The following is a 57,671-nucleotide window of genomic DNA, read 5'->3' on the forward strand; positions in this document are numbered from 1 at the left end:
TTGTCGGTTTTGCTACTTTTTTAGATTTTGGAGCAGGTTCATCATCCTCATCATCGTCCTCATCATCGAGATCGTCTTCGTCCGAATCATCATCCTCCTCATCGTAGTCATCATCGTCATCCCATTTCATGGTTTCGTCCTCTTCGATAGATTCCTCGTCCTCCTCTTCGACGTCAGGGAAGTCCTCTCCGATGTAATCCTTATCACTCGCCTTTTCGTCTTCCAGATCGAGCTCATAACCCTCTGGAATATAATCGAGGATACTCATAATTTCGGTAAAGACGTGAGTTGCTCGACCCTCCATTAAAGCAGCATTTTGAGCATCTCTGATTTCATCCTCGAGCTCATCAATGGTAAACGTGCTTTCAAATTCGATTAAGTCGTTGAGCATTTTCACTCGAGCCTTCGTGAGTTGGTGGATAAAATCGGCATAAGGGCTACGCTCTTCATCAACGACATCCGGCAGTGCAAAGAGAACCTCATCTTGCGCCAAGAAAGAACCGGCAGTGCGGGTGAGGCGGATGCGGCCTTTGCCCAAATCTTTATCGATTGCGAATTTGATAAAAGCGCTTTCAAGCAACTCCACAGGAAAACCATATTGAGCAACAAGGTCAAGGTGGTCTACGATGTAGTTCATTTGGCGCGGATCTACGATCCCTAAGCCATCAATATCCCAATGCACGGGATCACTAATCTCTTCAACCCACCAATTCACATCGTCCCCCAAGCGGACAATACACCATTCTAATTTTTTTGCTACTTTTGCCATAATATAATGTCAAACAATCATTTACCTTATTCCCTAGTTAAATCCAATAAAAAAATCCGGATTGCCTCGAGTTTCTTACCCTATTTTTTCAAAGAGAAACGAAACCTTGTTCTAGCATGCTCTTCCGGATTTGAAAAAAGGTTGATGCTCATCACTTAAACCATTTTGAACGAAGCCCGCCTAAGCGCTGGTTGCCTGTTTATTTAGCAGGGATCAAGTAATGGATTGGTTATTTTCAGTTCGCTACAGGCATACTACCCTGATCTCGAAGCGCTAAGACTCACATTACTATTTTCAAAAGCGTTTTTTTTTGTTATGAAAGTGGTTTACATCATGGGAGTACTTTACGAAAAACTCATTAGACCCACTATTTTCACGCAAGACCCGGAAAAGATGCATGATTATGCCATCTTGGGACTTAAATTACTTGCGCAAGCAGGCCCTGTACGCCGAATATTTGAATGGTATAACCAGAATAACAAGCAAAGCCATCCGGTAAATTTGTTTGGCCTGAGCTTTCCTAATATGGTTGGGCTGGCTGCCGGGTTTGACAAAAACGCAGTTTGTTGGACGGCGGCAAAAGCGCTTGGATTTGGCTTTGCTGAAATTGGAACCGTTACTCACATGCGCCAGCCCGGGAACCCCCGACCCAGGATACTGCGATACCCGCAACACGAAGCGATTATAAATCGCTTAGGCTTTAATAACGATGGAGCTGAAGCCGTGGCACAACGCCTTAGCAAATCTCCAAAAGGAAAGCGGAGAGCCTTTCCGCTAGGAATAAACATAGGAAAGACAAAGGCCATTCCTATTATAGAAGCCGCGAAAGATTATCTAGCAACATTCAATTTACTAGCGGACTACGCGGATTACTTTACCATCAACATCAGCAGCCCGAATACACCCGGGCTAAGAAAGCTGCAAGGGAAAGACCATTTACCCGCACTTTTAAAAGAGTTAAGAAAAGCGAATATTGATCGTGCACGGAAGATGGGGCAACCCATAGTCCCGATGCTTGTAAAAATATCTCCTGATCTTTCTTACACAGAGATTGATTCTATTCTAGAGACAATTTCCGCATTAGAATACGCTGGGATAATCGCGGTGAACAGTACGACCCAGCGCCCTGAATACATGAGCGGAATTGATGAATCCGGAGGATTAAGCGGGAAGCCATTACATGGATCTGCCGTGAATATCATCAAATACATACATCGTGCCACCGAAGGGAAACTACCCATTATTGGAGTAGGCGGGATTACCGATCCCAAGAGCGCGGGCGAGACATTAGATGCCGGTGCTTCCTTAATTCAGCTTTACACCGGCCTAATTTTCAAAGGGCCATTTTTGGCACGGGACATTGCAAACTCTTTGGCCTGGCGGCAAAAAGACTGGGTATAAGAAAGTAAGTTACTTTACTTTTTCAGCCCTCTTTTTTTTTTGCTTAAAGGACAATTTGTCTGTGTTAGCCTTTACCTGGATAGGCTCACCGGCTTTGATATTTCCGGATAGGATTTCTTCCGCTAGCGGATCTTCTATGTAACGTTCGATTGCGCGACGTAGAGGACGAGCGCCAAACTTTTTATCATAACCCTTTTCAGCCAGAAACTCTTTAGCATCGCTTGCTACTTCCAACTTAATATCCTGGTTAGCCAAACGTTTTGAAACCTTGTTGAGCTCGAGGTCAACAATTGCTTTAACATTTTCGCGACTGAGCGGATGGAAGATAACAATTTCGCTGATACGATTAATAAACTCCGGCTTAAAGATGCGCTTGGTTTCATCGAGAACGCGCTCCTTGATTTTATCGAAGTCCTGGCTGGCATTGATACCATGGCCAAAGCCGAGTGTGGCATCCTTTTGCAAGGCATCCGCACCGACATTAGATGTCATGATCAAGATGGTATTACGAAAATCAACGGTACGACCGAGGCTATCCGTGAGACGCCCATCTTCAAGCACTTGCAGTAAAATTTGGACGACATCGGGGTGCGCCTTTTCGATTTCGTCAAACAAGATAACGGAATAAGGCTTTCTGCGAACTGTTTCGGTGAGCTGGCCACCCTCATCATGACCGACATAGCCCGGAGGCGAACCGATGAGACGAGAGACTGCGAATTTCTCCATATACTCGGACATATCGAGCTGGATAATGGCATCCTGGTTACCAAACATTTGTTCGGCAAGAATTTTAGCCAAGTGGGTTTTGCCAACCCCTGTTGGCCCGAGGAACATGAAAGAACCAATAGGACGACGAGGATCCTTTAAATCCGCGCGAGAACGACGAAGGGCACGAGCGATCACCTTGGTAGCATCGTCCTGACCGACAATCCGTTTCTGCAATTCCTTTTCCATTTCGAGAAGTTGCTGGGATTCGGCACGCTCCATTTTCTTGAGCGGAATACCCGTCCAAGCGGAAACGACATGATGCATGGCATCCGCGTCCACGACAATTTTCATTTCATCGCGCTTACTTTTCCACGTTTCCAAAAGAACTTCCTTCTTTTCACGAAGTTGTTTTTCCTTATCGCGGGCTTTAGCGGCTTGCTCGAAATCCTGAGCATTAATGGAATCCTCCTTTAGGGAGCAGACCTGATCGATCTCACGCGTCAATTCCTCGATTTCCGGAGGACGGTTTAGCGCCTCGATACGAGCACGCGCACCAGCTTCATCGAGAATATCGATTGCCTTATCCGGCAGGAACCTGCCCGTGATGTAACGATCTGAAAGCTTTGCAGCGGCCTCAAGAGACTCATCCGTAAATTTAACATTGTGGTGCTCCTCGTATTTACTACGAATCCCTTTGAGAATTCTGATGGTATCCTCTACGGAAGGAGCCTCTACCTTTACGGATTGGAAACGACGATCGAGCGCGCTATCCTTTTCGATAAATTTGCGATATTCGGCAAGCGTGGTAGCGCCAATACACTGGAGCTCGCCTCGGGACAAGGCAGGTTTAAAAATATTAGAAGCATCCATAGCGCCCTCGGCAGCACCTGCGCCAACGATCGTATGAAGCTCATCAATAAAAAGAATGATATTCTTAGCCCTACGGATTTCATCCATAACAGCCTTGATACGTTCTTCAAACTGGCCACGATATTTTGTGCCCGCGACCATGAGAGCGAGGTCAAGCGTAACGACCTTACGATCGAGCAAAATTTCAGGAACCAAGCCAGAAGAAATTTCCTGAGCGAGCCCCTCTACGATGGCGGTTTTACCGACACCGGCCTCTCCGATAAGAACCGGATTATTTTTTGTCCTACGACATAAAATTTGAATGACGCGTTGAATTTCATCACGACGCCCGATGACAGGATCCATTTCGCCCTTGCGAGCCATTTCGGTGAGGTCGCGACCAAACGCCTTGAGCGCGGGTGTTTTCACATCACGCTTTTCTTCAGATTGAAGTTGAGGCGGAGGAGACGACAGCATGGACTCTTGCTCGGCTGAATAGTTGGGATCGAGCTCGGCAAGAATTTCGTTTCTGCAACGCTCGATATTAACATCTAAAGCTTTGAGCACACGTGCGGCTACACCCTCCCCCTCTCTTAAGAGACCGAGAAGAATGTGTTCTGTGCCAATATAAGAATGGTGAAGCGCTTTAGCCTCTTTACCTGCGAGGGCGAGCACCTTTTTCACCCGTGGCGTAAAAGGAACGTTAGGCGAAGGCTGAGATTCGGCACCCATGCCAACCTGTTTTTCAACGGCAGCGCGAACGGTCTCGAGATCGAGCCCCATTTTCTGAAGGACGTTGACAGCGACTCCTTGGCCGAGATTAATGAGCCCCAAGAGCAAGTGTTCCGTCCCAACATAGTTGTGATAAAAACGATCTGCCTCTTTTCGAGCTAAGGCAAGGACCTGTTGAGCTCGGGGTGTAAAGTTATTCATTGGCTCCATGATGTATGATCCTTTCTGTACTTATTTACAGGCTAACTTATTTTTCCAAAAAATACAAACCTATTACACAGCTAATTACCGTTAGTAAAAAGTTTACGCTATTTCTCCCTCAACGAAACAACGGCTCGGGGAAAGATCTAAAGAGCTCACGCAGATTTTGAGAGCGGACACCATCGCGTTCTTCCGGAGATACCAAGTGATCTGAGATCATTTGGATATGGCCAGGCTGTGAGTTGATGAATTGGCAATCGATGGCAGCTCTATGTGATTCAGGGAAGACACCTAAGTCTACCGCAAGACGCATGAGAGAGAGCAAGTTCATGGATTCGCCTGAAGTGACACAGTGCCCGTGAATGAGAATACCAAAAGCGCGACCAATTTTATCATGAAGCTTTGTGCGCTCCCCCTCCAAGAGGCGATTGCGCGCGTTTAGCTCTTGTTCAATGATTGTATTAAAGACACCAGTGAGCCGTTTGATAATCTGTTGTTCGCTTTCTCCAAGTGTTTGTTGATTAGAAATCTGAAAGAGACTACCACTGGCATCTGAGCCTTCACCAAAAAGGCCACGGACGGCGATGCCGAGTTGATTAACCGCGCGAATAACCTTTTCCATTTGGTCTGAAATAACAAGCCCCGGAAGGTGCATCATAACGGAAGCGCGCATGCCGGTACCGAGGTTTGTGGGACAAGCGGTTAAGTAACCGAACTCCGGCGAAAAAGCGTAATCGAGTTTACCCTCGAGGTTAGAATCTAACGAATCTATGGCCCGCCAAGCTTTTTCAAAATTAAAACCACTTTTCAAAACCTGGATGCGTAAGTGATCTTCCTCATTCACCATGATCGCGCAGCTTTGGTCCTTGTTAACAATGACACCGGAACCTTTGCGAGATTTTGTAAATTCGGGACTAATGAGATGACGTTCGACTAATATTTGACGCTCGAGCTCGTTGAGCTTATGAATTTCGAGACAGCTGGATTGCTTCATGGGCGTGATGTCCGTGGCCGCCTCTTTGCATTTTTTAAAAATCTCCACGCGCAGTTTTTCGTCTGCCTGGCCAGGGAATATGCGATCTAAATTTCTAGCCAAACGAATACGAGTACTCAGTACAACGGGGCCGATATCGGTGCCAGAAATGATTTCCGTCTTAGCTTTTAGCAGTTTTTCTATGGGGGATTTTTCCGCAGGCATAATAGGATTAGTCCTTTATATTATTTGTGAATGATTTAATTTGATCACGGAAACGAGCAGCGTCCTCGTAACGCTCTTCTTTAATAGCCAGCTGAAGTTGTTTTTCCAAATCCTTGAGCTTAGACTTGAGTTGCTTACGATTGAGAGAGCATTTGGGAACTTTTCCGACATGGGACACGCCCTTTTGGATGCTTTTAAGAAGCGGGATCAAGAGGTCATGAAATTCGGTATAACATTGTGGGCAGCCCAAGAGACCTTTGTTGTTAAAGTCTTGTGTCGTACAGCCGCAGTTTTTGCAGCTTACCTGGCCTGTTTGAAAAAGGTTAGCAGCTAGTGCTTGTTCGAATTGACCGGAAAGAAGATCTTCGATGGAAATGCCTTTGGGATCTGCAATTCCCTTTTCTTTGGCACAGTCTACACACAAGTTAATCTTGTGCATTTTGCTGTTAATAATTTGGGTCAAATGAACCGTGGCCTCCTTTTCACAGAGGTCACACTTTATTGGCTTTTTCTTGTCACCCATAGTATTGATGATCCTAGCATTTTCGGCTCAATAAAGAAACAAAAATGCTAGGAGGCGTTGGAAGATTGATTAGAGCAAGGTGCCCTCTTCTGTCACCTTTTTGCGGAAAACATCTAGGAAACGAAGAGTGTATTCCCCAGGCGTGCCTGTGCCAATAACGCGACCATCGATATTGATGACGGGAATAATCTCGGCAGCGGTACCCGTGAGGAAGCATTCATCGGCATTCCAAACGTCGTAGCGCGTGAGAGGAGATTCTTTAACCGGTACGTTAAGGGACTCGGCAATCTCGATAATACATTGGCGGGTAATTCCCTTGAGCGCTCCCTGGGAGGACTCCGGAGTGAACAGTTTGCCCTTATGGACGATAAAAAGGTTGTCACCCGTACACTCGGACACTAAGCCATTGGCGTTGAGCATGATGGCTTCCATGTAACCATGTTGCTTGGCCTCCATTTTGGCGAGGACGTTATTCAGGTAGTTTAGGGACTTGATCATTGGCGGCAATGCATCCGGATCGTTGCGCCTTGTGGGAACGGTGATGATCTTTAAGCCGTTTTTGTAAAACTCTTCCGGATAGAGCTTAATTTTGTCTGCAATGATGATTAATTGAGGATCCTTGCAGCTAGAAGGGTCTATGCCTAGATCTCCCGGGCCACGAGTGACGACCAGACGAATATAACCATCTACAAGGCCATTGGTACGGCACAGTTCGCATACGGCATCAGAAATTTCCTGACGCGACCATGGCAAGTGGAGCATAATGGCCTTTGCGGAGTATTCGAGCCGCTCCAAGTGTTCATCGAGTTTAAAGACACAATTTTCGTAGAGGCGAATGCCCTCGAAGACCCCATCGCCGTAGAGAAGACCGTGGTCAAACACAGAGATTTTAGCATCTTCTTTATCGAAAAGTTTTCCGTTAATGTATATCTTCATAAGCTTAAAAGTGATTTACCCTTCATAAAGGAAAACGAACGGTATGTCCAGCAATGACAGAAAATAATATTGTCTTTCAAGCTGTTAAAAATAGGATAGTAGACTTATCATTCAGGAAAGAGCGAGCATGAGCACGAAAACAAAAACAGCCATAACACCCACGAGAGCAGAAGATTACCCCGAGTGGTATCAACAAGTAATCAAAGGGGCGGATCTTGCAGAAAACTCTCCGGTGCGCGGGTGCATGGTGATCAAACCCTGGGGATATGCCTTATGGGAAAACATACAAAGAGTACTGGATAAAAAATTTAAAGACACGGGCCACAAGAACGCTTACTTCCCCCTCTTTATTCCGAAAAGCTATTTGGAAAAAGAAGCAAAACACGTAGAAGGATTTGCCAAAGAGTGCGCGGTAATCACGCATTCTCGATTGGAAGTAGGACCAGACGGCGAACTCGTACCCGCCTCCCCCTTAGAAGAGCCCTTGGTGGTGCGCCCCACTTCGGAAACCATAATTGGAGAGATGTTTTCAAAATGGGTACAATCGCACCGAGATTTACCCCTATTGATAAACCAGTGGGCCAATGTTGTCCGTTGGGAAATGCGTACCCGGATGTTTTTGCGAACCATGGAGTTTCTGTGGCAAGAAGGCCATACGGCGCACGCGACTAAAGAAGAAGCCCTACAGGAAACCCGCCAGATGCTGGATGTTTATGTAGAATTTTGCGAACAGTATTTGGCAATGCCCGTTATAAAAGGAGAAAAAACGGAAAGTGAACGCTTTCCCGGAGCCGATATTACTTTCTGCATAGAAGCGTTAATGCAAGACAAGAAAGCATTACAAGCAGGAACATCGCACTTTTTGGGGCAAAATTTCTCAAAATCCGCCAACATACGCTTTTTGGACCAAGACAGCAAAGAACAGTATGCCTGGACGACCTCTTGGGGAATGAGTACGCGCGTCATTGGCGGGATGATCATGACGCACGGGGATGACAATGGAATTATAATGCCACCCAGACTTGCGCCAACGCACATCGTTATCCTACCCGTTCTACACAAAGAAGAAACGAAAGCGATGGTACTTGAATATGTTCAAGCATTGAAGCAATCACTAGAAAGCATTTGTTATTTTGGCCGAATACTTGAAGTAGAAGTTGACCAACGGGATATACGAGGAGGAGACAAGCGCTGGCAGTGGGTAAAGAAAGGCGTACCGATTATTTTAGAAATTGGACCTCGGGATATTGAAAATGATGCTATGTTCATGGGCAGAAGAGATAACGACCCTAGCGATCGAAAATCCATCAACCGCAAAGACCTTTTGGCAAACGTTGCCGATATTCTTGACGAGATACAAAATACCTTATTACAACGAGCACGTGATTTTGTAGCCGCCAATACCGTCAAAATAGACAACAAAGAAGATTTTTATGCGTTCTTTACGCCGAAGAACGAGAATAAACCCGAGATACACGGTGGATTTGCCTACGCTCACTGGAACGGCAGCGCGGAAGTTGAAGAACAGATCAAGAAAGACCTGAAAGTGACGATACGCTGTATACCGATTGAAGAAGACAAGGAACCGGGCAAATGCGTTATTACAGGAGAACCCAGTAAACAGCGCGTTTACTTCGCAAAATCCTATTAAAGGAGCTTACATTTCTTCGAACTGACGATCGAAAAGATCTTCCATTTCGTCCAGCAAGGCATCTGCCCCTGGGCCATCGGCGATGAATAGAAGTTCAGAACCCTTCGCGGCAGCAAGCATCATTAGCCCCATGATACTTTTTGCGTTTATTTCTTCGGAGTTTTTGCGAATCCACACCTCGGTATCATTGTAGCGATTGGAAACGCGAACAATCATGGCAGCAGGACGCGCGTGAATACCCATTTTGTTCTTCACGATCAAAGTACGTTCTTTAGCTCCTTTAGCTGCTGTCACATCACTAGATTCCACGATTTTTTGATCCACAACAAGTAAATAAATTTTTTTTCAAAAAAAGAAGTTGATAATAAGGGTAATGGGATTGTAGGCGCTTAATAAAAAGCAACACAGACAAAGTAAGATTCTTAGATTTGAGTGGGAGTGTCGTCAAGAAAAATATGCGAATAAACCCCTTGATGGATAAAGGAACCATAGGATAAACCCAGCTCGATAGTTGTGTGATTTGCGAACCCGTATGAAAATAAAAATCAAAAAGCAGTTGACGTGAGGCGGCAAATTGCTACGATATCTACAACAAGTCGGCGAGATAGCTCAGTCGGTAGAGCAGAGGACTGAAAATCCTTGTGTCGGCGGTTCGATTCCGCCTCTCGCCACCACTTATTCCCCCTATTTATTGAATACCTCAAAAACGTTATTTTTTGCGAGCCGTTATCATCTTTGATAAGAAAAATTATTGACCTTTGATTTTGAAGCGGACAAAAAGTAATAACACGTTTCTAAATTTTTCTTTAGAACGAAACCCGAAAAGACAAACAACAAAAACCCAATGAAGAAAAAACTACTCACACTACTTTTTGCAGGGATTATCACCACCTCTGGCTGGATGTACGCGGAAAGCGGCGAAGCAATGCAGAACCCTTGCGCTATTAAAATGGAAGCTAAGGCCAATGCAATGATGACAGAAGCCAAAGAGATGATGGCAGAATCCAAAGAAAAAATGGATAAGGCTAAAGATGCTATGCTCGATGCAAAGCAAATGCGCAAAGAAGCCAGAGCCAAGAAAAAAGAATCACGTATTATGATGCGTGACGCAAAAGAGAAAGAAAAGCAGTCTAAAATGACTCGATAAATCCACTTTAATAGAGTTAAACTTTAAAAAGCAGCTTGGGTATTCCCGGCTGCTTTTTGTTTGGATTTGCAGTTGGTTTAATCCATTTAAAGACTTTTTTTTCAGGATTTGTTATCTACAAATAAAGTTGACACCCTGTATTGAAGCGTAAGAAAATAACGATACTAAGATGAGAGTGACGATGAATGCCATTTTCAGCTACCTAAAAATCAACCCCACAATGCTATGAGAAAAAAAATTATTACCTTACTTCTTACCCTCACCATTGGTGCTACAAGCTGGAGTTTTGCAGCTCAAAACCCCTGCGAAAAGGGAATGATGAACGGCATGGATAAAAATGCATGCCAAGAGCACATGAAGAAAAACATGAAAGACAAGTCTGACATGATGAATAAAAAAGCTGACGATGCCAAGAAGGATGCTCAAAAAAAGAAAGATGACGCCAAGGACATGAAGAACGATGCGCAAAAGAAGAAAGATGAGGCCAATCAAAAGATGAAAAACCATAAGTATTAGAATAGATCACTTTCATTGAAATAAAAAAGAGCAACTTTCCGGTTGCTCTTTTTTTATATAAGAAGAAAAAAGGTTGACGACAGCGACACGAGGGCGAAAAATAACGTTACCTAGACTAGGCAAAATTTGCCCAGTAGGTAAAAATTATTAACGAAAGCTAACCCTTATGAAAAAAAAGATCATTACCTTATTTACCTTGGCCTTAATTGGCTTTGGATCATGGATGAGTGCGGAACCACATTACGGAAGTAATCCTTGCAACCCGAATCCTTGCGAAATGAACCCCTGCCTCAATGCTTGCATGGAGAACCCCTGCGAGTACATGTATCCAAACCCATGCGAAAATGCGTGTGACAAAAAAGACATGATGAAAAAGAATGCGTGTCAGCCTTGTAACAAAGACATGAAGAAAAAGAATTCCTGCAATCCCTGCATGAAAAACAACAAGACGAAAAAGGGAAATTAAACGATTTTCTATTTTAAAGCCAAAAGACGGGCAATTTTTTGCCCGTTTTTTTTATTAGTATAGACCTTTTTAGTTTTTTGCCCTAGAGTGCAAGAAGCTTTTAAGAATAAACATTTATTAAAAAAAACCATGTCTAAAGAAAAGAAAGACAAACAAGATAGTGTAAGCCACGTTATTCAGAACCGTTTTTTAGAGGAAAGAAAGATATTCCTATGGGGCGGTGTGGATGATGATTCCGCGAAAGCGGTGACGGAGCAACTGCTTTATATGGAAGCCGTTAACCCGGGCAAGGATATCAATTTTTATATCAACACCCCCGGTGGTTCTATTACTGCGGGAATGGCTGTTTATGATACGATCAAGATGATCGAATCTCCTGTAAATGTGATCGTGACGGGGATGGCTGCTAGCATGGGCTCAATCCTATTAAGCGCGCCGGAAAAAGGTAGGCGCTTTTTGTACCCGCATTCACGTGTGTTAATCCACCAGCCATTAATTATGGGCCGTATTATCGCGCCCGCGGTGGACATTAACATACAGGCTCAGGAAATGGAGCGTTTGCGCAGCGAGTTGAATGAAATTTTATCCAAAGCATCCGGCCAGCCTCTAGAGAAGATTCAAAAGGACACGGATCGCGATTTCTACATGACCGCTAAGGAAGCGATTGCGTACGGGCTTGCAGACAAAATCGTAGACAAGTTTATCTAAACTTTTAAATTTTATTGTAATAAAAGCCCATGAATGTTTTTCATGGGCTTTTGTGTTTTAAGAACAAAAAGCAACCCCATGCCTATTTTGATCAATTCTCTTGAAAAGGAAATTTCTGCTTGCTGCTTATGATTCTCACGCGAATGAATCGAATCAAATCCTTGGCGTCATCCCCGCCGATCAACTCCTGTCTATAGTAGGCTTTGATAAGCTGAATAGGTGTCAGTAAATTTGATTCCTTCACGTTGGTTAAACGAGGATATGCGGATAGTGCAGAATAACAATCCGGCATAAGCCAATGGTATTGGCCCTCAGCATTATAACCCCGTTTATGAAACAACTCCTTGAACCGCTTCAAATCGACTTTGCGGATTGCGTCTTCGAGATGCAGTCCTCTTGAGATATCGGCCAAGAGCTGCCTTCGCGCCTTTAGCGATTGTTCCCATTTTTCTCGAACAGGTGATCCCTCGTACCAAGAGAAATCCATTTTGCTTTCCTGAAGTGCAGTTGCCGCGGTACTGATCACCTCATCAATACGCTTTTCACTTAAGCGGGAATACATATCTTCAAAGACGTTAGCGAGATTCGCCAAATCAATCTTTACTAGATCTGGGTATTTATGAGCAAACGCATTTTCAAACCAAGATCTCAGGGTACTACGATCTGAAAAACTACCTGAAAAACTTAAATCCCTTGGGTAAACGACGTGTTTATTTTCGCCAACGCTTTCCACCATTAAGCGATTAAGCTCTAGCCGTTCGTTTCCGAGAAAAAGATTATTCACCATCAACTCCTCAAAATTGGAAATGTTTATGAAACCTGATTTGGAGTCTAAGTTTTTTTGATTCTCAGGTATCCGTTGAATAATTACAGGCGCGCCATCACGCTCCGACCCAACAATCTGCTTCAGTGGATATTTGGGAGAACAAATTTTATATAATTTCGAAGCAACGTAGCCCTCCGTTGAGCCACCTTGAGTTTTAACCACTTTAAATTTATCAAAATTCATTTCCTCTTTGATATCAAAGCCGCGCCAAACAGAATACGGCAGTTTGTAAACATCTTCAGCATGTAACCAATTGGGGTTTACTTGAGTAATCACCCTTGTTTTCTTAAGAAAGCCTTGTTCGTACCTGTTATATATCGTGTTACTACAGTTAAATTTTGGTATCTGAATCCCACCGCATGGTTGCGAAAAGTTATAGGGCTTAGACAAGAAACCTGCTGTTTTAAAATCAAGCGGTGAGAGATTTGGTTTACTTAACTGAACTTTCGGCTGATGACTTGAGCGAGCTAAAGAATAACACAAAATCTGCATAATAAGCCCAATGAATAATACCCTTCTATTCATCCACAGTAACTCCCGGAAAGTAGGATGTATTACAAAAACCGTGTCCGAACCATACTTCTGCTTTAATACTTTTAGATAGGCTATTAAGATTGATTGCATATCATCAAGGGAAAGCTCTTTTTTTAAATCAATATCTATCTTACGATTCTTAAGATCCTTTTCTGTAATAGTTACTCCCACAGTATCGGTTAAGTACTGGAGATTCCGTTGTTTCAGATCAAGGGTAATTTCTTTATCGACTTTCCTGGAACAACTCCAAGAAGAAAAGTACTGATGCCAAGTATGATATTTAGTAGGCGGAGACTTTAATTTAATTTTATTAATCATAGCTTATGTCTTTTATTTATAAATAAATTATCCCGAACTATGACGCAATAATCCGACAGCGTTCAAGTAAAGCATGAAATTAAAGCAGGTTTTGGCGAACCTGTAAAGCGCAACTTAAAGCTTAGACAATTGGTCTGCCCATTTTGTCGCCAGAAGGGCTTCGCCATGCCTCCAGGCAATGCGCATAGCATCCGGAAGAATAAACTCCAGACGATTCTTGGGTACTTGAGATTGCTCTACCAAGATTATATAAAGTCTAATTGCTTGATTGATGGCATCCAGAGAGGCATAGAATTTAGCAATATCGCTCGCCAAGACCTGTTCTTCTGGATCGATATAAGCCAGCTCTTGCGTAAATGCGAGCGTCTTTAGCACCTCATCTAGAGGATCTCCTTCAAGGACTTGCATTTTAGCGGTCAGTAAGGCTAGAGCCAATCCATTAAATTTTGCTAAGTAGTTTTTGCCCTCCTGAACTGCCTCTGATAGGAGACCGACTTCTTCCAATAATCGCATTTTGCGAATAACAGCATATTGACCGAGCCATGTAGGATGCCTATTAACTTCTTGGAGCTGCTCTTTGAGATCTACTTTAAAAGGACGGTAGAGCGGGTCTCCAATGAGAACCCCTTGCCAACTCAAGACAGGCAGTGCATAAAAAGCGGCTTCACCAAGAGTGTGACCAGCCGCAAGGGCTTCCAGCAAAAGATCGATGCGATAGGAAAGATTGATTTCAGGTTCGTAGACGTTGCCCAGAGTCGCAGTGATACCGTGAGCGACCAAGGGGCCAACCCAGCCATCCGTATGTGAATGAAGGGTTTGGGCGGATGTACTATGTAAATGGACACCGATTGCCCCGGGAGGGAATAGGAATTCGTCCTCCGCAATCGGGCCAGCCATATTTTTAGTCCAGCAACCGAAGTAAATCGCGGGAGCATCGAAACGGTCATCCGGGCCTATCAGTTCTCCCTCAGAGTAATCGATTGCGAGGTCGAAACCGAGTTCATCGATGTAAGCCGCGGTAACTTCTAGCAGGCGATTACCCCTACGATCCGGGCCAGACGGGCCTAAATCGATATAGGCTCTTCCCTGCAGACCGGTTTGTTCTGCGATAATTGCGTTATCGATGATGCGCTTGATGGCTGTTTCGGAAGGGCCATCTAAACGCGCAACCAAGATAATTTTTTGAGTGATATCATCCGAAGGGGATTTGTTGCGAAACAGAGGGTTCTCGATGTAGCCGATGGACTGTGCATCAGGATAAGCAAGAAGTGCTAGCTCGCTATCCACAGCAGCGTAATTAACTTCAAATTCATCATCCCAGATATCCTTCTCCCCTTCATTTTCTTTATCGAGAATCTCTTGGTCTTGGGCAATTTTTAGAGGGATGCCCTTACAGACAACTAGAAAGTCTATTTTATGGCCAAACGGTATAAGGTTTATTCGACCCTCTAAATCAAAATTGTTGGCATCATGGGCTTCAATCCATTTTTGCTCAACCAAAGTAGCCAGCAAAGGATTAAAAACGGTATCAACAAATTCTTTCCAGGAAACTTCTTCAGACAAAGCCGTATCGAGCTCAATGAGATTTTCCTTAGGGATATTTCTCATCTGCATGTAGTACTCGGCGATTGCTCGAGATTTGGGCAAATTTTTATTTGCGAGGACGACTATGTTTTCCGGCTTAGGCTCCCGGGCAAAGAGAGAGAAAGTGCAGGATAAAATAAGGGTACAGATGAGCCAAGTGCGCATACGTGTATTCTATAGGTTTCGTTGCATGAAACAATACTTTATGTATTATTTGTTTTTAACGATTGCTCGGGCATTATTTAAAGATCGATTGTATTGCAAAATACCATTCATGATCCCTTGAGCCAGCTTTTGCCGGTAAGCAGCGGATGATATCTTGGAAGCTTCCTTAGGGTTACTGATGAAGCCTGCTTCGACTAAGATACCCGGGCATGTAATGTCTTTTAAGACCTTAAAATTAGCGCGCTTGAGGCCTCGATCATTTCCATTCACGTATTGACGCAAGGAAGTCTGCACATAGTAGCCGACCAAAACATTCCAAGCGTTGTTCTTGTTGCCTGAATAATTTTGATTGTTTATGGATCTGAGGACGTAGGTTTCTATGCCCGCAACGTTTTGCTTGTTACTGCCTACAGAATTAAAGTGGACGCTGACAAACAGATCTGCATTAGCAGCATTGGCGATACTCGAGCGCCTACCTAGTTCAATAAAAGTATCGTTACTACGCGTTAAAGTTGCGGAATAACCTGCTGAGATCAGAAGCTTTTGCAAACGCTTTGCGACGTCCAAAGCCATCTCCTTTTCTTTCAAATTAAGCCCTGTGTTAGTAGTCCCGGGATCCTTCCCGCCATGGCCGGCATCAATCACAATATTATAAAGCTTGGGCGGAAAACCCTGCGCATGGGGTAATAACAGAGGAGCCAAGGTATTTTTATAATCATGCTGACTTAAATAGAATTTCCCATTATGGCATTTTACAGGGTATTCAAGCAGAATGATATGCCCGTTCAGGGTAATCGTTGCGCTATCTTTACGAAACGTGAATCGAGCTGTTTTCCCCTTTAGCCCTACCTGTTCGTCCTTGGCGATCGTATAAAACTTCAAGCCCATCTTTTTTCCCATCTCCTTAATGGGAAAATAGAAGATGCCGTTAATCTTGGCCTGATTTGCCTGTACTTGCGTGAGTAGAGGCGATACAAGACCGACTAACAGTAAGGCAAAAAAAGCAAGCTGATACCTTCTCATATGCTAGGACATGGGAAGGCCATGGGGATTATGCCTCTTCTGTTTCGTCTTGGACGTTAAATTTCAGCTTACGCTTTTTTTCCGGTAAAGGAGACAGCGTAACGGATAAATTCCTGCCCGCAAAACGAGGCGGCGCATCAGGGGTGCCTATTTGCTCCAAGTCACTGACCGTGCGATTGAGGATTTCGAAACCCATTTGCCGGTTATCCATTTCACGACCACGAAAAGCGAGGGTTACTTTTACCTTATTACCATCATGAAGAAAGCGTTCTGCGTGACGCATTTTTGTTTCGTAGTCATGGGTATCGATATTGAGCCGTAGCTTGACTTCCTTTAACTTGGTAACATTGGTTTTAGTACCCTTTGTTTTTTTACCCTCGTCATACAGGAATTTGCCATAATCAAGAATTTTGCAAACCGGAGGACGTGCATCGGGAGAAATTTCGACTAAATCTAATTGCTCTTTTTTTGCGAGAGCTAGAGCATCCTCTGTAGGAACAACTCCAATTTGCCTGCCATCAGAGGCGATAAGACGGACTTGAGGGACTCGGATACGTTCGTTTCTTCTATGCTTTGAGGTACGTTGGTTGTCGCGTCGTTTAAAATAGGGTGGTTTATTCCCTGAAAAGGATTTTCCGGTCATTAATTCTTGATTAGTTGTATTGTGGTTGATGATATGAAAGCTAAAGTAAAACGAACTTTCATAGGTGATGATACACCGGAAAACCGCTTTGTTTCAATCTTTTTCTTAAGCTGAAAGAAAGACAAGTGATTAACAATCTTACTTATAAAAAGCTTATTGGCTAAGCAGGTAGAAGTGGCTTTTTTCAGAATGCAGAAACAGGGCATATTTATGCATATTCATTGCCTGACTTTCGACATTCTCGTTACCTAGATTCTCTAAGCCATACTGTGTCACGCAAGTCATTTTAAGATTTAAACCCTTTAAAAATGCACCCATTACCGCAGTAGACAAACATGGCGAAATATCCTGATTAAAGGTTCCATCTTTAATACTCATGAGATCACAAAGATCCTCTTTGCTTAAACGAAAATCATCACTCATGTCTGCGCCATTGAGCTCTGCTTTGACTTGGTGCGCAATCGCGTTTCGCATAAGCCCAAAAACAGCTAAGCTGTTCTCTTCTCCAGCAATTAATTTTTCAAAACGATCTAATGCTGTAAAAGGTTCTTGCTCGATTTGATCTAAAAAGTCTAACATTAAAGAAGCCCCTTTGCTCATACGACTATATCGGGCCTCGTACGACTCTTGCTGAGCACCATTCTCCTCTACTACCGCGCTATCTAGCCCCTTTAATAAAAAAGTTCTGTACTTATCGATGAACGCTTTTCTATCCTCGCTATTAGGAATGTTTTGGAACTCAGAAATAAGTGCGTAATTTATGGAAATCAAACCACAATTATGCCCATGATCCGAGGGGTTCATAATCGTTTTATAGACGGTATTGGTAAATTTTTTGACGCCTTCTGCAATTTCGGTATAAAGACTTGAAATCACTTCCATCCCCTTTTGGAAGCCCCAATTATATTTTTTTTTCGTTTCAACTTTACGACTATCCAAGCTTGAACCCTTTATACTAAAGTCCTTATTAACCTTACTCCGCTTAACGGTTCTTTCACCATTATCAATTTCGCTAGAAGTAAGGTCTCTCTTACAGGATGTGGATTTAGTTCTTGATATCATATTCATCATCAATAGTACAAATAAATGAACATAATGTCAATAACATAACGTATTATAATACAATAAAAACACTACCCCTTGAAACTAAAATTACAGCAAACTACTTAATTAATTAGTTTTTTTGCTAAACTGATGGCATTTTTGAAGCTTTTGTGGCTAGCGATGCCCTTGCCGGCGATATTATAGGCAGTGCCATGATCTGGGCTCGTTCTGATGAATGGAAGCCCGAGAGTGATGTTTACTGAGGTATCAAAATCGATTAATTTGAGCGGGGCTAGTCCCTGATCGTGGTAGAGAGCGACAACGATATCAAATTCGCCTTGAGAATGCCGCCAAAAAAGGGTGTCTGCGGGAAGCGTTTTAGGCAAAAGCCCAGTAAATTGGATTTGGAGGGCTTGAAGCAGAGGATTGATCCATGAAAGCTCTTCACTTCCAAGCAAACCGCCCTCCCCTGCGTGCGGATTTAGGCCACAGACGGCTATTCTAGGCTCGAGTATTCCCAAAGATAAGCAGAGGTCATGAGCCGCGACTATGGATGCTGTAAGGGCTTCTTTAGTTAAATACCGGCCAACTTGCATAAGCGGAATGTGCCAGGTGGCAAGAACCACTCGAAGCTTGCCCCCTGCAAATGCCATGACAGGCTCTCCCCCCCAAACATCCGCAAAGAATTCCGTTTGGCCTGGGTAATGGAAGCCAACCTGTTGCATTTCGTGCTTATTTACAGGGCCAGTAACGACCCCGGAAAATTGTTTATTCACACAGCCCTCTGCGGCAATTCTCAGGGCATCAAAAGCAATTTTAGCCCCTTCAAGAGAAGGCTTGCCCGGAGTAAGTACATAAGAGCCATTGCCAACTACCATTTTATTTACCGCAGACAGAGCGTCTAGCCATTGAGCAGGCCCGATAAAGCAATAATTATTTAACGACTCGCGGCAACTTGATAGCCAAGCTGAAATCACTTCAGGACCGACACCTGAGGGATCTCCACAGGTAATAGCAATAGGCAAGCTGCTCATAAGGTACAATGCCTAATCGATATCATATCAAAGCTCTTGTTTCCCCAATGCTTGCTCAAGATCAAATCTAGTTGATTGTTTATTTTTTTCGAGCCGCGCTTGGATATAGTTGGTTCCATCCGCAAAAGCGCTTAACAATTGTTCTGCTTGTTTTTTTTGCGCTTCGTTATAATTATGGCCAAAACGCTCTGCCTTTTTTGCGATGAGTTCCCTTAGTTGCTGACCTAATGTTAAGGCAAGGGATTCTGTAGCAATACAGTGTGCTTTACTACAAGGGGTATCTGAATTAACGAGATTTCTATATTCAATAAATTTTGTATTTGCTTGAGCGCATAGTTGTTTTAGATCTTCATGCCCTGTGTGTTGATCTAGATTAGATTGAAAGACCTGAAAAAGATTTTCAAAAAATAATATACTGGCTTCCTCATCCTCTAACTCTTTCTGCGTAAAACCGAATTGGGTATAGCAGGTAATGCTTTGCGGTATAGCAGCATATACAGCGTCTAAGCCGGCAATGGCAATCAATGTAATTAAAACAATTGTTTTCATTTTTCTATTATTTTTATGTTACAGAAAAAGCCAACATAAAATCTTCTATTCCTAGTTACCCCGTTCGCAGAGAAGAGATAATTCCTTTTTTGCCCTTTTGATCAAAGAAGGACAAGAACACTTCCGCACAGCGTGTTGAAGCAAGACCCTCTTCTTTTGCTTTTTTGGCTTTTTCGTAAGGATTCCCCTGGGTGCTGTAAACGGCTTGGAAACAACGTTTGAGCTCAATAATTTCCTCACGAGGAATTTCACGACGCTTCAAACCGATTAAATTGAGGCCTGCAAGCTCGTTGCGTTCGGCGATCATTGAAAAAGGAGGCGTATCAAGCGTCATACGGGCGCCACCGGCGATTATAGAGCCCTCCCCTATTCTTAAAAATTGGTGGGCACCGGCGCCTCCCCCCATAAAGCAATAGTCATCGATTTGGGCAAATCCTCCCAATAAAACGGCATTGGCTAATATCACCTGATTGCCCACGATGGCATCGTGCCCTACGTGACTAGCGGCCATGAGCATACTGCCCTCCCCGATCGAAGTATACCCTCCCTCAACGGAACTGCGGTGAATGGTAACATGTTCCCGAATAACGACATGAGAGCCGATCTTTACCCCCCCGCGAATCGAGACATCAAAATCCTTAATTTGAGGTGCGCCACCGATGACACTAAAACTGTCTACTGAAATGCCATTTCCCAAAATAGAGCCCCTACGGATAACTGTATTTGCCGCCAGCGTACAATTTTCGCCAATAACAACATCGTCCTCCACAATACAGTAAGGGCCTATGGTTGTGTTCCGCCCAATTTGAGCCGTATCTGAAATAATAGCGGTTGGGTGAATGGCCCCCGTCTCTTCGCTTAAAAGCATCCTACTGTTTTCCATATTTTTTTAACAAGCTCCAGATCAATATTACCCTGCACAACGGCATGCCCGATTTTTTGCATGACTACGAAACGCAGGTTGCCGCCGATAGTTTTTTTGTCGCGGTACATCGCATTGATTAAATCATCTATATTCAAAGGAGAACGTAAAGTCGTTGGAAGTCCACAAGCCGTGAGTGCTTCGTAAACGGAAGTGACATCTTGCTCGCTGATATAGCCTAATTCATGAGACAAACATGCTGCCAGGCAAAGACCGATGCTAACTGCCTCCCCATGTAAGTACTCCCCATACCCTGCCACTACTTCGATAGCATGCCCGAACGTGTGCCCGAGATTGAGTAACGCCCGACCACCGGTAGATGACGTATCCTCCCGCTCATCCTCTTGAACCAGACTGGCCTTAATAGCGCAACTGCGGTGAATAATAGCGATAAGGCGATTCGTATCGATAGGTGATACGGGATGCTTTCGCAGGTCATCAAAGAAAGCCCTGTCTGCTAAGAGACCGCATTTCACGACCTCTGCCATACCCGCGCTAAATTCCCGTTCCGGAAGTGTTTTAAGGAAATCCACATCTATAAAAACGCCCTTGGGCTGATGAAAGACACCGACCAAATTTTTGCCCGCAGGAATATTGACCGATGTCTTTCCACCCACACTACTATCTACCATCGCAAGGAGCGTTGTAGGGACTTGATAGAAATCGATTCCACGCAAATAGGTGCCCGCGGCCATGCCTGCGAGGTCTCCCATAACACCACCGCCTATGACGAACAAAGAAGAATTACGGTCCAATTTGCTTTGAACGAGAAAATCGTAAACGTCTGCTAACGAAGCCAAGGATTTTGTTTTCTCGCCCGACGGGAGGACGATTGTTGGTGTTTGGCCGAAGGCTTGTTTAATAAATGCTTGCTGCCACTGGGCGACACCTATGTCTGTGACTAAGGCAACGGAGCCAGTAAGCCACTTGATAAATGATTTAATATCGCCGGCAATCCCCTTCCCGATAGTAATGGGATAAGAACGTTCTCCTAGCTCTACTGTGAGCGATTGTGTGTCAGGCGTTTTCATTAAAATCAAACAAAGCGTTTACGTAATCCTCTACGGAGAAAGGCTGCAAGTCCTCCGCCCTTTCACCCAAACCCACATAATAAATAGGGATACCCAGCTCTCTGTAAATGCCGACCAAAGCGCCCCCGCGGCTAGTACCATCAAGCTTAGTAACAATTAATCCCGTAAGACCAAAGTGCTCATGAAAAATACGCGCTTGGTCTATGGAATTCGAGCCAAGACTACCATCAACAACAAGGAGAGAGTGATGAGGAGCGGAAGGATCCTGCTTTTGCAATACGCGCTTTAATTTAGAAAGCTCCTGCATAAGATTCAGCTTGGTATGCAAACGACCCGCGGTATCTAAAATAAGCACCTTGTGGCCACGCGTTTTGGCGGCGCTGTAGGCATCATACGCCACGGCGGCTGAATCCGCGCCATGGTGACTGGCAACGATCTCGATGCCCAGGTTTTCTGACCACGTTTTGATCTGTTCATTGGCGGCGGCGCGAAACGTATCACACGCTCCCAGCAGGACGCCGTAGCCCTTGTTTTTAAAGAGACAACCCAGTTTTCCCGCAGTTGTGGTTTTGCCGACACCATTTACCCCTAGTAAACAAAGCACCTCAAGCCCCTCGGATTCGCCAATGGGCTTTGCCGGTTCAGCACCCTTTAACACACGCTTAAGGACAGTTGCTGCAATATCGGCAATTTGTTGCCCACGAAGGTTCTTTTCCCTTTTATAAGCCTCCTTAACCTCATCAATAATCTCGGTAGCTGTTTCCACCCCGAAATCAGCTTGATAAAGGGCCTCTTCCAGCGCTTCGATAGATGCGGTATCCAGCTTTTTACCCCCAAACAAATTGCTCAAGGAGCCGAAGATCTTTTGAGTTGTCTTTTGCAACCCACTTTTAAACTTACTAAACAAACTTTGCATTACCTATAATAAACGGATTTATTAAAGCAGGTAAGGCGTTGAGTGTCAATTACTGGGTAAACCAAGTTCTCCCACCTGATCTAAATGGGCATAACGATATAATTGCTTGCGCTACAAGAGAATTCAACCTAAACTGCTTACATTATTTATTAATAAGATCACAATGGAAAAGACACTCATTATATTAAAACCAGATTGTATGAATGCAAACCTTGCCGGGGCAGTATTAGAGCGCCTATGCAAGGCAGGCTTAAAGATTGTTGCTTGCAAAATGCAGGCGCTTTCTGAGCGTTTATTGCGCGAGCATTACTCTCACCACGCAGATAAACCATTCTTCCCAGAAATAGTGAAGTTTATGCAATCTGCACCGGTCATGATCGTGATCCTAGAGGGCGAAAATGCAATCGAACTGACACGCGAATTGTTAGGGCCAACAGATTCTACAATTGCTCCTAAGGGAACCATTAGAGGCGATATGGGCAAAGGCAAGATGGAAAACATCGCCCACGCTTCTGATAGCCCAGAAGCTGCGGCTGATGAAATCGAACGCTTCTTTGCAAGCGAAGAAGTTTTTGCTTAAGATTTAAGCGTGCTTGTAAATCAGGCAAGTGGCGTGGGCAGCAATAGCAAGCCCGCGCCCAATATCCCCCACCCCTTCATTCGTCGTTGCTTTAATTCCGATAGAGGTGACAGGCAAGGACAGGCTTTTCGAAAGGATTTCTTTCATTTGAGCCAGATAGGGGCTTAGTTTGGGTTCCTCGGCAATGATCATGGCATCTATATTTCCCACGAGGTAGCCATGGGCATTTATTTCCCGGCTGGCTTTGCGCAGGATATCTTGAGAATCCATATCCTTCCACTTAGAATCTGTATTCGGAAAATAAGTACCAATATCAGACAACCCAGCAGCACCAAGAATAGCATCCGCAATCGCGTGGCTAAGGCAGTCCGCATCCGAATGACCCTTCAACCCCTTTTCAAAAGGGATATCGACACCTCCGAGAATTAACCGTCTCCCCTCCTCAAACGGGTGAATATCGTAACCATAGCCGATTCTAAAAGGCGCGCTCATGAAACTTTATTTTCCAGGAGGAATTGGATGTATTGGAGATCGATAGGATAAGTGATTTTGGGATTAGGATCAAAATTCTCGATTATGGACACCGGAATTTTTTGCAATAGAACGGCAGACACGTCATCCGTGACGAGTTTATTGTTATCAAAAACATTCTTGTAGGCATCGTATATGAGCTGGCGTTCAAAGACCTGAGGTGTTTCCATAGCCCATAGGGTGTCTCGATCGACATCCTCAAGTTCACAACGATAAAGACGATTTGAATGAGAGACATTGCGCTTTACGGTATCTGTAATATGATGAGCCAATGTGACAGCCTTGTCTTTTTTGACCGTTGTTTCGAGCGCATCGATATGCTTTGTCTGGATAAGCGGTCGGGCGCAATCGTGAATGAAAACATATTCGATTGTTTCCGGTATAACTTGCAATGCATTAAAAACGGAGATTTGCCGTGCATCTCCCCCCTGTACCCATTTAACGTAACCGGAAATTTTGGGAAAATAAGCCTCTACAAGTTTTTGAAAAATTTCCCGTTGGATTTCATTTCGATAAACAACGGCAAAGAAATCCATTTTGTCCGATTCCGCAAACGCTTTAAGTGAATAAAAGAACACTGGAAAATTAAGGACATTAATTGAAATCTTATCCTCGACCTCGCCACGCATGCGGGCAGACCTTCCAGCGGCCAAGAGTATAGCTGCATTTGACATATTATTTAACGGGATGTTGGAGTTCGTTAAGGATCGAAAGAATCGTTTCCTGAGGTGAAGTAGATTCCAAGATAGGCCGCCCGACTACGATATAGGAAGCCCCTTCTTTGGCGGCAATCGAGGGCGTTGCGATTCGTTTTTGATCAAATACCTCCGCTCCTTGTGGACGAATTCCCGGTGTGACAATAACGGTATCCTTGGGCAATGCTTCGCGCAGCAAGGGCAGTTCCACTGGCGAACATACAAAACCCTTTAGCCCAGCATTACTTCCCATTTTAGCAAGCCGAATAACGAGGTCTTTAGGCTCTTGCGAAAAACCGATCTGCTCAAGTGCAGGCTTATCTAAATTTGTGAGAACCGTGACCCCTAATAAGAGGATAGCGGGATTGTAGTCCTTGGTTGTTTCAACCGCTCGTTTGATCATCTCCTCACCACCTGACGTATGCAAAGTGAGCATTTTGATGGGTAAATCTGATAAGCTCTTGATAGCAGAAGAGACGGTATTAGGGATATCATGCAATTTGAGGTCAAGAAAGACATTGTACCCAAGGTCAGCCACCTCGCGAACGAAATCTTTGCCGTAACGCGTATAGAGTTGCAAACCGATTTTAACCCATTTGCAATGGTGCCCCATTCTGCGAAGGAATTGTAGTGATTGATCGCGCTCCGGTAAATCCAAAGCCAATATAAGATGGGTGTGAGTGTGTGTGGTTTGGGACATTTTGAATTCAATTTTATCGATAAAATTAAAAAAGTGACAGTTTAAAAAATTACTTCATAATTGAAAACGTGAAAACCGATTGTCAACAAACGATTTCATTACACTCGCCCGCTAAAATTAATTTATTTTTAGCCATCACCCATTTGCGCAAAGACGGCTATCATAATTTATTAAGCCTGGCAGCCCCCCTTGCTTTTGGAGACGAATTAGAGATCAGTTTAACAAGTGACAACAATGACTGCCTGATATGCGAGAATCCCCATGTGCCAACCGGCGAGAATAACTTAATATTCAAAGCCATTAAAAAATATAGAGAAGTAGCTCCCTTTGCACAAGGCGTTACGATAAAGTTGAACAAAAAAATCCCAATGGGAGCAGGATTAGGAGGCGGAAGCAGCAATGCCGCGATTACGCTATTAGGCCTCAATCAGCTCAACAACAACATACTAGCCAAGGAAACACTGCATGACATAGCAGCAAGCATAGGCTCCGACTGCCCTCTGTTTCTAGAAAAGAAAGCCGTTGTCATGCGAGGCCGTGGGGAGCGCATCCAAGCAATTGAGTTTCCTAAAAAGAACATAGGCGTCCTGCTTTTCAAGCCATTTTTTTCGATTGAAACCGTCGATGCGTACAAATTAATACGGAATAATTCAGAAAATTATTTAATTGAAGCCACTGCTGAATTATGCTTTAAAAGATTTTGCGATTCGTTACAGCAATACCCTCATAAAAACATTAATAGCGTTCTTTATAATAACTTGGAAACGGTGGTAATGCGCAAGTATCCCATCATTGAAGTACTGCTTCAGGCAATACGTGAATTATTTTGCCTGCCCTGTGCGATGAGCGGAAGCGGGAGCACCTGTTTTCTCCTCTACAAAAAAGATGAAGCCCCCTTGGATGAAATAAAACGACATATTAGAAATATCTTGGGAGAAAAAACTTTCATCGCGGAAACAACCTTTTTATAAATAACAACGGACGAATTATTAAACCAACGATTTTAATGCCTCAAGAAGACTTCACAGAAAGAGTGTATAAAGGCGTTGCGGCTTCACCAGGAATCGCACAAGGTCAGGCATTCGTTTTTCTGGAGAAGGAATTGGAAATTCCGCTATATCATGTAACAGCGGATGAGTCCGAGCGTGAAATATTGCGTTTTGAGCAGGCGCTTATAAAGACGCGAGAACAAATCGCGAAAGTTCGCACAGAAGTTGCCCAAAAGTTAGGGGAAGAAGAAGCACAGATATTTGATGCCCATCTGCTTGTTTTGGAAGATCGCGCCTTAGTGGACGAGACGATTCGGTCACACAAGGAAAGCTTATACAATATCGATTACTGCTTTCAAGCCGTTGTAAAGCGTTACATAGAAGCATTTGATAAAATTGATGACGAGTATATCAAAGAAAGAGCCACTGATATTAGAGATGTCGCCAAGCGGGTTCTTGAAAACCTTTTAGGCGAAACTCGCCTTAACCTCGTACAAATAAGCCAACAAAAAATCATTGTTTCCTCTGATTTAAAACCATCTGACACCGGTAGCTTGAAAAAAGGCGAAGTGCTAGGGTTTGTTACAGATACAGGGAGCAGGACAAGCCATGCCGTCATTATGGCTCGTTCGTTACGGATACCCGCGGTTGTTGGATTGATTAATATTACGAGTGTCGTCAAGACGGATGATTTTCTATTGATTGATGGCTACGAAGGGCTTGTATTCGTCAATCCCACAGAAGAAACAAAGACGAAGTACGCGCAATTTCAAAAAGAGCGCGACCAGATACAAGCGATCTATGATTCCTGCAAGATGCTGCCGTCCCAAACGTTAGACGGAGAAAAGCATGCGATTATGCTTAACATAGATGGATCTGAAGATGCCGAAGACTTGATGGAGTTATCCAGTGATGGTGTTGGCCTCTTTCGAACCGAATCCTTGTTTATGGTAAAAGACAGGTTTCCATCTGAAGAAACACAATACATTTACTATAAAAAGATCGTTCAGGCATTTAGCCCGAAGCCCGTCGTGATTCGTACGCTTGATTTAGGCGGAGACAAAAAACAAGGCAGCTTGTTTTATACCACAGAGCAAAATCCATTTTTAGGCTTTCGCGCGATTCGGTTTTGCCTAGAACACAAAGCGCTTTTCAAAGACCAGCTACGCGCCATTCTACGCGCAAGCGCGCATGGTGACGTACGTATCATGTACCCCATGATTAGTGGATTAGAAGAACTCATCGAGGCCAACACCTTGCTAGCGGAAACTAAACGCGAATTAGATGAAAAGAAAATCCCTTACAGCAACAACATAAAGATCGGCGTGATGATTGAAGTGCCGAGCATTATGATGATCATCGACCACTTAAAGGATCACTGCTCGTTTATCAGCGTAGGCACAAATGATTTGATACAATATATTTTAGCAGTGGATCGCTTGAACGAGAAAGTAGCTTTCATGTATAACCCAGGGCACCCGGCAGTTTTACGCACCCTTGACCACATTATTCAAAGCTGTCATCAGCATGGGCTAGAGATCAATGTTTGCGGGGAAATGGCCGGTGACATTCTGTACGCGCCTTTATTGCTCGGTATGGGCGTGCATAATTTAAGCCTTAATCCGGGGGCTTACACTGAAATAAAATATTTAATGCGCTCCGTGACATCCGTAGAGCTCAAGGCACTCGTCCGTGAGGTTCTGGAAAACAAAAGCTCTGTTGATACCGCCAAAAAGCTGAAGAAATTTTATTTTGAAAAGCTACATAGCATTCTCGCTAAAAAGAAAGTGCGTTAGCTCCCCTTTGTGCCCGCCGCCAGAAGCGTTTCAAAAAACGGTTCCCTTGTTTCTTTTGACGCACTGTAGACATCAATTTGTTGGAAGCCAGCTGCTTTGAGATATTGATAAAGCGTATTTTCGCTAAACCCAAGCCATCGATCCGCATACAATTCTTTTGCTTTTAAAAACTTATGCTCTTTCAAATCCAGTACGAGCAAGCGACCCCCTGGCTTCAAAATCCGGTAAGCTTCGTTAATAGCCACCTGCGGGCGGCTTGCGTGATGGAGCGCTTGAGACAAAATAGCAACATCGATTGAATTATCTGAAAGCGGAACGCTTTCAATATCCCCCAACTGATAGGTTAGATTTACCAACTCATGTTTTTTTGCGATATCGGAACCGACTTGAACCATCTTCGGGCTACTATCCACGCAGTAGACATGCTTTGCTTTTTTAGCCAACAAATGGGCAATCACGCCCTCTCCTGAGCCTAGATCAGCAAAAACAAGATTTGGGGTAAGCTGCAACAACATATGCCCGATGCTTTCCCATGATCGACCAGGGCAGTAATTCTTCCCCAAACGTTCGGCAATGGAATTAAAATATTCCTCTGAAACCTTACGTCGTTTATCCAAAATATGAACCAAGTGCTTGAAGTCTGCCCGCACTTGAGCTTGCGACTGGGTAACCGCGAATACGTTTTGCATAAGCCCCTCGACTGCTCTATCCGGTTGCTCCCTGTAGGAATAAAAAACTTTTTTGCCCTCTTTTCGCACATTCACCAACTCCGCCTGCCTCAATAGCGATAAGTGCGTAGAGATTCTTGACTGACCCATATTTAAAATTTTCTGCAACTCCGCAACGGACAATTCCTCTTTAAACAAGAGTTGCAGCATTCTAAGCCGCGTTGAATCGCCCAACAGTTTTAGAATTTCGCAATGCTCAACCATGTGCCTGAACTGTTTTTACTTTTTTAAACTGGATCCACTTTTTTAACAAAAGAGCAAACAACAAACTAACGCCTGCGCCAACCCATAGGGCCGTCAACACATATTGAATGGTTACTAACACAGGCATAGAAAACGAAGGTGCCGCGCCGTGAATCCATTGCACGCCTACATTAATTAAAAGAACGCCTAACACCGCGAGAGCCACTACATATACTTTTTGATAAAAAGAAAAATTCATTTCATTGCGCGATTGAATTAAAAATGCAATCGGAAACGCCAATAAAAGACCAACTCCTATCCAGATTTGACTTCTAATGACATACAATTTTTGGGGATAAGTGAGTATCAAAGGAATTGATACAAGCAAAAGGAGATAACCTAACAAATAAACATGCTTTTGAAATAGCTTTATTTTTCGCAAACGATCGTATCCCACAAAAGTAATTAACCCTGCCGAAATCGCCCCTAAAACATCTAGCAAAGTATGATAGCCGAAATAAATGAGCCCCCAAGCCACGCCCGTTAATAATATGATCACAAAGCAAGAAAAAAATCTATTGCGATATTCCACGGCGAGCCAACCCCAAAAAGCAAAAGAGGCTTGCATATGGCCACTAGGAAACACCCACCCATAACCGGTTGCCCCTGGATATTCCTGAATCTGAAACAAATATTTCAAATACGGATTCAGAATCATAGTAAAGGCGAAAATGAAAAGCGTGCGCACCAAGTACTCCTTGTTTCCGCACAAGTAACCAATGACTAAAGCGCTTGCAATTAACTTAACGCTTACCAGGAAAAGCTGCGCGATAAAATCTAGGATCATGTGCTAAATGCCTTTTTTCTGAAGGTAATTCGAGAAACCTTTGTAATAAGTCGCTGCTAATGCTTCGCTGGATACCCAGAAAAATATAACAAACCAAGTGATCATCTTTAATATTAAAGGAGAGATAACGCCGCCAAGGGGCTTTATTGCATATAAAAGCAAAATGGCAAAAAGGGCATTACCGATCACAATCATAAGAGATGAAAAGGGATCACGCGCTTTAACAAATTCAAAGTGGAAAAAACTACCCACGGCAACTCCACCCATTAAACCAAGCCCTAACCAAGTATCTGAGGCAATACGCGCACCGTCACTGGAAATGGCCATACAAAAGGCTGGAACAAGAAAGAGGAGCGCATAGGCAAATAAGTTGTTCTGCAAAAAACGAAATCTAAGCAAAACATAAGAAGCCAGCAAGATAGCGCTTCCAAAAAATATTCCGCCAATGATATCAATGGCATAATGGTAACCGCGATAGATCGTAAACAAAGCAATAAACCACAAGAGATTGACCAAGAAAAACCGCACCTTAGTGCTCTTTGTCGCACAAGCAAGCCAACCGAAAAAGGCAACCATGGTTACCGTATGACCGCTCGGGAAAGCCCAGTTGACAACACCCTGCTCTTCTCCGTTCAAAGGAAGCGGCATTTGCCAAACATCCTTGAGGTAGCCTTTAAAAATAAAGGCAAACCCCAATAAAATGATGGCTCGGGCGAACATATTTCTATCAAACAATACCAGCCCTACCGCGCCGAGAACCAGCATTACGTTTGTATGGTTAATAACCAATAAAACGTTCGCGATAGAATCAGTTATTGCAAAGACATCCATTATGCTCAGTAGGTTAATACTTTATTTTGATCTACCCAACGCACGATATTATCAATAGTCCACACCTCTTCGTTGCCATCGATTTCTGTTTTAACCGTATCGCCCACCTTTTTAGAAAGAAGGCTTTGGCCTAAAGGTGTTTTGTAAGAAAGAATATCCTCTTCAGGCTTACTATCCCAAGCACCCAAAATAGCATATTCATGCTTTTTACCAGAAGACTTCTGGGTGAGTGTTACAACAGAGCCGATTTCAACTTGCTTGCCGGTGGCATCTTCAAAGTCTGTGACAACTGCGCGAGAAAGCTCTGATTCCAAATGGGCTTTTCGTGCCAATAAGGTATCCTGATCCTGGCGAGCCATTTTGTACTCGGCATTTTCACGAAGGTCACCATGCTCTCTGGCTTCGGCGATGGCCAATTTGTTTTCAGGAATTTTTTGGCTAACCAAAACTTCGTACTCTTTTTTACGAGCCTGGAAACTTGCGTCTGAGACGACCAGTTTCTCACTTTCTTGTACTTGAGAAGCATCCCCTGCGACAAGATTTTGGATATTTGGAAATATCTTGATAAAACGAGCTAATAGGGATTTTTTAGAAAGTTCCTCAAATCCTTGATTGAGCAATAACATTTGAGCTAAATCTTGAGCCACTTCGTAGTTTGCTTCTGAAAGCAAGTCCGGAATAAGTTCCTGATCGTCTGAAAGAATGTCCCCCAAAAGAATACGGCGATGACCTGTTTGCTGAAGCGCTTCGTTATCGATCGCGTGGAAGATAGCGGTTAAGAGCCTTGCATTAATGAGGCCCTTGGTAAGCTTTTGGAAACGTCGCGTATTGCGATTTTTAACCATCCAGTGAAGCACAGGTCCCTTGAGGGCTTGTTCGTTTAACCATTTCTGGAAAGACTCCGCCACCAAGTCACCATAGCCACGCTCCATTAGGAAAACGATACACTCGTTGGTGAACTTGCCACTACTGTTACGCAGTAAATTAAGGGTTACCGTATTCCAATCATCCGGGTAAACACGGCTGATGAGGTCAAGGAAGCGTTTAAAATAGGAAGAAGGCAATTCTTCCGCCAATTCTGATAAATTGTCTGTTTCTTTAATAATGGAAGTAGATGTCGGCTCTAAAACCTCAACATCTTCGCACAAGTGGCGACCCAAGTCATTACGCACCCATACGCCATGCAAGCGCTCGGCTTGATTGAGCTTTTTGGCCATTTTAACGGCTTCAGTAAGGTCATCAAGAATTTGCGGCAAGTCATTCGCAATCTCTTCTACGCTATCGGAAAGTTGGTATAATTTTTCGGCGAGGAGGATCTTCTTCTTAGGGTGTTTATTAGCATAAAACTCTTCAAGAATTTCTTGCTCTGAGGTTAAAGGTTCATCACGCAAGATGTATGGATCGTTCTTTTTAACAGGAACGGCAACACGAGGGTCACGAACGAGAAGTTTCTTGGTGACATTCCACCATTTGCGAAAACGAGTCGCCCCTAAAAGACGCGTTAAAAAGCGCTCTAGCTCTGTCTGGAACATTGTGCCTTCCGGAGAAGCTGAAAGTACTTCCACGACTAGCTCAACGGGCTGTTTCTTGATCATTTCTTCAATGACCTCCGGCTCCTTACATTGACGGACAAGTAAATTATCATTTTCCAGCATTTCGAGTTTATCAACACAGAAAGCAGGATCCATTGGATGGGATTGTTTTCCACCCTCAAAATCGATGATCAGTTTGCCACTAACCTCATCATAATCTCTGATTTCACCAAAGCCCCAGCTTCGATGGATACAATAATTGCCTCTCTCCATTTTTTCAAGAACGTGTCTCACGCTCTTTAGTTTTGGTTTTTTTTGGATGAGCCGATCGATCGCTTCTTTATTCATAGTGATTAATGTGTTATAATGCGTCTAAAATTTTGAAAAAATGAAATATAAATGTGATAAAAGTCAACTTCCCTGGGCATTAGCCATAGATTTATGCAAAAAATACATCAAAAAACCTAGAAAGGCTGATTACTTATTAGAAGAACTCGTAAAAAATCATAATGTCGAGGCGCGCAGGAACAGTCAATTCCTTTTTTTGGGAGCCTTACGCCACTGGTCTTTGATCCACAACGTCTTAGAGCCCCTTTATACAAAGCAACCGAATTTAGGGCTAAGGGCGTTACTGATTATAGGTTTATTTGAAATCTTTGAGAAACCAGAAGATGCCCCGAAAATCATCCATTTCGCGGTGGATTTTGCGAAACATAACCTGAGCGTAGGAGAGTCTCGCTTTGTAAATGCGGTTTTGCGTAAAGCATCGATTCGTCTGGCAGAAGTTAAGGAGTTGGCAGAAGCGGGCTCACTAAACGAATTAGCCCTTTGCTATAGCCATCCCGTATGGTTAATTAAACGCTGGGAAAAGGAGTTTGGCATAGAGATAACAAAAAATTATCTCAAGTGGAATCAACTTCCGCCTGCGATATATGCACGAGCACGCAATCATGTGCCCCTTCCCGTAGATCTATTTGAGAAAACGCCTTGGGACGATTTTTATCGCTACACGGGAAAAGACTGGAGCAAAGTGGAAGCCCTCTTAGCGCAAGGCGACATTTACATACAAGATCCTTCGACTCAAATTTCACCTAAGCTACTCACTCTTAAAAAAGGTATGCATATGCTGGATCTTTGTGCTGCTCCCGGAGGTAAGAGCCTTTTATTGGCAGATGAACTGGCCAAGGCAGGCGGCGGCATGCTTGCGTCTGTGGATCTCCCCAATAAACGTTTTACTCTTTTAAAAGAAAATTTACTCAAAGCACCGGAAAATGTTACGAGCCAAATCATCGGTTGCGATGTGTTTGAATTAACAGAAGCTGTGCTAAGCGAAAATAATGTCCCTGAGCTTTTTGATGCAGTTTTACTCGATGTGCCTTGCTCGAACACCGGGGTTATTAGACGGCGCCCCGATATCAAAGAGCGCTTGACTGAAAATGATTTCACGCAACTTCCCGAATTGCAGCAAAAGCTGTTGCAGCAAGCAGCTCGATTTGTTCGGCCCGGAGGTCAATTAGTCTATAGCACCTGCAGTATCGATGAAGCAGAAAACGAAGCGGTAGTAAAGGTCTTCCTCGCGGAAAATCCGACCTTTGAGCTAAAAGAAACAAAATTAATTTATCCGTGGGAAGAAAATAGAGATGGCGCAGGCGCTTTCTTGTTAGCGCGCAAAGAATAGTTAGCCTAAACAGGATCAATCTCTCGTTTTCTTATTTCCGTGGATAATATTGTAAAGCTGCTTAATTGCGCGGCGCAAGTCGTTTGCCTGTTCACTTAAACCACTAGAAGCGTTTGCTGCCTGCTCTGCGTTCGAAGCCGTTTGATTCGTAATTTTATCCATCTCGATCACCGCGGACTTCACTTGGTTTGTTCCCTGGCTTTGCTCCTGTGACGATTCCGCAACTTGAACGACATTCGCATTCACTTCATTGACCGTTTTCACGATCGCTTCCAGATTTTCGTTTACCTGTTCGCAAATCTTATTACCCTTGTCCGCACTAAGCCTGGCCTTATCGATTAAGCGACTTGTATTCTGTGCTGCTTCTGTACAGCGTTGCGCAAGGCTGCGCACCTCATCGGCAACAACCGCAAAACCAAGCCCTGCCTCACCGGCGCGAGCCGCTTCAACGGCAGCATTGAGCGCAAGTATATTTGTTTGGAAAGCAATTTCTTCAATTGTCTTAATCACTTGAGCAACATTATCACTAGAGTTTCGAATTTCCACCATCGCCTCAGACATTTCACGCATAGACTCGTGGCCTAAAGCAGCCGAGCTCTTCGCTTGTCCTGAAAGCTCTTTTGCCTTGTGGGCATTTGCGGCATTCGATTCCGTAAGTGACGTGATTTGTTCTAACGAGGCGCTTGTTTCCTCCAAAGAAGCTGCCTGCTCACTCGCGCCTTCCGCAAGCGAATGGCTGACCGCAGAAATCTTTTGTGATGCCTTGGCTGTCTCCTCTGAAGTACGGTTACAAAGATCGATAGACTTAAGAAGCGGTTTAATAATTGACTCCCGAATCAACCAATAAAAGGCACCTGTTACAAACAATACAACTAAACCTAACCACAAAGCAGAATTCCTGAAACCGGCGCGCACAACCCTTTCTACGTTTTTTATAGGCGAAGATAAAATAAACGCGCCATGCATTTCTCCCGCACGCCAATCCTCCATCTGAAAACCTAAGAAATCTTTGCCATCGCCCGTTGGGCTATTCATTGGACTGCCATGGCATTCCAAGCATTCCGGTGATAAGATAATAGGCCTTGCGTAGACAATCATGCCCCTTTCCTCATCTACTTCAAAAAATTCTGTATGCCCACTACCATCCTTAAAGTAATCCAGTATTTTGCTTTCGAACGCATTGGGTTCATTTGCCGGATTGCGTGCTTGGTTACGAACCACGCGAAACACCAGATCCTGCTTTTCAGCAACCTCAGCAAGAGCCTTAATTGCGGCAATAATTGGAATGGTGCTGAAAATTGTTGCCTCTCGAAAATCATCGACCTCGTTCAATTCCTCTAACAAGCGCTCTCTTGCAAATGCGTTCTTTCGCCCCAACCACGCGGCATTTTCCCGTACGGTTTCGGCTTCTATTACGATGGACTGCATTTCGCGTTTGGCAAGTTGAATGCCTTGTTCTCTAATGCTGTAACGTTGTACAAACAAACTGACACTCGCTGCAACGAGAATTGCTGCAATAACAGAGAGCAATATCTTTGTTCCAATTTTCATAAGGGGCCGGGGTAGAATATTGTGTGACAGCCAACACTGCCATCACACCTTACTTATGATACGGAATAATGCCCTTGTAAATATTATTTTAAAAAAAATCTACTAATCCTGGCGTACACTTACGGAAATTTCTTCATTTTCCTCTGGCAAGGTAACGCCTTGTCTCAAGGTCATTTTTTTAGGTTCAGGAACAAAGAAAATCATAAACACCGGCAAAATGAGTAATCCGGCGGCAAATAGATAAGTTTCTCTTGCTCCAAAGTAAAAGAACAATAACGCAGCCGTTACAGGTCCAAGCACTCTTGCCAAGGAACCCGCCGAGCGAAATAAGCCGAGATATCGCCCTTGATTTCTTTCATCGCTAAACAAAGATACCAATGCGGAGAGGCTAGGCGTAACCAAGCCTACGGAAAGGGCAAGAAATGCGCACCCCAGGAAGAACAGGTTTTCGGAATGGGTTAGCGAAATAATAAGAAAGGAAATTAAGCCGGATACATTTCCGATTAATGCCAGATTTTTTTCGCCAAATGGGGCTGCCAGCTTCCTCACCAAAAAACCTTGCACGAAAACGAGCACAAATCCTATATAAACAAATAAATAGCCATTTGCCTTTGGGCTATAGCCAAAGCGCTCTGATGCCAAAAAGGGCAAAGTAAACTCCATACCGCTGAAAACAATAATATAGCAAAGATAAATTTTATTCGTCAAACGGATTGGGCGCGTGCCCTGGACGAACATCCCCAGAATTCTGTCTTTCCAAGTAAGAACATCGCTCTGGCCTCGTTGGCTCTCTTCCAGCGTTTCAGGAAATTTAGTCATGATCCAGATCAAATTCAAGACGCATAAGGCGCACGCAATCAAAGCTGGCATTGAAAACGGGGAAACACCGTAAGCTCCTAATGAAGGAAAATACTGTAGGAAATTAAATTGGGAAGAGATGCCCCCAATCGCTGGCCCTAAAATAAAACCGAGCCCAAACGCAGCACCAATAATACCCATTCCCTTCGCGCGATCTGCACGTGTTGTTATATCCGCCATGGCTGCGGTGCTGACGGCAAGATTGCCTGCCATTATACCCGCCAGTGCTCGAGAGATTATAAATAACTCAAAGGTACCGGCAAAAAACCATATAATATAACTTAAGCCTGTTCCAATGATTGTGACGAGCAAGATGGGGCGTCTGCCAAAACGATCCGATAACCGCCCCCAAAAGGGTGCAAACAGAAATTGACCGAGGGCGTATAAAGCGCCCAACATACAACCGAAGAAGACTTGGGTGATGTGAACCGGGTTTTCATGTCCGATGAGCTTTGCCATCTCCTCAGAAAATCTTATCCACGCAGTCAACATTGACGATCCGCCCGTACTCTGGGAGAGCTCAACATAGTGCTGCATGATGGCAGGACCCAGCGGCAAAATAATCGCAAACCCCGCTAAATTAAGAAATATGTTTAAGAAAAGAACCATGGTTCTTTTCCTATTGATCTTTTTGATGTCGGGTGTGTTGGTCATTATCGTGCGAGTTTTGCTTTAAAGGCATTCAGTACATTTTCAGGCACAAGTTTCTCTACGCGCTCGGGAGAAAAGCGGGCAACTGATTTGATCAAAGTAGAGCTGGTAAAAAAGTAATCGTGACTGGGCATTAAATAAATGGTTTCGACACTTTCGTCCATTTGACGGTTCATTTGAGCCATTTGGAATTCAAATTCGAAGTCAGAAACGGCTCGCATGCCCCGTATTAAGGCGATTGCTCCGATCCTCCTGGCCAAGTCTACCGTTAAGCCCTCAAATCCGATCACTTCAACGTTTTTAAAATCTTTTACATTTTCTTTTGCTAATTCCAGCCGCTCCTCTTTTGTAAAAAAGGGTGTTTTTTGAGAGTTGTTTGCGATCGCAAGAACCACCTCATCAAACAAGTGGCAGGCTCGCCCTAAGACATCTAGGTGCCCTTTCGTGATGGGATCAAAGGTTCCGGGATAGATTGCTTTTCTCATAATCTGTACCCTCTCAGAGTAATGCTTTTAATCTTACATTCAAGCTTGTTTACTGATTTTACTTATGGTTAGCTTGAATACAGTGAATTTACCAAACGCAATCAGCTTTTCCCGCATTCCTCTATTATTCGTGATAGCAGCTTTGCTCTATTGTAGTTGGATGGGTGCCGCTACCATTGCGTTTATTCTGTTTGTAATAGGTGGCCTTTCTGATTGGCTTGACGGCTACTTAGCCCGCAAGAACAACAATATATCCAATTTTGGCAAAATACTGGATGCCTTAACGGATAAAATATTTGTGCTGGGGGTCATTATAACCCTACTTGCCATTGGCATATTGCCAAATTGGTCCCTGTTCTTGGTACTAATTATCCTAGGAAGAGAGTTTTTAATAACCGGTCTTCGCCTGATTGCAGCTAGCCACGGAACCATTTTAGCCGCAGAAAGGGGCGGTAAAATCAAAACACTCATTCAGCTCTTTAGCGTCGGCACACTGATTTGTGACTACGCTTTTGTGGTCGATTACGGGCGGTGGATCAACCTACAATTCATTGAAATCGTCTATTACTGCGGGCTCGGGCTGTTTGTTCTGGCAACGCTGCTCACCCTGCAATCCGGTTTCTATTACATACAAAAATATAAACACCTTTTCTTGAAAAACCCATTATGATACGCCAACCACACTGGCCTAAAAGCCTACCCTCTAATATTATCAATGGCGTGTCTACACTAGGCCCTTTGGGGTATTGGGGAAAAGCGCCCGGGACGGTAGGATCCGCCGCCGGCATTATTTATTACACATTGGTCTTTCACCAAATCGGCATTCTTGGATATTTAACTTTATTAGCCGTGACCATTTACTTGGCAATCGCCTTTTGCGGAGAAGCCGAAGTGCGCTTGATGAAAAAAGACCCCCCAGAGGTCATTTTGGATGAATTTGTGGCCATTCCCGTCTGCTTTTTTGGCATGGGCTATCTCTTTGATCGCTACCCCGTGTGGTTCATTTTGCTCCTTGGCTTTATTTTATTCCGCTTTTTCGATATCCTGAAACCTATCGGCATAAAACGCCTCCAAGAATTGCCCGGCGGCTGGGGTGTCGTGATCGATGATATTGCCGCGGCTGTTGCAACGAATATCGTTCTTCATGTAGTGTTTTTGGGATGGTGGCTGATTGTTTAAGACAATCTGAAATAAATCGCAAATAATTCTACACAAACGAATTACAAGCAAAACACCCAGTCTACTTGATTTCGTCAAAAACTGAGCTATGTTTAGTTAAAATCAATTAAATATTAAATCAGGGTGGATTGTCATGAAAATATTTGGAATAAACTTTAGTAAATTAATATCAACCAGCACTAGTGAATCCGATGATATTGTTTTATCAAAATTTAAAAAAGTTGATAAAGAAAAAGGGATGAAAAATTTCGATATAAACAAAAAATTGGTAGAAGTTAACAGTAAAGACTTGGATGAATGGGAAATAATAGAAGAAATGGATTATTCTGACACAAGCAAAAAAGACGCATTACTACCATTACTCAATGGTGTGTTGAAAAAATATCAAAAAAACGCAGAACCCTATACCACTGTTTCTGAATTTTTCGGCACTTACATCAATGCCAAGAATCGACCCTCATTTACTGAGATGAAAAAAGACCTTACTGCACGACTAGAGAAAACGTGCGATGAAGAAACAGTCAAAGCAGTCGTGCAAGAGTTTGAACGCTTGGTAAAGGAAGGCGATAAAGAATAACTCCCAACAATAGAACAGTTTACAATTTAATCAGCTCTTCAGGCTTAATGGGTGTAGATTGCCCTATATTCTGCCCTAAAGAGCTGATCTAACATCTTACGCGTATCACTGGGAACCGTTTTGAGAGATTCGGATAAATTGCCTCCTTGGCTAGGGTTATCTGTTAGCTCGCTTATGGAGTTCTTTAGTGCACCCAAGTCTTCTGGATCCGGCTCATCGGTATGAAGCATAGTGGCGATATCTGCTTCGCAGGTACTTAGTGCGGCTGGGGTGTCGTTGTAGACGATATCGGCGCCGCCGGTTGCTACCAATATCGTGCTACATGTGGTATTTTTGGCGTGGTTCATTGTGATTTAAAGCACTCGAAGTCCTGCAGTAAGAAGCCTAAGACGAGTATTTTATAAAAAAAGTGCTAGGTTGATTTGCTTTCAAGCAAAACCTAGGTTATGCTTAATTTAAAACAATTAAACAATAAAAGGAGATTGATATGAATTTTATAAAGGGCATATTCGGGAAAGGGCCTATGGTAAGCAAGAGCGATGATGGGGCTGATGAAATTAAATTCAAACGGGTAACACATGGCAAAAAGGAAAGTGGCAATGAAAATATAGATGTGAACAAGAAAAATGAAGAGTTTATCAAGAAAGATTTAGTAAAAAGGGAAATGGTAGATATTAACGAAGAAGTTAATGAAAATGTTAATGAAAACGACTTGAATGAGTGGGAAATGGTAGAAGAGGATTTTTCTGAGATCGATAACAAAAACTACTACGAAAAGTCAGGTGCATTATACAAACTAGGTAGTTTTGTAAGCGATAATTACGAATCAAATCCCACTCTTAAAAAAGCTATTGGTGATTTTATATCTCAATGCACAAACAACAAAAAGGATCTTATACATACTCCATACGAAAAATTGCAAAATAAACTTTCTAACGTACTGGCAGACTTCGACCTAAACACAGATTTAGAAATTTATTCTCAATTTGACAGTATTGTATATAATACTGAATCTAAGCCTTCCATATATGATGATGGATATAATCAGGAAGTTGCGATCCAGCTCAAGGATGCGCACTTAAGAGAATTAGTGAAGCATGTGCAGTTGTACTACAAGGAGAACGACAAGGTCTATCTCATAAAGGATTGTGATGCTTGGCGCAAGGAGGGCTTCAACGAGAATTCGTCATATGCAGAGTTGCAAGACAAACTTACTAAGAAAGTGAAGGTGAGTAAATTCGGTTCAGAGACAGCCAAATATGTGTCTGATAAGTTTGCGAGTTTTATAAAAGAGGACAAACAGAAAGAGGAAAAAAATAAAGAATAACTCCCGACAACAGAACAGTTTACAACTTAATCAGCTCTTCAGGCGTAATGGGTGTAATTGCCTTATATTCTGCCCTAAAGAGCTGATCTAACATGTTACGCGTATCACTGGGAACCGTTTTGAGAGATTCGGATAAATTGCCTCCCTGGCTAGGGTTATCCGTCAGTTCCTTACTAGGAAGGTTCTTTAGTGCACCCAAGTCTTCTGGGTCCGGCTCATCGGCATGAAGCATAGTGGCGATATCTGCTTCGCAGGCACTGAGTGCGTCTGCGATTTCGGCATCCGTAGGAGAAGAAAAGGCTTCCAATTGGGCAGGGATGGGCTCTTGATGCGTATGTTCGACAATGCTATCACCACAAAAAGACCCTCCAGAGGTCATTTTGGATGAATTTGTAGCCATTCCCGTCTGCTTTTTTGGCAGGGGATACCTGTTTGATCGCTACCCCGTGTGGTTCATTTTGCTCCTTGGCTTTATTTTATTCCGCTTTTTCGATATCCTGAAAACCTATCGGCATAAAACGCCTCCAAGAATTGCCAGGCGGCTGGGGTGTCGTGATCGATGATTATTGCTGCGGCTGTTGCAACGAATATCGTTCTTCATGTGGTATTTTTGGCGTGGTGGCTGATTGCGTAAGACAACCTGAAATAAATCGCAAATAATTCTACACAAACGAATTACAAGCAAAACACCCAGTCTACTTGATTTTGTCAAAAACTGAGCTATACTTAATTAAAATCAATTAAACATTAAATGAGGGTGGATTGTCATGAAAATATTTGGAATCAATATTAACCTATTCCCGAAATCATTAGGCAGCGACTATGAAGACGATGTTGTTTTAAAGAAAGTTGAAAAATCTGAGAAAAATAAAGATATTAAAAATATCGATGTGAATAAAAAAACCATAGATACTAACGACAAAGACCTCGATGAGTGGGAAATGATAGGGCAAAAAGATAAAAATGAGATTATCAAAGATGAAATCAAGGAAGAAGCAGTAAAATTTAGCAAAGAACAGAAGGAAGCTATTTGGTTTAAATATTCTGTGTTATCAAGACTCAAAAGCCATGTAACAAGTACATACCCCAGGGACGAGAAACTCAATAAAGTTTGTCAGGATTTTGAGACGAGCTACAGTAGTGATACGAAAAAGCTTCTCAACACATCAATTAAAGAGTTAAAAGAAGATCTTAATACAAGGCTGAAGGCATTCCAAAAAGGAACAGTAGATATGATGCTGGAAGAGTTTGAAAGTTTATTAAAGGAAGAGCATCCAACCTACACTAAAGCGTATGCTTTGTTCGCATTAATGGAATATGTACATACCATATACCCCAAAAGCAAGGAGCTTCATTTCACTGTTGGCACATTTTTTGACAACAACTATAACTTCACGAATCGAACCTCATTTACGGAGATGAAAGATGAGCTTTCTAAAAAACTGGAGAAAACGTGCCATAAAGAAACAGCCGACGAGATCGTGCAAGTGTTTGAAAGCTTGGTAAAGGAAGGCGATAAAGAATAACTCCCAACAACAGAACAGTTTACAACTTAATCAGCTCTTCAGGCGTAATGGGTGTAATTGCCTTATATTCTGCCCTAAAGAGCTGATCTAGCATGTTGCGCGTATCGATGGGAACCGTTTTGAGAGATTCGGATAAATTGCCTCCCTGGCTAGGGTTATCTGTTAGCTCCTTACTAGGAAGGTTCTTTAGTGCACCCAAGTCTTCTGGGTCCGGCTCATCGGTATGAAGCATAGTGGCGATATCTTCTTCACAGGCACTGAGTGCGTCTGCGATTTCGGCATCCGTAGGAGAAAAAAAGGCTTCCGATTGGGCAGGGATAGGCTCATTATGCGTATCCGCTTTAGGCGTTAATGAGTTGTTGCTGGGCTTCGTTTTTTTTTTCGCCTCAGGTTCTTCTGGAAGCGCTTTGCCGATTTTAGTAATCTCCTGAATGATACTATCGATAGATAACGCTTTGCTTTCTTGGGCTGCTTTGAGGAGTGTGAGCTCAAAATTAACCTTCTCCGAGAGGCCGGTTTTAACTAATTGCTCCCCTTCTTTTAAAACTTCAAGCATTCTAACTAAGGCATCCTGCGGCAATTCGTGCTCTAAAAGGCTACTGGTACCCTGATTGCGAATAGCATCTAACAGTGCCTCGTGAACGATATCCTCCAGGTCTATTAAAACACGCAGTAAGTCACGCCCCTCGGAGGCTAAAGCATCTATGCGTTCGACCAGCATTTGGTTGTCGGAGGCCGCGATGGCTTGCGCCAGCTCTTTTAGTTCTTGTTCGGAAGCGAGGCCATATACGTTTAAAACATCCTGTTCGACAATTTTATCACCACAAAAGGAAATCAATTGATCTAGAATAGACTGAGCATCCCGCATGCCCCCATTAGCCAAACGGGCAATGGACGCCAACGCAGGCTGTTCGATTGCGATGTTCTCTGCTTTTGCAATCTCCGCAAGCTTTTCTTGAATAATTTTTGGGGCAATGGGGCGAAATTCAAACCGTTGGCAACGAGAAACGATTGTGGGCAAAACCTTATGTGCCTCAGTGGTTGCAAAAATAAATTTAACATGGCCAGGGGGCTCTTCCAGTGTTTTCAGTAAAGCATTAAAAGCTGCAGTTGAAAGCATGTGGACCTCGTCAATAATATATATCTTAAATTTGCATTGAGTTGGGGCATACTGGCACTCTTCCCTGAGATCACGAATTTGGTCAACGGAGTTATTGGAAGCGCCATCAATTTCGATAACATCCATGCAAGCGCCCTTGATAATGGCTTGGCAAATGGGGGAATCTTGCGGAGGACTGATATTGGGGCCGTCTTCGCAATTGAGAGCTTGGGCAAATAAACGAGCGGCACTTGTTTTGCCGGTACCCCGCGGGCCCACAAATAAGTAAGCGTGGGCGATTCTATTCTGTTTAATAGCGTTTGTAAGGGTGCGCACAATGTGCTCCTGCCCCACCAGTTCACTAAATTGTTTTGGCCTCCAACGACGTGCTATTACCTGGTATTGAGACTCTTCCATAAGCTGGGCAAATTAAACAAAAGTGGCCAGGCACCCTACGGCACACATGAATCCTAGTTGCCGCTGCTCCCTTCCGGGCCTGACGGGGTTCACTGGTTCGATGTTGCATAGGACCCAGCCTCAATTAGTATGCGTTAAAAAAAACGCCATTACAAGAGGTTTTTCTTAAAAAAATCAATAGACTGTGTCGCTTCCTGAAGAAAACATCTTTAGAAGACCAGATCTTCCCACTCCCCATGTTTTTCATCTTTTTCAAGAGCATCTGCCAAACTCAGAATATCATTTTTCAGATTTTGGATCTGTTGCTCCAAAAGTTGAATTCTTTGCTCTTTATCCGCGATAGAGGTATCTTTATCCAGCCAAAAATTTGGCTTCGAATAATCACAGACACCGGAAAGCACTGTTTTTATTTCGGTTGTCAACAAAGATGAATCTGCATCTTTGGTCTCTTTCGCAACAGCCTTTGTTAAGGCATTATCTTGCTGTGGCTGCGCCGAATGGGGCTCCGGGCGAGAATAATGGGGGGAATGCATAAATTTATTCTTTAAATCCTAGTAAGGATACAGGATTTAAAGAATAAATTGCAAATCTAAAATTATACGCCGCGTTTACGGGAACGATTTTGGAATCTCTCAACACGTCCTGTTGTGTCTACCATCGTCTTCTTGCCAGTGTAAACGCTGTGAGAATCCATAGTAAGGTCACAAATGACGATGTAATATTCCTCACCATCAATCATTTCCTTTTTACGGGAACGCATGGTGGACTTTGTAATAAATTTTCTTCCTGTAGAGATGTCTGTAAAACAAACATTATTGTACTCTGGATGTATATCTTTTTGCATAACAAAAATTCCTTAATAATTAACCTTGGCGAGCCTTGAAACGTGGTTTCTTCTTATTTATAACGTACAAGCGCCCTTTACGACGTACCACTTGGCAATCGCCGTCTCTTTCTTTTAATGATCTTAATGAGTTGGACTTTTTCATATGAAAAACTAATTTAACTTAAACAACGTAGTAAACAGCATGTTCTGAAGCTTGTCAATAAGTTTTGTGAAAATTTGTAAAGCGTTTTACAAACCACTCTGTAAACGCTTAGCGAATTCGAGCTTTCTCGGCTAGGTAGATCGCTTGGAGGGCTTGAAAGTCCGTCTCTTTGTCTTTACTGTGGATGCAATAATCGTAGTCTTGCCAGGATCTAATCTCATCTTGGGCAATTTTGAGGCGTTTATCAATCTCCTCTTGCTTGTCTTTACCGCGCGTGGTAAGGCGTTTATCCAGCTCATCGAGGCTTGGAGGCATGATAAATATGGTGACTAAATGACCTTGCAAGAGCGTATCCTTTTTCGCCTTCTCGCGGAAGGTTGCGGCTCCCTGGACGTCTATGTTAAGTAAAAGGTCGCTCACGCCTCCTTCCAGGCCTTTATAGATCTCACTTTTCAATGTACCATAATAGTTGCCATGAACCAGAGCATATTCGTAAAAAGCATCTTGAGCGATGCGTTCCTCAAAGGCTTCTCTGGTAAAGAAATGATAGTGGTCGCCATCCTCCTCGCCATCCCGCGGGACACGCGTTGTGGCGGTTATGACGCGATTGACCTTACCCGAGTAGGTCGACAGCATACGGTCACAGAGGGTGGTTTTACCGCTACCGGCAGGTCCGGAAACGATAATAAGCAAAGCGTGAGGCTGGGGAGCTTGTATCATCTTAAATCCACTAATATGATAACGTAGAAGCGGCCAGTATTAAGCCATAAGAAAATATCAAGACAGCAAATGTCTTTACTCGGCTAGCTTTAGTGAAGAGCCAGTTAATAAAGTCCCTTAAATAGAAGGGAACCGTACCGAGAAAAAGGGCCAGGAGTATAAGCAAGTAGACAAAGCTGACAAGAAAAAGGCGGCTATCGGGAGACTGCATGTACGCCGCGTCCAAAAAGGCTTTAGATACAAAAAGAGTGACTATCGCTAGGCCACGAACGGCTAAGAAGTCCTTCACCCAAATGAAAGAACCGACAGTAATGAAAGCAAAGAAGAGAAACATCCAATGCTTGTATTCACCAAAATCAGCTTCACCGAGCTGGAGGATATTCCAGAGAAAAAGAACTGCCGCGAATCCAAAGAAGAGGTATGCAAAGTTTTTAGAGCGCAAAAAGTGCTTCAAGAAAGCTTCGCAGAAACCACCTCGCCACAAAAGCATTGTTCCCGTAGCTAAGAGGATAACAGACATCAGAATTGTCGCGAAAAAGAGACTCATTTGCGGAGAATTATCCTTTGTTTTAGCATTTGAGTAAAGTAAAAAGGGGCGCCGTTATGATTGATTATATGCATTGCGGTTTTGACAAGATTCGGGATTATTGATAACACTATTCAATTATTATTTCAGATATGGAAAACATTATCATTCTAGGAAGTGGGTGTGCCGGCTTGACAGCAGCATTATACACAGCACGCGCAAATTTAAACCCATTGGTAATTGAGGGCAAACAGCCCGGAGGGCAGTTAACGACTACCTCTGAGGTCGAAAATTTCCCCGGCTTTCCCGAAGGAATAGACGGTTTTGAGTTAATGGACAGAATGCGCAAGCAAGCGGAGAAATTCGGTACCCGTTTTGTGAATGAAACCATTACAAAAGTTGAATTAGATGGCGAAATAAAGCGACTACACGCCGGCGATAAGGTTTATGAAGCAAAAGTAATCATCATCAGCACAGGCGCTTCTTCAAAGATGCTAGGCGCTCCCGGGGAAAAAGAATTGTTTGGCGGAAAAGGCGTAACCACCTGCGCAACCTGCGATGGCGCGTTTTACCGCGGCATGGACGTTGTTGTGATTGGAGGCGGAGACTCTGCCTGCGAAGAAGCCCTCTTTTTAACCCGTTTTTGCAAGAAAATTACATTAATCCATAGGCGCGATGAGCTACGAGCATCGAAAATCATGGCAGACAGGACTGTTTCTCATGACAAGATAGAGATGCTGTGGGACAGCGTTGTGGAAGAAGTTCTTGGCGTTGAAGAAGGTGGCGTAAAAGGCGTACGGGTAAAAAGCCTCAAAACAGGCGAAGAACATACCGTGGACTGCAAAGGCGTCTTTGTCGCCATTGGCCATAGCCCCAACACGCAAATATTTAATGGGATCCTGAAGCTAGACGAACTCGGGTACATTGTTCCCGAAACCAACAGTATGGTAAGAACCGGCATACCAGGCGTGTATGCTTGCGGGGATTGCGTTGACCATAAATACCGCCAAGCGATTACGGCTGCTGGCATGGGCTGCCAAGCCGCAATTGAATCAGAGCGATGGTTAAGTGAATGCGAAGCGATGGAAGCATCTACTCATCTGAATTCATAATATTCCCGATACTTTAAGCAAGATTGCGTGCCAAAAATTAATCTTTTTGGCTTCGCGCATTATTACGCATAAGACTATTTGAATTTTGGAATAAAATTGTGTAGGTTTAGGTAGAAGAAGGACCCCTCTTCTCCTGCCCTATGAAGAAATCGAGTTCAACCACCCCAAATGCGAGAGACCAATTTTTATTCAAATTGGATGATAGGGGTGTTTTTATTTCGGCGCTCAATGATAGAGCTGATATTTCCGGACATAGCGAAGATGACTTCATGGGTAAATCGCTCAAAATATTCATCCATAAGGATGATCAAAATATTTTTTTACAGTTTTTAGAAAACGCGAGAAAAGAAGCCGTTCTGCTGAATCTTTCACTGAGAATCATAACGTCAAAAGGAAATGTAATGTATGCACGCATCTATGGACGTTACGATACAAGCGAAGGAGTCTATTATTGCTCTCTTAAAGATCGCAGCCCAGAAAAAGACAAAGAATTGGAAACATTCATCACGTCTCATTCAACACAACAATTGGAAGAGGCATTGAAACATGCAGAGAGAACGCTACGCACAACTCAGTCAGAAAAAGAAGCGCTGATGATGGAACTTGAACTTCTGGAAAATGATTTCAGGCATTCAGAAGAAGAAAAAAAACGAATACAAGCAAACATCACGTCTACAATAAAAGCGCTTAGCCATACGATGCGTACTTATTTGAATGGAATAGCCGGGATGTCCAGTTTATTAGAAAAGGCATTGTTATCGCAAAAGCACAAGAGTTACCTGGAAGTCATACACGATGATTGCGACAAGTTGTTACGTTTAGCCAATGATCTGTTTTGCTTTTCTGCAGCAGAGAGTGGTGAACTACAAGCAGAAGGGCTGGCGTTTTCAATTGAAAACGCAATTACAAGCGTGATGCATTCTTTTAGTACTCCCTACTTACAAGAAAAACCGATTGAAATTAGCCATCGATTCGAGCAAGGCGTTCCTGAGTATATCATAGCAGATCCAAAAATATTACACAAAGTGCTGTCAAAATTATTAGACAATGCGATCAAACACACCCCCAGGGGATCCGTAAGCCTAATTATTTCCCTACAAGAACGCGGCAAAAAGTATTCGAAACTTGCCTTTATAGTCGAAGATACCGGCCTAGGGATGCCACCTGAGCTGGCAGCTGATGTATTTGACCCTTTTTCCTACTTGTCTCGAGCAAAAGCAATGTCAGGAAAAGGTACGGGCATGAGTCTAGCCGTTTGCAAAAAACTAGTACAGTACATGGGTGGGGACATTAATTTGAAGAGCGCCCCAGGCCAAGGTACAACCGTCACATTCTCCCTAAAAACCCCTGCTTATTTACCGGAATGTACGATTGGAAACCACGCATTTGAGCTACTAAAAAGACCCTTAGACGGCCAAACATTGAAGATACTGCTTGTTGATGATGACCCTATCAATGGCATGATTAGCCAAAGTATCTTAGATAATTTGGGGTTAAAAGTGGAATTGGTATCCAGCGGAGAAGAAGCGATCGAGCGCTACCAAAAGGAACATTACGATATTATATTAATGGATATCGTTATGCCGGAAATGGACGGCCTGGAAAGCACGAAGCGAATAAGAGCATTGGCACAAGATATTACAACCCCGTATATAATCGCGATGACTGCTAACGCGTATGAATCCGATTACAAAAGAGCGATGGCTGCCGGTTTAAATGATTATATCTGCAAACCGTTAACCGCTAAAATGGTCTTTTACGCACTCAAAGGCTATATACGTAACCGCGAAGAAACGGGTTCTTCTGATAACCAGCCGCATCGAGAAAAAGCAACTCATCCAGGCAGTATTGAATACCCGAATGATTAACGGTTAACTTGTTAAGAAAATTATGTTAAAAAAAACTCCTAAACAAAAAACAATATTTTTTGCCGCAGGTTCGGGTGATATTGGAAAGACGTTTGATTATTGGCTAGAGGGAAAAGATGATCCTCAAATAACGTCAAAAACCTATAGCGGTCAATTTTATAGCGTTTGCCGTGAGCTAGGATTCAAAGGAGTAGCAATTGCTTATAATCCAAGCACCTATGATCGTACAGAAGAGGGAATACGAGTAAGGCATATCCCGAAACCTAAACTACCTCAACGAGGGGCATTATACCATATTAGAGAAATTCTTTATGGCTTACGGATTATATACGAGGCCATCAAAGCAAAAGCTGATTATGTCGTAATCGTTGATGGTACAACACATTGGTTTTTGTTGTATACATTAACCCTCATGGGCAAAAAAATCATACCGTCTTTTTTTTGTGTCTTATGGGCTGAGGCACATCCTTTTACTGGAATTAAACGAACGTTACTGACATGGGATGTTAACTTTATTAAAAAAAAACCATTGGATATTCTCGTTGTATCCAAGGAAGTACAAGTTCAGATTGAAAAAATCGCCAAACAAAAAGTTCCCTGCACGCTATTCTTCTGTAATTACAAAAGAGACCTCTTTGCGGGGATGTCTCTCAAAGAAAAAGCAAACCGTCCAACAAAAGTCCTATATGTCGGGAGAATAGAAACCAGCAAAGGGGTATTTGATTTAATAAAACTTGCGGAGAATTTCAAAAACAAGGGCAAAGAGATAGTATTCGATGTGTGCGGTACGGGAAGCCAACTTGACAACTTAAAAAAAGCAGTCCACGAAAAAGAATTATCCCCGTTTGTTAATATTTTAGGTCATTGCAATCATTCGGAAATAAAAAAGCGTTTTAATGATACTGATATTGTTATTGTACCCACTCGATCGGATTTCGCGGAAGGGTTTAACCAAGTTGTAACTGAAGGTATTCTCTCAAGAAGACCTGTTGTGACATCCTCAGCATGCAACGCGTTAAGCCTTCTTCGAGAAGCTTGCGTAGAAGTGCCTGTCAATGATGTCGCGGCATACGAAGTCGCCATTTTGGATTTGCAAAATAATGATAATCTTTATCGAGAAAAAGTCCGCGCCTGCGATGCTCTGCAAGAACACTTTTATAATGAAAATCTAGGATGGAAAGCTCAATTATTGGCTATTGTAAGAAAGGCTGAAAAATAACTTTGATCGTTATAAACAATCTCTTGATATAGCTGAAAAGTGGCACACCCGAAGGGAGTCGAACCCCTAACCTCCTGATCCGTAGTCAGGTGCTCTATCCAATTGAGCTACGGGTGCCTACTTGAAACAATGATTGTAGTAGAAGTCTTGAGTTTTTCAAGCTCTTTTTCTAAAAAGTTTAGCCTAGAAGCCCACATCTGTTTTCTGGAGCCCTCTGAAGCTCTGCTGTTAGTATATTAGCGATTAGCTTGTGCTTTCATCAAACCAAGCATTGACTTGTGTTTATCTATAAAAGCATTGCATTTATTAAAATAATCTTTTGTGGCCAATTCCTCAAGCCGTTCAATGGTTTGCCCTAGTGAATTGAGTTCGCAGGTAGGCACTCCCCCATAAGGACTCAGTGTTGATACTGTAATGGACTCAACCAATCTCCTTCTTTCTTTCTTAGCCTTACGGACAGTTGCCGAAGCTGCTGACTCCATTATTTTCTTTAATTCGGGGCAGTTACTTGACCACAAAACGTGGGACACCTCACTCAATTTTGCCAAACGATTGTCGACAAAATCAGGGCTTCCATAATACCCCCATAAGAAAGCATAATTTTCTCTAAATTCTGTAACATCAGCCAGAAAAGCTTTATCCACAAAAGCGCAGCTGGTGTCACTTGCAAATAGGTGGGTTGAAGCAAGTGTTATGAGCATCAAAAATGATAATAGTTTTTGTTTCATATTTATCTCATTAGAGTGAATCTACTTAAACGATAAATCATCCACAAGAAATGTCAAATACATCGCCCCAACGCCTGTCTACATACGCTTAACCGCATAAGCAACGGCTTCAGCAACTTGCTCGAGATCTTCCTTTGTGTGACGGGCTGAAATAGAGGTGCGCACAAGATCTTTGCCAGGGGGAACACCCGGGGCAAGTGCGATTACGGCAAATACACCTTTTTCCATCAAGTGTTTCCAGAAATAATAAACCTTGGCTTTGTCCCCAAGGACAATGGGGACCGCTGGCGTTTCACTTTGCCAGTAATCCAGGTTAAGATCATCCAAAACCTTTTTATAATAACGAGTATTATCCCAAAGGCGCTCGAGGTGCTCGGGTTCGGACTCCATAACATCGATAGCGGCAAGCGCGCAAGCTGCTTGAGCTGGTGAAATAGCAGCACTGAAAACAGTTTGCTTGGAATGGGATCGGAAATATTCAATTGTTGCTTTATCAGCTGCAACAAAGCCGCCTGTACTTGCCATGGCCTTGGAGAGGCTACCGCAAATAACATCAACGTGCTCTTCCATCTTAAAATGACTGACAGTTCCCCTACCCTGGTGACCAAGAACGCCGAAACCGTGGGCGTCATCGAGAACGAGAAGGCAATTTTGGCCTTGAGTGACCTCGACAAACTCATCTAAGCGGGAAATATGCCCCTCCATGGAATAGACACCCTCCATGATAATAATTTTGTCACGATCAGGTGACTCTTGGGCTAAAATGCTCTTTAAGTCAGCTGGATTATTATGACCGAAACGCTCGATTTCGCCGCGTGTAAGACCCAAGCCGGACCACAGAGAAGAATGGACATTACGGTCAACAAGGACGAGATCACCCTTATTTACAAATGTTGTGGCTGCGGCCATACAAGAGAGGTAGCCGGCTTCGTGGACATGGCAAGCTTCTTTGCCTAAAAATGCGGCCAACCGCTCTTCGAGCTCTTCGTGAAAACGACGTGAGCCATTGGAAAGGCGAGAGCCTGTTGTACTCGTTCCCCATTTATCTAAAGCCCTTTTTGCGGCTTCGATAATTTTAGGGTGATGCGTAAGACCCAAGTAATCGTTACTACTGAGCATGATCATTTCCTTGCCATCAAGCCACACATGGGAGCCCACCTGCTTTTCAAAAGAAAGATAATAAGGGTTATATTTAAGCCGCAATTTAGTATCCGGGTCTTTTTTAAAACGGTTTAATATCTTTTTTTTATTCTTTTTGAAAAGTGATAACATAGAAATTTATTATTTGTGCAGAGCATTATTCCTGTTATCGGGTGAGAAAACAAGCTTATTTTGATGTAAATAAGTTATGAATTGGCTCCCAAGGCTCTTTTCTTCTTGCGTTAAGGTGCGTTAAGGCTTATTCTGCCCATTCAAAGCAATTACAATTCAACTATTAGACATTGATTATGGATCTTTTACTAAACACAATTATTCCCTTTATTGGACAAGCAGCAGCTGGCGAAGGCTCAGGTATGGGCATGCAACTTTTGATTTTTGCAGCTTTGTTTGGCGGTATGTGGTTTTTGCTCATCGCTCCGCAGCGTAAGAAACAAAAAAAACACGCTCAAATGCTGAGTCAATTGACAACGGGCGACTGCGTTATCACAAATGGTGGTATCTATGGCGTTATTACGAATGTCAAAGAAGATCGCTTTGTGGTTAAAATTGCGGACAACACGAAGATTGAAGTGAACAAAGCATTCTTGCAAAACAAAGTAGAAGAAAAGAAGTAAGCTTTTCATTACACTTTTTATTATCTTTTGGGGCATGAAAATGCCCCTTTCTTTAACCCAAAAACGAACTACATATGACGAGAAGCATTCTTGGTCGGTTAATTTTGACCCTTGCCGTGCTGGCTTGGGCGTTGTTTAACATCATCCCCTATAAAGACAAGCCGTTCAACCTGTTTGTTAAAGATCGTGTATCAGCTAATACACAAGCCTTTGGCGAAATCTATATGATAGCAGAGGATCGCGTTGCTGCCGGCAAAGAGCCATCCCTCTATGTAGCTTTGATAAATTTGGGACACGAGGAAAAGATTGATTTCTCAACCTATTTCCCAGATGTCAATTTGGCAGACATCAAAAACCTGGACAAACGCAATGAAGTCCTATTGCAATACCTATTAAAAGAGTCCCAAGGGAAAATCAAACTGGGATTAGACTTAAAAGGAGGAATGGCCTTTACGCTAAAAATCGATGATGCCGCACTTGCAAACAAAAATAAGTATGAAAGAAAGCTGCAATTAGAAAAAGCGATCGACATCATGCAAAAACGCGTTAACGGATTGGGTGTTGCAGACCCCATTATACGTGCAAAAGGTAGCGATCAATTAGAAATTCAACTACCTGGACTCAGTACCGCTGAGAACCCGGACGTGCTAGCGAATCTGCAAAAGCCCGCTAAGTTAACCTTTCACCGCGTACACAGGACGAAATATCCTACCGGAGCCGCTGGCGAAGAAGCGCCTACGGGATATCTCACGATGGTGAAAGAAGACACAGATCAAAAAACGGGCGAAATTCGTGAAGAACGCGTTTTCGTACGCCGTGTACCCGATATGGGCGGCAACATGGTGAAAAGCGCCCACGCAACGATGAACCAATATGGTGGTTATGAAATTTCACTCAGCATGACATCTGAAGGGGCAGACCATTTTGCAAGTTTAACCAAACGGATTGCAGACGAGAACAATCAAGCGCCTTATGGGTCTATGAGCGAATCCAACCCTGCAAAGTACGGCCGATTGGCAATTGTGCTTGATGGAAAACTCTATTCTGCACCAAGAGTAACAGAATCCATTCCTGGAGGCCACGCCCGCATCTCTGGGCAGTTCTCTCAACGGGACGCACTGGAGTTAGCAAATGTGTTAAATAACCCACTTGAATTTGAGCTTACATTGACTGAAATGAGCGAAATCGGGCCTTCTCTGGCAGACGATGCTCGAAACTCTTCGATTAACGCAGCTCTTTTAGGCGCCGCTCTCGTGATTTTATTCATGATCGTTTACTATAATGGCGCTGGCTTTGTTTCCGTAATCGCTGTTTTGCTGAATGTAATTGTTGTATTGGGCGTTCTAGCAAGCCTGGATGCAACACTGACACTTCCTGGTGTTGCCGCGCTTGTATTAACAGTAGGCATGGCCGTTGATGCTAATATTCTTATCTATGAGCGCATCAGAGAAGAACTTCGTGCCGGCAAGAGCACAAAGGCTGCTCTAAGCGCCGGTTTTGAAAAAGCATTTTCAACCATTGTAGATGCAAACATCACCACATTATTAACCGCATGCATATTGATTTGGCTAGGAACCGGCCCAATTAAGGGCTTTGGCGTAACCTTAGCAATCGGTATCGGTACGACGCTATTCTGTGCGTTGGTAGTGAGCCGCGCCCTGCTAGAGCTTTTCGTAAATACAAATATTATTAAAAAGCTTCTACCATTCTCCTTCCTTAAGCCCGTTCACATGGACTACCTTAAGTACCGCGTAAAGGCATATTCACTTTCTATTCTTATCGCAATAGTAGGCGTTATTGCTGTTGCCGTGAACCATAGCCATATATTTGGAATCGATTTCATTGGAGGCGATGAACTGACAATTCGCTTTGAAGAAAAGTTGGGCATACAAGAGATTGATGAAGTTGCCAAAAATAATGGGCTAGGAGAAGTAATTCCTCTTTACCAGAGTCTGCTTGGCGACAACAAAGAAGTTCTAAAGCTACAAACCGAGCATGGCAAAGGTCCTGCGGTTTTAGCTGCTTTGGAAAAAGCTTATCCGAACGCGCAGCTAGAGATGATTGGTGAAACAAGCATTGGTGGTAGCGTGAGTGATTCGATTAAAACGGATGCGTTGCTAGCTGTTGCCGTTGCGCTTATCGGTATCTTACTTTACGTAGCCTTCCGATTTGAGTGGGGATTTGGTATCGGCGCGGTCGTTTCGACCATCCACGACATTGTGCTAACAATCGGTATATACGTTTTACTCGGCGGGCAGTTCTCTGCCTCTATGGTTGCTGCTATCTTAATGATTGTCGGTTACTCCATTAACGATACGATTGTTGTGTTTGACCGGATACGCGAAGAACTGGATCTGCATCCAGAAATGAAGTTGTGGGATATCATTAATCTCTCCATCAACCGCACGCTTTCTCGTACCATTCTAACAAGCTTGACGACCTTTATGGCTGCTCTTGCACTGTTTATCTTTGGCGCGGGCGTGATCAAGGACTTTGCGTTGGTGTTTATCATTGGTATTATCACCGGTACCTATTCCTCTATCTTTATTGCCAGCCCTATATTTTACTGGTGGCACAAAGGAGACAGGAAGCATGTTGCTCAACGTGAGATTACGCCTAAGTATCATTGGGAAGAAACGACAACTTCCGTTGGTAGTGACAAAAAATGATTTGGCGCAATCCTCAGCAAAATCTTTTATTAGAAAAGCAGTTATCTAAAGAACTTAAGATTAGTGAACCGGTAGCCAGTATGCTGGTTACTTTTGGCATCAGAAACGCCTCGGAAGGAAGGGCGTTTCTGGAATCCAAACTTGCGGATCTAGAAGATCCCTTTGCGATCACGCACTTAAAAGAAGCCGCAGAGCGACTGATACAAGCAATTAATCAAAAAGAAAACGTGCTGATTTTCGGAGACTACGACGTCGACGGCGTCACAAGCGCTGCTCTTCTAGTAAGCTTTTTGCGCGAGTTTGGGCTAGATCCGAAATATGTAGTTCCTTTTCGACTACAAGAAGGTTACGGGCTGAGCCAAATTGCTGTAGAACGCGCACTAGCAGAAAATCCAGGCATAGATTTATTTATCTCGCTCGACTGCGGAACAAATTCTTTAAAAGAAGTTCAATACGTAAGAGAGCAAGGCATAGACGTAACCATTGTTGACCACCACCAATCCACGGAAACATTGCCGGAGGATTGCGTGATTGTTAACCCCCATGTATTTGATAAAGCAGAAAACCCATGGCAAAGCCTTTGCACAGTAGGCCTCGTTTTCAAACTCTGCCACGGATTATTAAAACTATTGCGAGAAAGTGAAATTGATAAAGCATTTGATCTAAAATTAAAAGATTACTTGGACTTCGTGGCGTTGGGAACAATCGCGGACATGGTTCCCCTACGTGGCGAAAATCGCATTTTAGCAAAACAAGGGTTAAGCGTGATGTCTGACATGAAACGCCCGGGACTACAGGCGTTGTTTCAAGTCAGTGGCATTTCGATTGCGCAGGAAATAAAACCATCCGATGTATCCTTTCGCTTAGGGCCAAGGATCAATGCCAGTGGACGCTTAGCGGATGCAATTTTACCGATTAATCTATTACTCAACGACAATTACGAAGAAAGCTTGAAGCTTGCTCAACAGCTGGATGCCATGAATAAAGAGCGGCAAGCCATCGAGCGAACCGTAACAGAGCAAGCCATTTCCATTGTAGAGAAAGAAGGTCAACACACACAGGAAGCCATTTTAGTCTACAATGAAGATTGGCATTTTGGTGTTGTGGGTATTGTAGCAGGCAGACTTAGCAGACTGTACCATCGACCAACATTAGTATTAGGCTCTGAGTGCGGGTACGCAAAAGGATCTGGACGAAGTATCGAAGGCATTAATTTAGTCGATGTGCTAAAAGAATGCGATGAATTACTCCATATATGGGGAGGCCACCCGGCCGCAATCGGTCTATCCCTGGATCCCAATAATTTAGATGCGCTCTATGACCGTTTCCTTAGAACCGTTCAAGCTATCACGCCCGAAGGCCTGCCCGAGCCTTCGATTGATATCGCGTATTGGATAGACGTAAACGAGCTTACTACAAAATTGCTAGATGAATTGGATCTTCTCCACCCCTTTGGCATGGATAACCCAGAGCCGATCTTTGGGCTCAAAGGTGTCACCTTAGAAAAGCCCGCAGATGTTTTTGCGAACAAGCACTGGCGTTTTAGACTGAATACTGACAAACAAGGCTATATAGGAGGCATTGCTTGGAATATGGCAGAACGTATTCCCGCTTTGCGCACGCCGATTGATATGGCGGTACGATTCAACTGGAACCATTGGAATGGTAAAAGCTATCCTCAGATTGAATTAGTAGACTGGCGGGAATCTCTTGCCTGATATATAATCTTGTTTTTCTTGCGTTAACAAATTTATTTTGATTATAGAAACACGCGAGCAACCCCTTAATGTTTCTTTACTTTAATTTCCAGACAGGATTAGTTCCTAGCCAATAGCTGAGGATTTTCTCTTTCGGTGCCCATGTAGATAGTAGATATTTCATACTCAGTATAACACTCAAGGAAGCAGTTCCCGCCAATGCAAACGTGCAATTCGATTGAAAAGCTAACTCCTCATCCATCATCTGCAAATGTAGATTTAAATTGTTTATAGGCCATTTAGGAATGTTTATAAATAACCCCAGAATACGATGGTCTAAGACAAAGTCATCCAAAATAAGCAAAGAGGCACATGCTTGACCAAAAGAAGAAATGCAAAAATCTCGATTAGATCTTGATTGCATCAAAGCGAACAGTTCATCCCTGGACTTACCCTTTACCGCTGAAAGGCTAAGTCCTGCATCAACTAGGAATTTCAGTTGATCACTACTTAATTCCCTAATATCATTTAGATTATACCCAAGACCATAAACCGCCTGTAAGTGTTCAATACTTACTAAGTCTTGAACGTCTTTACGGGTTAGGTCGAGTAGTTTGATAGCTTGGCATTGAATATCATTTAGATCCCTTGTTTCCGTAGAAAATGACATTGCAATCTTCCACTCCAGCTCATTAATATCTTTTGTAAAATGAGGATCAGTAAATGTTTTATAGGTCAATTTATCTATATACTCCTTTTCAAACCTGGTACAACCCGGGATCTGATTGAGATCCCTCACCTTAAAGGCCATTATTAGCTTTTTGTGGCCGGTAACAGCTTTAAAGAACCCTTTACTCACTTGCATTTGGCTCCAGACATCTTCAATCATTAGAAAATCCACTACTTCTAATAGAATATCCGAGGGAAGCTCGTACTGTTTATTCAAGTATTTACTCGCCTCGCGAATTCCCAATAGATCTTTCGGTGTGATCGGATCAGGACTCTTTATCAAACGATCGCCCAATTTGCTATCCAGAAAAAAATCTGGGTAATGCGTATGCAACCATTCTTGTTTGCGTTTTGAATATTCTTTTAGCTCTTCCTTGGATGGTGTTGTACTAATCCCCCTGCCAATAAAAGGAATACCATTTTCTCTTTTTAACTTTGGTTGACTATCTAATTTTTCAACACGCGGGAGGCCAATACTTATACTA

The 57,671-nt window shown here is 43.3% G+C and carries 57 protein-coding genes, 2 tRNA genes and 1 other RNA gene (1 of these 60 running past the window's edge); 22 read left to right on the forward strand and 38 right to left on the reverse strand.

The window, feature by feature from the left end:
- On the reverse strand, positions 1-769 hold a 769-nt coding region (locus AUJ82_02140), incomplete at its 3' end, for a hypothetical protein (GenBank protein OIO60251.1).
- Positions 770-1,102: 333 nt separating this feature from the next.
- On the opposite strand from AUJ82_02140, the gene AUJ82_02145 reads away from it, so the two are divergent.
- A complete protein-coding gene (locus AUJ82_02145) occupies positions 1,103-2,170 on the forward strand; it encodes a dihydroorotate dehydrogenase (quinone) (protein ID OIO60465.1) in 1,068 nt (355 codons plus the stop codon).
- 9 nt (positions 2,171-2,179) lie between these two features.
- Here the strand turns inward: AUJ82_02145 and AUJ82_02150 are convergent, their stop codons facing one another.
- From AUJ82_02150 to AUJ82_02165, 4 genes are all read right to left on the reverse strand, one after another.
- Entirely contained in the window at positions 2,180-4,669 is a 2,490-nt protein-coding gene (locus tag AUJ82_02150) for an NDP-hexose 4-ketoreductase (protein OIO60252.1), read from the reverse strand.
- A gap of 109 nt (positions 4,670-4,778) precedes the next feature.
- On the reverse strand, positions 4,779-5,858 hold the full coding sequence (locus tag AUJ82_02155; GenBank protein ID OIO60253.1) for a protein arginine kinase: 1,080 nt from the start codon (positions 5,856-5,858) through the stop codon (positions 4,779-4,781).
- A 7-nt stretch (positions 5,859-5,865) separates the two neighbouring features.
- Positions 5,866-6,360 (reverse strand): hypothetical protein, encoded by a 495-nt coding sequence (locus AUJ82_02160; protein ID OIO60466.1) that lies wholly within the window; start codon positions 6,358-6,360, stop codon positions 5,866-5,868.
- A 90-nt stretch (positions 6,361-6,450) separates the two neighbouring features.
- Positions 6,451-7,317, reverse strand: a complete 867-nt coding sequence (locus tag AUJ82_02165) for a branched-chain-amino-acid transaminase (GenBank protein ID OIO60254.1) — start codon at positions 7,315-7,317, stop codon at positions 6,451-6,453.
- A gap of 127 nt (positions 7,318-7,444) precedes the next feature.
- On the opposite strand from AUJ82_02165, the gene AUJ82_02170 reads away from it, so the two are divergent.
- Positions 7,445-8,968: a proline--tRNA ligase gene (locus AUJ82_02170; GenBank protein OIO60255.1), complete on the forward strand. Its 1,524-nt coding sequence runs from the start codon at positions 7,445-7,447 to the stop codon at positions 8,966-8,968.
- Between the two features lie 6 nt (positions 8,969-8,974).
- On the opposite strand, the gene AUJ82_02175 is transcribed toward AUJ82_02170, so the two are convergent.
- Positions 8,975-9,277 carry a phosphocarrier protein HPr gene (locus tag AUJ82_02175; protein ID OIO60467.1) on the reverse strand — a complete coding sequence of 101 codons (303 nt, stop codon included), beginning with the start codon at positions 9,275-9,277 and terminating at the stop codon, positions 8,975-8,977.
- 289 nt (positions 9,278-9,566) lie between these two features.
- Between AUJ82_02175 and AUJ82_02180 the strand changes: the two genes are divergently transcribed.
- The 5 genes from AUJ82_02180 (at position 9,567) to AUJ82_02200 (ending at position 11,805) form a co-directional block, all read left to right on the forward strand.
- Positions 9,567-9,642 (forward strand) — tRNA-Phe (locus AUJ82_02180).
- A 170-nt stretch (positions 9,643-9,812) separates the two neighbouring features.
- Positions 9,813-10,115, forward strand: a complete 303-nt coding sequence (locus tag AUJ82_02185; GenBank protein OIO60256.1) for a hypothetical protein — start codon at positions 9,813-9,815, stop codon at positions 10,113-10,115.
- 225 nt (positions 10,116-10,340) lie between these two features.
- Positions 10,341-10,631: a hypothetical protein gene (locus AUJ82_02190; protein ID OIO60257.1), complete on the forward strand. Its 291-nt coding sequence runs from the start codon at positions 10,341-10,343 to the stop codon at positions 10,629-10,631.
- A gap of 166 nt (positions 10,632-10,797) precedes the next feature.
- A complete protein-coding gene (locus AUJ82_02195) occupies positions 10,798-11,097 on the forward strand; it encodes a hypothetical protein (protein ID OIO60258.1) in 300 nt (99 codons plus the stop codon).
- A 129-nt stretch (positions 11,098-11,226) separates the two neighbouring features.
- Positions 11,227-11,805, forward strand: coding sequence for an ATP-dependent Clp protease proteolytic subunit (locus tag AUJ82_02200; GenBank protein ID OIO60468.1), 579 nt, complete (start codon positions 11,227-11,229; stop codon positions 11,803-11,805).
- 91 nt (positions 11,806-11,896) lie between these two features.
- On the opposite strand, the gene AUJ82_02205 is transcribed toward AUJ82_02200, so the two are convergent.
- The 10 genes from AUJ82_02205 to AUJ82_02250 all read right to left on the reverse strand — a co-directional run bounded on the left by AUJ82_02205 (position 11,897) and on the right by AUJ82_02250 (position 22,394).
- On the reverse strand, positions 11,897-13,483 hold the full coding sequence (locus tag AUJ82_02205; protein OIO60259.1) for a hypothetical protein: 1,587 nt from the start codon (positions 13,481-13,483) through the stop codon (positions 11,897-11,899).
- 114 nt (positions 13,484-13,597) lie between these two features.
- Positions 13,598-15,232, reverse strand: a complete 1,635-nt coding sequence (locus tag AUJ82_02210) for a hypothetical protein (protein ID OIO60260.1) — start codon at positions 15,230-15,232, stop codon at positions 13,598-13,600.
- Between the two features lie 45 nt (positions 15,233-15,277).
- Positions 15,278-16,255: a hypothetical protein gene (locus tag AUJ82_02215; protein ID OIO60261.1), complete on the reverse strand. Its 978-nt coding sequence runs from the start codon at positions 16,253-16,255 to the stop codon at positions 15,278-15,280.
- A 28-nt stretch (positions 16,256-16,283) separates the two neighbouring features.
- Entirely contained in the window at positions 16,284-16,898 is a 615-nt protein-coding gene (locus AUJ82_02220; GenBank protein OIO60262.1) for a translation initiation factor IF-3, read from the reverse strand.
- A 153-nt stretch (positions 16,899-17,051) separates the two neighbouring features.
- Positions 17,052-17,969 (reverse strand): hypothetical protein, encoded by a 918-nt coding sequence (locus AUJ82_02225; GenBank protein ID OIO60263.1) that lies wholly within the window; start codon positions 17,967-17,969, stop codon positions 17,052-17,054.
- A 95-nt stretch (positions 17,970-18,064) separates the two neighbouring features.
- Positions 18,065-18,976, reverse strand: coding sequence for a 4-hydroxythreonine-4-phosphate dehydrogenase PdxA (locus AUJ82_02230; GenBank protein ID OIO60264.1), 912 nt, complete (start codon positions 18,974-18,976; stop codon positions 18,065-18,067).
- A 27-nt stretch (positions 18,977-19,003) separates the two neighbouring features.
- The gene (locus AUJ82_02235) at positions 19,004-19,525 is read right to left on the reverse strand and encodes a hypothetical protein (protein OIO60265.1); all 522 of its coding nucleotides are present in this window, start codon (positions 19,523-19,525) and stop codon (positions 19,004-19,006) included.
- A 55-nt stretch (positions 19,526-19,580) separates the two neighbouring features.
- Positions 19,581-20,312 (reverse strand): hypothetical protein, encoded by a 732-nt coding sequence (locus tag AUJ82_02240; GenBank protein ID OIO60469.1) that lies wholly within the window; start codon positions 20,310-20,312, stop codon positions 19,581-19,583.
- A gap of 71 nt (positions 20,313-20,383) precedes the next feature.
- Positions 20,384-21,478, reverse strand: coding sequence for a 3-dehydroquinate synthase (locus AUJ82_02245; GenBank protein OIO60266.1), 1,095 nt, complete (start codon positions 21,476-21,478; stop codon positions 20,384-20,386).
- Positions 21,465-22,394 (reverse strand): signal recognition particle-docking protein FtsY, encoded by a 930-nt coding sequence (locus tag AUJ82_02250; GenBank protein OIO60267.1) that lies wholly within the window; start codon positions 22,392-22,394, stop codon positions 21,465-21,467. Before AUJ82_02250 ends, AUJ82_02245 begins: the two co-directional genes overlap by 14 nt.
- A gap of 163 nt (positions 22,395-22,557) precedes the next feature.
- Here AUJ82_02250 and AUJ82_02255 point away from each other — a divergent pair, with 163 nt between their 5' ends.
- Positions 22,558-22,974, forward strand: coding sequence for a nucleoside-diphosphate kinase (locus AUJ82_02255; GenBank protein OIO60268.1), 417 nt, complete (start codon positions 22,558-22,560; stop codon positions 22,972-22,974).
- Between the two features lie 3 nt (positions 22,975-22,977).
- Here AUJ82_02255 and AUJ82_02260 read toward each other — a convergent pair whose 3' ends face one another.
- The 3 genes from AUJ82_02260 to AUJ82_02270 are packed head-to-tail and all read right to left on the reverse strand — an operon-like array spanning position 22,978 to position 24,900.
- Positions 22,978-23,466, reverse strand: coding sequence for a 2-C-methyl-D-erythritol 2,4-cyclodiphosphate synthase (locus tag AUJ82_02260; protein OIO60269.1), 489 nt, complete (start codon positions 23,464-23,466; stop codon positions 22,978-22,980).
- A complete protein-coding gene (locus AUJ82_02265) occupies positions 23,463-24,179 on the reverse strand; it encodes a hypothetical protein (GenBank protein ID OIO60270.1) in 717 nt (238 codons plus the stop codon). Before AUJ82_02265 ends, AUJ82_02260 begins: the two co-directional genes overlap by 4 nt.
- A gap of 1 nt (position 24,180) precedes the next feature.
- Entirely contained in the window at positions 24,181-24,900 is a 720-nt protein-coding gene (locus AUJ82_02270; GenBank protein ID OIO60271.1) for an orotidine 5'-phosphate decarboxylase, read from the reverse strand.
- A 68-nt stretch (positions 24,901-24,968) separates the two neighbouring features.
- Between AUJ82_02270 and AUJ82_02275 the strand changes: the two genes are divergently transcribed.
- Entirely contained in the window at positions 24,969-25,871 is a 903-nt protein-coding gene (locus tag AUJ82_02275; protein ID OIO60272.1) for a 4-(cytidine 5'-diphospho)-2-C-methyl-D-erythritol kinase, read from the forward strand.
- A 62-nt stretch (positions 25,872-25,933) separates the two neighbouring features.
- On the forward strand, positions 25,934-27,685 hold the full coding sequence (locus AUJ82_02280; GenBank protein OIO60470.1) for a phosphoenolpyruvate--protein phosphotransferase: 1,752 nt from the start codon (positions 25,934-25,936) through the stop codon (positions 27,683-27,685).
- Here the strand turns inward: AUJ82_02280 and AUJ82_02285 are convergent.
- Genes AUJ82_02285 through AUJ82_02300 form a run of 4 tightly spaced genes read right to left on the reverse strand, consistent with a single transcriptional unit; the run spans position 27,682 to position 32,154 of the window.
- Positions 27,682-28,617 (reverse strand): transcriptional regulator, encoded by a 936-nt coding sequence (locus tag AUJ82_02285; GenBank protein ID OIO60273.1) that lies wholly within the window; start codon positions 28,615-28,617, stop codon positions 27,682-27,684. The two genes, AUJ82_02280 and AUJ82_02285, sit on opposite strands and share 4 nt — an antisense overlap.
- The gene (locus AUJ82_02290; protein OIO60274.1) at positions 28,610-29,443 is read right to left on the reverse strand and encodes a hypothetical protein; all 834 of its coding nucleotides are present in this window, start codon (positions 29,441-29,443) and stop codon (positions 28,610-28,612) included. Before AUJ82_02290 ends, AUJ82_02285 begins: the two co-directional genes overlap by 8 nt.
- Positions 29,444-29,446: 3 nt before the next feature.
- Entirely contained in the window at positions 29,447-30,274 is an 828-nt protein-coding gene (locus AUJ82_02295; GenBank protein OIO60275.1) for a hypothetical protein, read from the reverse strand.
- A 5-nt stretch (positions 30,275-30,279) separates the two neighbouring features.
- Positions 30,280-32,154, reverse strand: a complete 1,875-nt coding sequence (locus AUJ82_02300; GenBank protein OIO60276.1) for a transcription elongation factor GreAB — start codon at positions 32,152-32,154, stop codon at positions 30,280-30,282.
- 40 nt (positions 32,155-32,194) lie between these two features.
- Here AUJ82_02300 and AUJ82_02305 point away from each other — a divergent pair, with 40 nt between their 5' ends.
- Positions 32,195-33,484, forward strand: coding sequence for a hypothetical protein (locus tag AUJ82_02305; GenBank protein OIO60277.1), 1,290 nt, complete (start codon positions 32,195-32,197; stop codon positions 33,482-33,484).
- 15 nt (positions 33,485-33,499) lie between these two features.
- On the opposite strand, the gene AUJ82_02310 is transcribed toward AUJ82_02305, so the two are convergent.
- From AUJ82_02310 to AUJ82_02320, 3 genes are all read right to left on the reverse strand, one after another.
- Positions 33,500-35,035: a hypothetical protein gene (locus tag AUJ82_02310; protein OIO60278.1), complete on the reverse strand. Its 1,536-nt coding sequence runs from the start codon at positions 35,033-35,035 to the stop codon at positions 33,500-33,502.
- A 102-nt stretch (positions 35,036-35,137) separates the two neighbouring features.
- The gene (locus tag AUJ82_02315; GenBank protein ID OIO60279.1) at positions 35,138-36,547 is read right to left on the reverse strand and encodes a hypothetical protein; all 1,410 of its coding nucleotides are present in this window, start codon (positions 36,545-36,547) and stop codon (positions 35,138-35,140) included.
- A complete protein-coding gene (locus tag AUJ82_02320) occupies positions 36,547-37,029 on the reverse strand; it encodes a pantetheine-phosphate adenylyltransferase (GenBank protein OIO60280.1) in 483 nt (160 codons plus the stop codon). Before AUJ82_02320 ends, AUJ82_02315 begins: the two co-directional genes overlap by 1 nt.
- Before the next feature lie 82 nt (positions 37,030-37,111).
- On the opposite strand from AUJ82_02320, the gene AUJ82_02325 reads away from it, so the two are divergent.
- The 3 genes from AUJ82_02325 (at position 37,112) to AUJ82_02335 (ending at position 38,785) form a co-directional block, all read left to right on the forward strand.
- Entirely contained in the window at positions 37,112-37,699 is a 588-nt protein-coding gene (locus tag AUJ82_02325; protein OIO60471.1) for a CDP-diacylglycerol--glycerol-3-phosphate 3-phosphatidyltransferase, read from the forward strand.
- A complete protein-coding gene (locus AUJ82_02330) occupies positions 37,696-38,208 on the forward strand; it encodes a phosphatidylglycerophosphatase A (GenBank protein ID OIO60281.1) in 513 nt (170 codons plus the stop codon). The genes AUJ82_02325 and AUJ82_02330 overlap by 4 nt, the downstream gene beginning before the upstream one ends.
- 133 nt (positions 38,209-38,341) lie before the next feature.
- The gene (locus AUJ82_02335) at positions 38,342-38,785 is read left to right on the forward strand and encodes a hypothetical protein (protein ID OIO60282.1); all 444 of its coding nucleotides are present in this window, start codon (positions 38,342-38,344) and stop codon (positions 38,783-38,785) included.
- Positions 38,786-38,829: 44 nt separating this feature from the next.
- Here the strand turns inward: AUJ82_02335 and AUJ82_02340 are convergent, their stop codons facing one another.
- Positions 38,830-39,132 carry a hypothetical protein gene (locus tag AUJ82_02340; protein ID OIO60283.1) on the reverse strand — a complete coding sequence of 101 codons (303 nt, stop codon included), beginning with the start codon at positions 39,130-39,132 and terminating at the stop codon, positions 38,830-38,832.
- Between the two features lie 140 nt (positions 39,133-39,272).
- Here AUJ82_02340 and AUJ82_02345 point away from each other — a divergent pair, with 140 nt between their 5' ends.
- Entirely contained in the window at positions 39,273-40,112 is an 840-nt protein-coding gene (locus AUJ82_02345; GenBank protein OIO60284.1) for a hypothetical protein, read from the forward strand.
- 19 nt (positions 40,113-40,131) lie between these two features.
- Here AUJ82_02345 and AUJ82_02350 read toward each other — a convergent pair whose 3' ends face one another.
- Positions 40,132-40,512, reverse strand: a complete 381-nt coding sequence (locus tag AUJ82_02350; protein OIO60285.1) for a hypothetical protein — start codon at positions 40,510-40,512, stop codon at positions 40,132-40,134.
- 367 nt (positions 40,513-40,879) lie between these two features.
- Here AUJ82_02350 and AUJ82_02355 point away from each other — a divergent pair, with 367 nt between their 5' ends.
- Positions 40,880-41,638 carry a hypothetical protein gene (locus tag AUJ82_02355; GenBank protein ID OIO60286.1) on the forward strand — a complete coding sequence of 253 codons (759 nt, stop codon included), beginning with the start codon at positions 40,880-40,882 and terminating at the stop codon, positions 41,636-41,638.
- A 19-nt stretch (positions 41,639-41,657) separates the two neighbouring features.
- On the opposite strand, the gene AUJ82_02360 is transcribed toward AUJ82_02355, so the two are convergent.
- From AUJ82_02360 to AUJ82_02385, 6 genes are all read right to left on the reverse strand, one after another.
- Positions 41,658-43,154: a DNA polymerase III, subunit gamma and tau gene (locus AUJ82_02360; GenBank protein OIO60287.1), complete on the reverse strand. Its 1,497-nt coding sequence runs from the start codon at positions 43,152-43,154 to the stop codon at positions 41,658-41,660.
- Between the two features lie 21 nt (positions 43,155-43,175).
- An RNA gene (gene ffs, locus AUJ82_02365) (signal recognition particle sRNA small type) lies at positions 43,176-43,274 on the reverse strand.
- 89 nt (positions 43,275-43,363) lie between these two features.
- Positions 43,364-43,687 (reverse strand): hypothetical protein, encoded by a 324-nt coding sequence (locus AUJ82_02370; protein ID OIO60288.1) that lies wholly within the window; start codon positions 43,685-43,687, stop codon positions 43,364-43,366.
- 62 nt (positions 43,688-43,749) lie between these two features.
- Positions 43,750-43,998, reverse strand: a complete 249-nt coding sequence (locus AUJ82_02375; GenBank protein ID OIO60289.1) for a 50S ribosomal protein L31 — start codon at positions 43,996-43,998, stop codon at positions 43,750-43,752.
- A 253-nt stretch (positions 43,999-44,251) separates the two neighbouring features.
- Positions 44,252-44,863: a guanylate kinase gene (locus AUJ82_02380; protein OIO60290.1), complete on the reverse strand. Its 612-nt coding sequence runs from the start codon at positions 44,861-44,863 to the stop codon at positions 44,252-44,254.
- 10 nt (positions 44,864-44,873) lie between these two features.
- Positions 44,874-45,410 (reverse strand): hypothetical protein, encoded by a 537-nt coding sequence (locus AUJ82_02385; protein OIO60291.1) that lies wholly within the window; start codon positions 45,408-45,410, stop codon positions 44,874-44,876.
- 131 nt (positions 45,411-45,541) lie between these two features.
- On the opposite strand from AUJ82_02385, the gene AUJ82_02390 reads away from it, so the two are divergent.
- The 3 genes from AUJ82_02390 to AUJ82_02400 all read left to right on the forward strand — a co-directional run bounded on the left by AUJ82_02390 (position 45,542) and on the right by AUJ82_02400 (position 49,588).
- Complete coding sequence (locus AUJ82_02390; protein OIO60292.1) at positions 45,542-46,501, forward strand: thioredoxin-disulfide reductase; 960 nt, start codon at positions 45,542-45,544, stop codon at positions 46,499-46,501.
- A 140-nt stretch (positions 46,502-46,641) separates the two neighbouring features.
- Complete coding sequence (locus AUJ82_02395) at positions 46,642-48,369, forward strand: hypothetical protein (GenBank protein OIO60293.1); 1,728 nt, start codon at positions 46,642-46,644, stop codon at positions 48,367-48,369.
- Between the two features lie 22 nt (positions 48,370-48,391).
- Positions 48,392-49,588: a hypothetical protein gene (locus AUJ82_02400; protein OIO60294.1), complete on the forward strand. Its 1,197-nt coding sequence runs from the start codon at positions 48,392-48,394 to the stop codon at positions 49,586-49,588.
- Between the two features lie 40 nt (positions 49,589-49,628).
- Here AUJ82_02400 and AUJ82_02405 read toward each other — a convergent pair.
- The 3 genes from AUJ82_02405 to AUJ82_02415 all read right to left on the reverse strand — a co-directional run bounded on the left by AUJ82_02405 (position 49,629) and on the right by AUJ82_02415 (position 51,588).
- Positions 49,629-49,705: transfer RNA gene (locus tag AUJ82_02405), tRNA-Arg, on the reverse strand.
- A gap of 119 nt (positions 49,706-49,824) precedes the next feature.
- Positions 49,825-50,316 carry a hypothetical protein gene (locus tag AUJ82_02410; GenBank protein ID OIO60295.1) on the reverse strand — a complete coding sequence of 164 codons (492 nt, stop codon included), beginning with the start codon at positions 50,314-50,316 and terminating at the stop codon, positions 49,825-49,827.
- A 78-nt stretch (positions 50,317-50,394) separates the two neighbouring features.
- Positions 50,395-51,588 (reverse strand): 8-amino-7-oxononanoate synthase, encoded by a 1,194-nt coding sequence (locus AUJ82_02415; protein ID OIO60296.1) that lies wholly within the window; start codon positions 51,586-51,588, stop codon positions 50,395-50,397.
- A 176-nt stretch (positions 51,589-51,764) separates the two neighbouring features.
- On the opposite strand from AUJ82_02415, the gene AUJ82_02420 reads away from it, so the two are divergent.
- From AUJ82_02420 to AUJ82_02430, 3 genes are all read left to right on the forward strand, one after another.
- Positions 51,765-52,091 (forward strand): preprotein translocase subunit YajC, encoded by a 327-nt coding sequence (locus AUJ82_02420; GenBank protein ID OIO60297.1) that lies wholly within the window; start codon positions 51,765-51,767, stop codon positions 52,089-52,091.
- A gap of 74 nt (positions 52,092-52,165) precedes the next feature.
- Entirely contained in the window at positions 52,166-54,760 is a 2,595-nt protein-coding gene (locus AUJ82_02425) for a preprotein translocase subunit SecD (GenBank protein ID OIO60298.1), read from the forward strand.
- Entirely contained in the window at positions 54,757-56,478 is a 1,722-nt protein-coding gene (locus AUJ82_02430) for a single-stranded-DNA-specific exonuclease RecJ (protein OIO60299.1), read from the forward strand. The genes AUJ82_02425 and AUJ82_02430 overlap by 4 nt, the downstream gene beginning before the upstream one ends.
- Before the next feature lie 76 nt (positions 56,479-56,554).
- Here the strand turns inward: AUJ82_02430 and AUJ82_02435 are convergent, their stop codons facing one another.
- Positions 56,555-57,671: the 3' portion of a hypothetical protein gene (locus AUJ82_02435; GenBank protein OIO60300.1), read on the reverse strand. The gene runs 8 nt beyond the window's last position; the window shows 1,117 of its 1,125 coding nt (coding positions 9-1,125); its start codon lies beyond the right edge, outside the window — the gene reads right to left on this strand; it ends in the stop codon at positions 56,555-56,557.

It is taken from the genome of Verrucomicrobia bacterium CG1_02_43_26 (assembly GCA_001872735.1).
Taxonomy (GTDB): domain Bacteria; phylum Verrucomicrobiota; class Verrucomicrobiia; order Opitutales; family CG1-02-43-26; genus CG1-02-43-26.

Coding starts and splice junctions, on each gene's coding strand:
- AUJ82_02145 (OIO60465.1), top strand. CDS start 1,103: ATGGGAGTACTTTACGAAAAACTCATTAGACCCACTATTTTCACGCAA.
- AUJ82_02150 (OIO60252.1), bottom strand. CDS start 4,669: ATGGAGCCAATGAATAACTTTACACCCCGAGCTCAACAGGTCCTTGCC.
- AUJ82_02155 (OIO60253.1), bottom strand. CDS start 5,858: ATGCCTGCGGAAAAATCCCCCATAGAAAAACTGCTAAAAGCTAAGACG.
- AUJ82_02165 (OIO60254.1), bottom strand. CDS start 7,317: ATGAAGATATACATTAACGGAAAACTTTTCGATAAAGAAGATGCTAAA.
- AUJ82_02170 (OIO60255.1), top strand. CDS start 7,445: ATGAGCACGAAAACAAAAACAGCCATAACACCCACGAGAGCAGAAGAT.
- AUJ82_02185 (OIO60256.1), top strand. CDS start 9,813: ATGAAGAAAAAACTACTCACACTACTTTTTGCAGGGATTATCACCACC.
- AUJ82_02190 (OIO60257.1), top strand. CDS start 10,341: ATGAGAAAAAAAATTATTACCTTACTTCTTACCCTCACCATTGGTGCT.
- AUJ82_02195 (OIO60258.1), top strand. CDS start 10,798: ATGAAAAAAAAGATCATTACCTTATTTACCTTGGCCTTAATTGGCTTT.
- AUJ82_02200 (OIO60468.1), top strand. CDS start 11,227: ATGTCTAAAGAAAAGAAAGACAAACAAGATAGTGTAAGCCACGTTATT.
- AUJ82_02205 (OIO60259.1), bottom strand. CDS start 13,483: ATGATTAATAAAATTAAATTAAAGTCTCCGCCTACTAAATATCATACT.
- AUJ82_02210 (OIO60260.1), bottom strand. CDS start 15,232: ATGCGCACTTGGCTCATCTGTACCCTTATTTTATCCTGCACTTTCTCT.
- AUJ82_02215 (OIO60261.1), bottom strand. CDS start 16,255: ATGAGAAGGTATCAGCTTGCTTTTTTTGCCTTACTGTTAGTCGGTCTT.
- AUJ82_02220 (OIO60262.1), bottom strand. CDS start 16,898: ATGACCGGAAAATCCTTTTCAGGGAATAAACCACCCTATTTTAAACGA.
- AUJ82_02225 (OIO60263.1), bottom strand. CDS start 17,969: ATGATGAATATGATATCAAGAACTAAATCCACATCCTGTAAGAGAGAC.
- AUJ82_02230 (OIO60264.1), bottom strand. CDS start 18,976: ATGAGCAGCTTGCCTATTGCTATTACCTGTGGAGATCCCTCAGGTGTC.
- AUJ82_02235 (OIO60265.1), bottom strand. CDS start 19,525: ATGAAAACAATTGTTTTAATTACATTGATTGCCATTGCCGGCTTAGAC.
- AUJ82_02245 (OIO60266.1), bottom strand. CDS start 21,478: ATGAAAACGCCTGACACACAATCGCTCACAGTAGAGCTAGGAGAACGT.
- AUJ82_02250 (OIO60267.1), bottom strand. CDS start 22,394: ATGCAAAGTTTGTTTAGTAAGTTTAAAAGTGGGTTGCAAAAGACAACT.
- AUJ82_02255 (OIO60268.1), top strand. CDS start 22,558: ATGGAAAAGACACTCATTATATTAAAACCAGATTGTATGAATGCAAAC.
- AUJ82_02260 (OIO60269.1), bottom strand. CDS start 23,466: ATGAGCGCGCCTTTTAGAATCGGCTATGGTTACGATATTCACCCGTTT.
- AUJ82_02265 (OIO60270.1), bottom strand. CDS start 24,179: ATGTCAAATGCAGCTATACTCTTGGCCGCTGGAAGGTCTGCCCGCATG.
- AUJ82_02270 (OIO60271.1), bottom strand. CDS start 24,900: ATGTCCCAAACCACACACACTCACACCCATCTTATATTGGCTTTGGAT.
- AUJ82_02285 (OIO60273.1), bottom strand. CDS start 28,617: ATGGTTGAGCATTGCGAAATTCTAAAACTGTTGGGCGATTCAACGCGG.
- AUJ82_02290 (OIO60274.1), bottom strand. CDS start 29,443: ATGATCCTAGATTTTATCGCGCAGCTTTTCCTGGTAAGCGTTAAGTTA.
- AUJ82_02295 (OIO60275.1), bottom strand. CDS start 30,274: ATGGATGTCTTTGCAATAACTGATTCTATCGCGAACGTTTTATTGGTT.
- AUJ82_02300 (OIO60276.1), bottom strand. CDS start 32,154: ATGAATAAAGAAGCGATCGATCGGCTCATCCAAAAAAAACCAAAACTA.
- AUJ82_02305 (OIO60277.1), top strand. CDS start 32,195: ATGAAATATAAATGTGATAAAAGTCAACTTCCCTGGGCATTAGCCATA.
- AUJ82_02310 (OIO60278.1), bottom strand. CDS start 35,035: ATGAAAATTGGAACAAAGATATTGCTCTCTGTTATTGCAGCAATTCTC.
- AUJ82_02315 (OIO60279.1), bottom strand. CDS start 36,547: ATGACCAACACACCCGACATCAAAAAGATCAATAGGAAAAGAACCATG.
- AUJ82_02320 (OIO60280.1), bottom strand. CDS start 37,029: ATGAGAAAAGCAATCTATCCCGGAACCTTTGATCCCATCACGAAAGGG.
- AUJ82_02330 (OIO60281.1), top strand. CDS start 37,696: ATGATACGCCAACCACACTGGCCTAAAAGCCTACCCTCTAATATTATC.
- AUJ82_02335 (OIO60282.1), top strand. CDS start 38,342: ATGAAAATATTTGGAATAAACTTTAGTAAATTAATATCAACCAGCACT.
- AUJ82_02340 (OIO60283.1), bottom strand. CDS start 39,132: ATGAACCACGCCAAAAATACCACATGTAGCACGATATTGGTAGCAACC.
- AUJ82_02345 (OIO60284.1), top strand. CDS start 39,273: ATGAATTTTATAAAGGGCATATTCGGGAAAGGGCCTATGGTAAGCAAG.
- AUJ82_02350 (OIO60285.1), bottom strand. CDS start 40,512: ATGGCTACAAATTCATCCAAAATGACCTCTGGAGGGTCTTTTTGTGGT.
- AUJ82_02355 (OIO60286.1), top strand. CDS start 40,880: ATGAAAATATTTGGAATCAATATTAACCTATTCCCGAAATCATTAGGC.
- AUJ82_02360 (OIO60287.1), bottom strand. CDS start 43,154: ATGGAAGAGTCTCAATACCAGGTAATAGCACGTCGTTGGAGGCCAAAA.
- AUJ82_02370 (OIO60288.1), bottom strand. CDS start 43,687: ATGCATTCCCCCCATTATTCTCGCCCGGAGCCCCATTCGGCGCAGCCA.
- AUJ82_02375 (OIO60289.1), bottom strand. CDS start 43,998: ATGCAAAAAGATATACATCCAGAGTACAATAATGTTTGTTTTACAGAC.
- AUJ82_02380 (OIO60290.1), bottom strand. CDS start 44,863: ATGATACAAGCTCCCCAGCCTCACGCTTTGCTTATTATCGTTTCCGGA.
- AUJ82_02385 (OIO60291.1), bottom strand. CDS start 45,410: ATGAGTCTCTTTTTCGCGACAATTCTGATGTCTGTTATCCTCTTAGCT.
- AUJ82_02390 (OIO60292.1), top strand. CDS start 45,542: ATGGAAAACATTATCATTCTAGGAAGTGGGTGTGCCGGCTTGACAGCA.
- AUJ82_02395 (OIO60293.1), top strand. CDS start 46,642: ATGAAGAAATCGAGTTCAACCACCCCAAATGCGAGAGACCAATTTTTA.
- AUJ82_02400 (OIO60294.1), top strand. CDS start 48,392: ATGTTAAAAAAAACTCCTAAACAAAAAACAATATTTTTTGCCGCAGGT.
- AUJ82_02410 (OIO60295.1), bottom strand. CDS start 50,316: ATGAAACAAAAACTATTATCATTTTTGATGCTCATAACACTTGCTTCA.
- AUJ82_02415 (OIO60296.1), bottom strand. CDS start 51,588: ATGTTATCACTTTTCAAAAAGAATAAAAAAAAGATATTAAACCGTTTT.
- AUJ82_02420 (OIO60297.1), top strand. CDS start 51,765: ATGGATCTTTTACTAAACACAATTATTCCCTTTATTGGACAAGCAGCA.
- AUJ82_02425 (OIO60298.1), top strand. CDS start 52,166: ATGACGAGAAGCATTCTTGGTCGGTTAATTTTGACCCTTGCCGTGCTG.
- AUJ82_02430 (OIO60299.1), top strand. CDS start 54,757: ATGATTTGGCGCAATCCTCAGCAAAATCTTTTATTAGAAAAGCAGTTA.